Source organism: Alicycliphilus sp. T452, from assembly GCF_054512775.1.
The window spans coordinates 1-56,515 of the sequence record NZ_JBTNEH010000023.1; the positions used below are offsets into that span (position 1 = coordinate 1).

The following is a 56,515-nucleotide window of genomic DNA, read 5'->3' on the forward strand; positions in this document are numbered from 1 at the left end:
TTTTTTTTTTTTTTTTTTTTTTTTTTTTTTTTTTTTTTTTTTTTTTTTTTTTTTTTTTTTTTTTTTTTTTTTTTTTTTTTTTTTTTTTTTTTTTTTTTTGTTTTTTTTTTTTTTTTTTTTTTTTGCCCCCCCCCCCCCCCCCCCCCCGAAGCGTAGGCGGTCCCCAGCCACTGCATGGCCTCGGCATTGCCCTGCGCGGCGGCCTCGTTCAGCCAATACAGCGCCGCCTTGTGTGCGCCCGCCACATAGAACAGCGCGCCCATGTCGGCTTGGGCATCGGCATCGCCCGCATCGGCGCGCAGCAGCACGGCAATGTCATCGGCATCCAGGGGCACGCTCACCAGGCCCAGCACGTCGCCCAGCGCCAGCATGGCGCGGCTGCGCCCGTCCTTGCCGCCCCGGCCGATCGTGCCGTCCGTCACGCGGCGCCATAGCGTGCTGCGGCTGATGCCGGTAATCGCGACCGATGCATCCAGGCTGATGGTGTCCATGTTTTTTCTCTCCTATGGCCGGTCATTCTATTTCGCGCCGGCAAACCTGATTTGGCATGCGTGGCGGCATGCCATGACACGGCAAAAGCCGTGTCAAAAACCATTGGGATGATGGTTCGGGTATCAAACCGGCCTGAAACACGTGGAAACCAATAGAAACCAGTTGGCATGACTGTTGCTAAGTGTAATGCGACCGGTAATTGCCGGCCCATTACCCAACTGGAGGAATTTCATGAAATCCACTGCCATGCGCCGCGCCCAGGCCGGTTTTACCTTGATCGAACTGATGATCGTTGTGGCGATCATTGGTATTTTGGCGGCTGTGGCGCTGCCGGCTTACCAAGATTACACAGTGCGAGCCAAAGTGACTGAAGGCTTGTCTTTGGCTGGAAGTGCCAAGGCCGCAGTCTCGGAAAATGCTGCTAATGGCGCGCCATTTGCATCTGGGTGGATTGCGCCGGCCGCCACAAAGAATGTTGCAAAGGTTGAGATTGCAACAGCAACGGGTGCAATTACCATTACGTACGATAACGCGATTGACGGTGGCAAAACTCTGGTGCTGACTCCCCTGGATGGTAGCCGAGCAGCTGGTACGGCGCTGGCTGGCACTGCAACTGGCTCGACCATTCCTACGGCAGGTTCCATTACTTGGGTTTGCGCTTCTAAAAATAGCACTGCTGCTAACGCCGCTGTAGTAAAGGGCACAATCAATGATAAGTATGTACCGGCTGAATGTCGCACCTAATTTCTGCACGGCGTAAATAGAGAAGGGGGAGACATCCCCCCCTTTCTATTGTTTGTATAACTGGGGTCGGATTCCAATTGTGGCGTCGGCTTTGCGGCGTTTTCGAGGCGCTTGACTATCAACTGATAAAATATCCATGACAGAAGAAGAGAGCTCGTTTTTTGAGCGCGTCCCACAAGATGGGAGCACTATCACGAACCCTGAGTTGCAGCGTCAGTTGGGCTGGGAGAGAGACAAATACTGGAGTGTCCGCAATGCACTGATAGATCAAGGCGTGCTATCGGTGGGGCGTGGCCGTGGAGGCTTGATTTTCCGGGTCATTCAGACTGAACCGGCTGACGCTGAAGTGATCGACCAGTGCGCGGAAGTTCCTCCACAAATACGAGAGCAAGATCTTTATCCGCCCATCGCCACCGTCCTCAGTCAAGAATGGGCACGTGAAAAACGGTTGGATCATCAGATCGTGCACACGACAGCGAACCAAGGGCGGCGCGATACCGGCGGGCGGTGGTCGCGGCCTGATCTGGTGCTGGTCACGCAATCCACATACCCTTATGTTCCAGGGCGACATTTCGATGTCGTTACATTCGAGGTCAAACCATCGGATTCCATTGACGTCACGGCTGTTTACGAGGCTTTGGCGCATCGCAGGGCCGCGACGAAATCCTATGTCCTCCTCCATGTCCCGGATGCACAGGCGGATCAGTTGAAGGATACATTGACCGAGGTGTATTCAGAAGGCAAGAAGCACGGGGTCGGTGTCATAATTTTCAACCAGCCGGATGATTTTGCAGGGTGGGAGGAAATGGTGGAGCCAGTTCGCCAAGACCCGGACCCTCAACGTTTGAACGATTTCTTGGCAAATCAACTGGAGAAATATCAGCTTGAAACCATACTTCGCTGGTTTCGGTGAGCCATAGGCCTGATCGATAAGAAGGTCCAGGCCATATTGCAATTAATATAAAAAGCAGGTCGGATGGCCGCCTATGCGGCAGGTACAAGAAATCTTCGCCGACTGTCTTCGGTTTCGATTCGCCTGGCCATTCTTTCAAACGCTTGCAGGCGATAAAGTGGCGGTGGCTTTTTCGTTGCACCGGAGCATGAATGCCCCCGGTGCTGTTTGAAGGGGCTATAGCTGCCCCTCCAACTGCCGCAGCCGCTGGCGCAGCGCCGTCACCTCTTCGATCAGGTCGGCCGTGAGCGCGGCCAGCTCGGGGTCGGCGTCGAAGGTCGATTCCAGCCGCGCCAGGCGGCGCGCGCGTACCACGGTGGCGCTGGTGAATTGCCAGTGGCCGCCCGCCTGTTCGCCGTGCAGCAGGCCGGCCTCCAGCCGTTCGATCACCCAGCCGGGCGCCATGCAGCACGAGCGCGCCAGGTCGTCCAGCGTGAGGCGGGCCTGTTCGTCGAGCAGTTCGGCCAGGGCGTTGTCGAGGAAGTTGGGCGTGGCCATGTTCAAGCTCCTTGCGTGCCGGATGTGCTGCGGGGCTGGAATTGCGGGAAGGCCTGGGCAAATGCGCGGTAGGCCTGCTGCTGCGCTGGCGTGGCGGCGGCGGGCAGGGCCACGTGCAGTTCCAGGTACAGGTCGCCGGGGGTGGCGGCGGGTATGCCGCGCCCTTTCAGGCGCAGCTTGCGGCCGCTTTTCCAGCGCGGGGGCACGGTCACTTCCACAGTGGTGCCGCCGGGCGTCTGCACCTCGATGGCGCCGCCCAGCTCCGCCTCCCACGGGGCCACGGAAACGGACTGGTACACGTCGCGGTCTTCGGCGCGCCAGCGCGCATCGGGCTTGAAGCGCACTTCCAGGAACAGGTCGCCCGCAGGCGCGCCGCCCAGGCCCGGGCCGCCCTGGCCGGTCAGGCGGATCAACTGGCCCTCGCGCACGCCCTTGGGGATGGTCACCTGCAGCTGGCGCTCTTCGTTGACGAGGTGGCCGCCTTCGTCCAGCCGTGCGCCGTGCAGCGTCAGCGTGCGCTGGGCGCCGTGGTAGGCGTCGTGCAGGTCCAGCTCGATGCTGGCGTGGTGGTCGCGTCCGCGCTGGCGGGGCTGTTCCGCGCCGCGGGCCTGGGCGCCGCCTCCGCGCTGGGAACGCTGGGCCCGGGCCGCGTGGCCGAAGAGCTGCTCGAAGAAGTCGCTGAATTCGGCGCTGTCCATGCCATCGGCGCCGGGGGCGCCGGTGAACTCGAAGCCGGCGTCCCAGTTGGGCGGCGGGCGGAAGTCCTGGCCGGGGCGGTGCGGCGCCTCGCGGCCCAGGGAGTCGTAGGCCGCGCGCTTTTCGGGGTCCGACAGCACGGTGTTGGCCTCGTTCACCTCGGCCATGCGCGCGGCGGCGTCGGCCTCCTTGCTCACGTCCGGGTGGTACTTGCGCGCCAGCTTGCGGTAGGCCTTCTTGATGTCGGCCGCGCTGGCGTCGCGCTCCACGCCGAGGATTTTGTAGTAGTCCTTGAACTCCATGCGTCCTCCATGCTTGGCATCACCGTGCGAGAGTGGGGGCGATGGAGCGCAAGGTCAAGTACCGCACGATGCGGTGCTTTTATTTTCGTAGCTGCAGGCGCTTGTCAGGAAAGCGCCACAGGCAGTTTTGTCTCGAATTTTGCACGGTGCGTGGCGAAGAAGGCCTTGACGTTGCGCACGTTCGCATCCTGGGTGAACAGGCGCTGCGACAGCGCCAGGTAGCCGGGCATGTCGCGCGCATGGACGACGAGCACGAAGTCCGGCCCCGGCGATACGCGCCAGCATTGCTGCACCGCTGGGTCGGCCACGGCGCGGGCCTCGAACGCGGCCAGGTGCTCGGCGCCCTGGCGGTCCAGCGAGACCTCGACGATGGCCGTGAGCCCGTGGCCCTGCAGCGCGGCCAGCCTGTCGGGCTGCAGCAAGGCCACCTGGCGCTCGATCAGGCCCGATGCCTGCAGCCTGCGCACGCGACGCAGGCAGGTGGGGGGCGAGACGTGTACGCGCTCGGCCAGGGCCTGGTTGCTCAGCGATGCATCGCTTTGCAGCAGGTCCAGCAATTGCAGATCGATGGTATCCGGTGTGAAATCGTATTCCATTTGAATACTTTATTCGAATGAATATTGCATTCATTATCTTTTATGAAAGCTTTCTACAAAATTCATGGAAATTAGATAGAAAATTTCTTTCGACGTTCCCTAGCATCACGCCCATTCATCGGCAGGAGTCTTTTCATGTGCGGCATCGTCGGCGCGGTATCCACGCGCAACATCGTTCCCATCCTGGTGCAGGGCCTGCAGCGGCTCGAATACCGCGGCTACGACTCCTGCGGCGTGGCCGTGCACGAAGCCAGCCTGGGCGGGCAGCCCACGGGCGGCCTGCGGCGCGCCCGCAGCACGGCGCGCGTGGCCGAGCTGCTGGAGCAGGTGGCCCACGACGGCCTGCAGGGCGCCACCGGCATCGCCCACACGCGCTGGGCCACGCACGGCGCGCCGGCCGTGCACAACGCCCACCCCCATTTCAGCCACGGCACCGGCGAGGCGCCGGCCGATGCCGCGCGCGCCGGCCGCGTGGCCCTGGTGCACAACGGCATCATCGAGAACCACGAGGAGCTGCGCGCGCAGCTGCAGGCGCGCGGCTATGTGTTCTCCAGCCAGACCGACACCGAGGTCATCGCCCACCTGGTGGACAGCCTGTACGACGGCGACCTGTTCCAGGCCGTGCGCAGCGCCGCCGGGAAGCTGCGCGGCGCATTCGCCATCGCCGTGATCCACAAGGACGAGCCGCACCGCGTGGTGGGCGCGCGCGCGGGCTCGCCGCTGGTGCTGGGCGTGGGCGACGGCGAGAACTTCCTGGCCAGCGACGCCATGGCGCTGGCCGGCGTCACCGACCAGATCGTGTACCTGGAGGAGGGCGACCTGGTGGACCTGCAGCTGGGCCGCTACTGGATCACCGGGCCCGACGGCCAGCCGTTGCCCGCGGACAGCCGCCCCGTGCGCACCGTGCATGCGCACAGCGGCGCGGCCGAGCTCGGGCCCTACCGCCACTACATGCAAAAGGAGATCTTCGAGCAGCCGCGCGCCATCGCCGACACCCTGGAGGGGCTGCAGGGCATCGCCCCCGAGCTGTTCGACGGCGCGACCCGGCACGGCCAGCCCGGCGCGGCGGCCTGGCGCGTGTTCAAGGAGATCGACTCCGTGCTCATCCTCGCCTGCGGCACCAGCTACTACAGCGGCTGCGCGGCCAAGTACTGGCTCGAATCCATCGCCGCCATCCCCACGCAGGTGGAGGTGGCCAGCGAATACCGCTACCGCACCAGCGTGCCCAACCCGCGTACGCTGGTGGTGACCATCAGCCAGTCGGGCGAGACGGCCGACACGCTGGCCGCGCTGCGCCACGCGCAGGGCCTGGGCATGCGGCACACGCTCACCGTCTGCAACGTGGCCACCAGCGCCATGGTGCGCGAGTGCCAGCTGGCCTACGTCACGCGTGCGGGCGTCGAGATCGGCGTGGCCTCCACCAAGGCCTTCACCACGCAGCTCGCGGGCCTGTTCCTGCTGACCCTGGCGCTGGCGCAGGCCAAGGGCCGCCTCTCCGAGGAAAGCGAGGAGCAATACCTCAAGGCCATGCGCCACCTGCCGGCGGCCCTGCAGGCCGTGCTGGCGCTGGAGCCGCAGGTCATCAGCTGGGCCGAGGACTTCGCGAGGATGGAGAACGCGCTGTTCCTGGGCCGCGGCATCCACTACCCGATCGCGCTCGAAGGCGCGCTCAAGCTCAAGGAAATCAGCTACATCCATGCCGAGGCCTACCCCGCGGGCGAGCTCAAGCACGGCCCGCTGGCGCTCGTCACCAGCAGCATGCCCGTGGTCACCGTGGCGCCCAACGACGAACTGCTGGAAAAGCTCAAGAGCAACATGCAGGAAGTGCGCGCGCGCGGCGGCGTGCTGTACGTGCTGGCCGACGCGCGCACCAACATCGAGAGCAGCGAAGGCGTGCACGTGATCCGCATGCCCGAGCACTACGGCCCGCTGTCGCCGATGCTGCACGTCGTGCCCCTGCAACTGCTGGCCTACCACACGGCCTGCGCGCGCGGCACCGACGTGGACAAGCCCAGAAACCTCGCCAAGAGTGTGACAGTCGAATAACCGTTGCACTCCTGGGGGCGCTATTCTGGGTAATTAAAGTCGTAAACACGCAAATAAAGTCGTAAACAAGCCTCATGCATTCATGCGGGTTTGCGGGGTGGTCATTTGTAACGGCAAAGTCGTAAACTCGAACTTGACGGGTAAAGACGACCTAGAAATACGAAGCAAACCGCAGCCCTGTTTGGGCTTGTTGCTATATAAAAAAGAGCGCTCAGTTTGAGCGCTCTTTTTCTTTGGTTTTTCTAGAAGTTCTTGCGGTCTAGCAGCCCCTAAACGCTCCCATGACCGCAAGAGGCTGATCCGAGTCATTCGCTGGCGGCGGTCCTACTGACCACTACCGCCGCAACCGGACATTCGATGGCGCGCGGCATTTGCGACCGAAGTGCCGCCCAGACCCGTCGCTCAGTCAGCAGCGACAGAAATCGAGGCGATTGCGACGGAAGATGCGTGAAGTGATCGTGCACACACCCGTTGATTGGTATCCTCTCCCCTCAAAATCTAGTTGAGGGGGCGTATGGCGTGGACCGAAGAGCGGCCTTTTCAGGCGTTGGCACTGACCGGAGGAGGCTACAGAGGCCTTTTCACGGCGCGGGCACTGCAGGAGATGGAAGATCACATCGGCGAACCCATCGGCCGTCGGTTTGACCTCTCGTACGGCACCTCGATCGGGGGCATCATCGCGCTGGCCGTGGCGTTCGAAGTCCCCATGCTAAAGGTCGTACAGGCCTTCGAACAGTCGGGGGAGAAGATCTTTCCTTCGCGCGAGAAACCTAAGGGCAAAGTCGCCAAGGCTCTAGACATCTATCAGCACTGGGATCGGCCACGATACAAGTCACAGGCGCTGCGCGAGGTGATCACGAGTCTCATTCCTGAGGACGCCACGCTCAACGACGCCATACACGCCGTCGGCATTCCCGCGGTCAATGTCACCAGCGGCAAACCACAGGTCTTCAAGACCCGGCACAAATCGGTATGGACGCGCGACTGGAAATACAAGGTGGTGGACGTGGCCCTGGCCACATCGGCCGCGCCGACGTTCTTCGAACTGGCGGAAGTCGATGGCCAGCTCTACGCCGACGGCGGCCTGTACGCCAATGCGCCGGATCTTCTGGCCCTTCACGAGGCTGAGCACTTCTTTGACGTGCCTAGCACCGCCGTCCGCATCCTCAGCATCGGCACGACGACCAACATGTATTCGCTGTCCTTCGAGACCGGCCGGGAATTGGGCATACAGGGCTGGATGGACGATAACCGTCTGTTCTCCGTCACGATCTCGTCGCAGCAGCAGCTTGTGGATCAGCTGATGCAGCACAAACTAAAGGATCGTTATTTCCGCCTGGACGCGCTCCCGTCGAATGAGCAGGCCAAGGATCTTGGCCTAGACGTCGCCACCGAAGCCGCACGGCGCACGCTGATGGCCCTGGGCAAGAAGGCCGCAAGCGACATCCTCAACACGAATCTGGCGCCGTTCCTAGCGCACGAACCCCAGATGACTCTGGTGCGGGGCGGCTGAGATGGGCCGCGCCAGCTCGCTGTTCAATGGCGCCGGCGAACAGACCCTGATCAGCCGCGTCAGCCCCACGAACCAGCAGCGCGAGTTCCTGCAGACCAGATGGAACGAGCTGGCCGAGCACCTGAAGGTGCCGCTCAAGGCCAAGCACGGCCATCCGATCTCCACGTGGCTGCAGGGCTCCTACAAGTACGGTACGCTGATCAAGCCCGTCCACCCGGATGAGGAGTACGACGTCGACCTGGGTGTCTACTTCGAGTGGGGCAAGAGGGTCGAGATCGAGCCAACGGCCGACCAGCTGCGTCGCTGGGTCCAGCAGGTACTTGTCGACTACCAGCCCAATTGCCCGACCATGCGGTCGGTGGGGGAGCCGCCCAAAGAGCGGTGCTCGCGGGCGTCGTACGAGCTTCAGTTCCACATTGACACCCCTGTTTACCACCTCAACACCGACACCGACGAGCGGCGCCTGGCGTGTCTGACCAAGGGGTGGGAGGACAGCGACCCCAAAGCTTTCTATAAGTGGTTCCGGGATGCGCGAACCGGCGGTCAACGGGACCAGCTGCGGCGCTTGATCCGCTACTTGAAGGCCTGGGCTGCGTTGTCGTTCGATGACATCCCGGATTCGCGCCCGACCTCGATACTGCTCACAGTACTGGCCACCGAGGCGTACGGCGACATCGGTCTCGCCCTCCTCTTCGGCGTCGATGATGACGACGCCCTGATCTGCATCATTAAGACGATCCATGACCGGCTGCACAAGGATCGCCGCGTCCAGAACCCGGCCACCAATGCCGACGAGGACTTGAATAGGATGAGTGTAGAGGCCTGGGCGGCCCTCCTGCCACGGCTCGATGCGCTGCTGGACATCGCCCAGCGCGCTGACGAGGCCGAGGGAGAACCAGCGGCGGCCCTGATCTGGACCGAGGCGTTTTCGTTCCTGATGCCGCTGCCGGAGGTGGACGAGGTCGACCTGGTGGACGAGCAGACGTCGCGTGCACTCATGCAGCTGCCCGACATCGACATTGCGGTCTACACGGGGAGTGGAGATAAGCGCCGCTTCGTGGCCAATCACCGCAACCAGGTGGCCGGGGTCGCCAAAGGCTGTACGTTGGTGTTCTCGATCGCCAACCCTCACATCCTCCCGCCCTTCGCCACCATCGAATGGACGGTGCGCAACAAGGGGCTAGAGGCCGAAGCTATCAGCGACCTCGGGCATCGCAAGATCGGGATGGGTCTGCTGTAGGCCGAAGAGCGCACGCGCTACCAAGGCACTCATCACATGGACTGCATCATCCGCGTCAACGGTCAGGTCTGCGCCGTGCGCCGGGTGCCTGTCACCATCCGCGACGTTCACCACGTTCACATGGCGCTACAGCCTTCGTACAGGCGACTGAGCATGAGGCGCCGGCGCTGATTCGCATCGCGCGCACACGGTGGCTGAACTGGGGCCACGAGGACTAGATCACGTGCGTCATTGAGCTTATGTACTCATCCGACATGGGGCCTGAGCAGCTGTCGTTTGCCATCGCCGTGGGTCATTTCCACGTGCAGGCCATGCCGGCCTACGATGACCGCCAGCAGGGGCCGCTTGTCGGCCCGCTTCTTGGCCAGCTTCTTCCACTCGTTCAGATCGATGTCTGAAGGGACGGGGATGTCCTGTGGGTGGGTGTGCCACTCGCCGATGTAGCGGGTGGTGCCACCGGTGGAACGCCAGAGGCGCTTGGCCACCGCGCGGTGACCGAACGGCAACCGTTCGAATAGGGAACGGAGCTGACGGTCCAGGCGCGACGGTGTGGTGGCCAGGGTGACCAGCAGCCCATTCTCATGAACGGTGCCCAGCAGCACGCCGCCGCTCTCCGGCAGGTCACCGACCTGGACGTGCCTCTCGAACACGCCACGGACCTCGTCGGAGAAGTTCAGCAGCAGGCTGCCGTCATCCAGCGTCCAGTCACTCACGTGGCGCATGCGGGGCATCCTTTGTACCGTTGGGGTGAGCAGTCCTTGAAATGGACCTCGCGTTTCAGATCGAGCACCCGCGTCCTGAAGCTGGGCGACTCGGCGCCGTCCAGCCAGGCCTGCACCATCTCCATGGCCAGGGCGGCCGCCTGGACGGATGCGGTGGCAGGGAAGGGGACGTACAGGCCTTCGCAGCCGTTCCCCTTCATGATGACCTCCGGCGGCACGTCGAACACGCGGTACTGGTCCTTCAGCGGCGGCTGCGAGACGCATCGCGCGCAGGCGTGTTCGGGCTTTGCCTTCAGCAGGGCGCGGACGGCTGCGCCGGCTCCCTCGACCCAGGCTGCCAGGAACGGCACCTTGTCGGCGTACTGCCAGGTGAGCCAGTCGGTCAGGCCCTGTTCGCCGGTGGCATCGATCAGCAGGTCCAGGGGCCCCAGGTTCGCATCCTTGACGTTCCCCACCACAGCCGCCGCGTCGATGCCGGGCGCGACGCGCCGGAGCTCCTCGCACATCGCCTCGGCCTTCTTCTTGATCAGGGCGTTGAAACCGAGCCGATGGCGGCCGAGGTTTCCGGGCTCCATCGCCCCCAGGTCGACCAGTGTCAGCTTCCCGCCCACCGTGCCCGCGCCGGCCTTGGCCAGCATCTCGGCGAGGTAGCCCCCAATGGTCCCGCAGCCGACCAGCCCGATCTTGAGCCCAGCCAGGGTCTTCGAGCCCGGCAGGTTGCGCTCGGCGAGGTAGGGGTCGTCGATGCGGTACGCGGAAATCGGGTGGATCGGCAGCCGGTAGAGGGTTTCGCGCAGCGACGGCTTGTTGCCGATGCCGGCGGGATCGCGCTGCAGGTCCACCTCGACGCCGTACTTGACCTGGGGCGAGTCGATCAGGACCATTGCGCTCGTTGCCTTCGCCCGGAACAGTTCCAGGAGGCGCTGCTCGATCTTCTTGCTGCACTTCGGGTCCAGCGTGTTCTGCCACTTCAGGAACTCCTGAACCGTCTTGGGAGGCCAGCTTTCCTGCAGCGGCATTGGCCGTGCCTTGGTGTGCACGCGGAACGCCTTCAACTCGGTCTTGGGCAGCCCCAGCCCGATGGCCTCCAGTTTGGCGTGGGTGCGCTGCTTGTCGTCCGTTGCGACGCTGATCTTCCCGCCGTAGGTGTAGGCATCAAGCCCGCCGGGTCGGCGTTCGTCGACGTCCAGCATGCACCAGCGGTGGCCCCAGGTGATGTGGAACTCCTCCGCCAGGTCTTCGACCATCTTGCCGGCCAGGATGTCTTCCAGCACCTGCTCGGCACGGTCGAGGCAGGCCATCGTCTGCTGGATCGGGTTGAAGGAGTCGAAGATGACCGAGCCCACCGCGAGGTAGCACAGGTACCCGCCCGCGCTGAGGTGGGGTTGCAGCTCAGGGCGCCCCGGCGGGACCGGCCTCAGCCAGATGCGGGGGAAGTCATCGAGCGCGGGCGGGATCGCCAGCTCGCAGGGGTAGTTCTTCGCCTTCAGCCGCAGCTCGCCGGCGTACCTCAGCCAGCCGCCCCCGTCGCGCCTCAAGTACGAGAAGCCGCGTTTTTGCAGCGCGGCGGTCAGGTCCGGGATCGCGACCTTCTGAAATTTCATCCAGCGCGCGTCCGCCCGACCAATTCGTTCGGACCGGCGATCGCCGGAGAGGCGGCGATGGCGGCCGCCACGGCCGAAGCTGCGGCGCCCACCTTGACGCGGTCAGGGCGGTCCGGGAAACGCGGGCCGAACAGCCCTTGCATCCAGGTGCAGGCCTGCGCGGCGCTGCCGGCGTCCAGCGCCGCCTGCAGCCGGCGACCCAGATCCTCAAACTGCAGGGCCGCCTCCTCAACCATGTCCACCTCATCGTCGGAGGCGCGCAGGCGGTCGGTCAGCGACTCTTGCAGGTTGATCGGGTTGCTGACACCCCTGCGCAGGGCCGCAGGCAGCTGCTTGACGACGTCAAGCAGCGCCTGGTCGTCGCGACGGTCCTGCTTCACGAACAGCGGCGCCGCCGCGGCCATCAGCAGGATTGAGCTGGGGCCGCCGGACTTCCAGGTCCAGTCGCGGTACGCCTTGAGGTAGCGCACGACGCGGCGCAGCTGCTCGCCCCGGGTCTCGACCTGGTCGACGAACCATTCCTTCACCGGGCGGGGGTCAGAGTGCATCCAGCCTTCCACGCGGTGGGCCAGCAGCACCTTGGTGGAAGGCAGCTCGTCCCAGCTCTCGATCGCGGCCTCGGATAAGACGTGGATGCCATCCATCGCAGCGCGCCGGATGGTCTCGGCCTTGACTAGGGTCTCGAACTCCTTGTCCGGGATCGCGTACAGGGGGATGTCGATGTGCGCAAGGTCGCTGATCTCCACGCGGATGCAGGTGGGCTTGCCGGAGAGCTTCCAGCCTTTTTTCTTCACGAGGTCGGCCAGGGCCTTCTCCGCTACGCCGAAGAAGACGTTCGCTGCCACGCTGGGGCTGTCGGTCAGGGTCAGGAAGCCAAGCGGCAGGTAACAGCCATCATCGACGTCCGCTTGCTGGGGCTCCTGCGCCGGCGCGTTCAGCGTCTTGTAGGCCCAGGAGCCCTGGGTGAAAAAGCGCGGCTGCGGAACCTTGCCAGGGTGGCCTTCCGCCGCGTAGACGCGGGGGATTCCGTCGCGCAGCACGATCCGGACCTCGTTCTTGGCCGCGGCGATGTCCTGGCGGTCGTCGTCGCGCAGGTTCAGGTTGCCGAAGAGGCAGGGTTCAAGTTCGACTTCTGTGTAAAAAAGGGCGCTCAGGTTCAGCATGGATGGTCGGGCGTGAGGTGGACGGCGCAACGCGCGTCCAGTCGCGTCGCTTGCAGGCGTCGAGCTACCCGTTCCACCCTTCAACCGGCAAGCCGGCTACTGCTCCAAAGCGTGCTAAGGATGTCGACGCCACATACATACGGATGACGTCAGGATCTTCAATAGTCGCGCACGTCGATATAGGGTTTGTGCCTACAGGGTGCGACGAGTACCCAGAGACTGACCCGCTCCCAGGCTAATATAGCCCACACCTATGATCGGTAGACAGTTGGTTGAGCACCATGGAGACCTTGCCGTTGACTTCCCCTCAAGCCTTCAGCGCAGAGCAACTGGTGCGGCACGCGGCCCCCAAGCTGGCCGGCGATTTCGCCGGGCTGGGTGTGGTTTTCTACGACTCGCTGGCGGCGCTGCCGCACCTGCAGCTCAATGTCGTCGGCGACGAGCGTTTTGACCTGCCGGTTGTGGGGATCGAGGCCATCGGCGAGGTGCTCGCCCGGACGTCGCGACGGTCATCGCCGTGGCATGACGGCTTCCATTTCGTGCATGCGGGCTCCGGGGCGCTGACCCACCTGTGCCAGTTCATCGCGCCGCCGCTGCCTGGAGCGGCCGATGCCGCGCCGCGAGCCGGTGGTGCCCGGCACATGACGGCACTGCTGGCCTCGAAGGTGGCCGGCGTCGTTGCCATCGGGCTGCTGACCCACGAACGCGCGGCTTCCATCTATGAGGCCGGCCGGCTGACCTTGAGCGAGACCTTCTGATGCTGCCCTTGAGCCTGATCTATGACGACCTCCTGCGGCTGCTCAAGTACTGCGGCGGCGTCGTGCTGCTGGTGTGCGGCGCCATCCTCTTGTTCCGCCTGCCAGAACTGCACGCGCACCCGTTGAAAGTCATCTGGCAGAGTGCTTCCACCGCTCTGACCGTGCCGCCGTTGCTGCTCTGGGCACTGTCAAAGGTGGAGTGGAAGCACCCTCGCATCGCCAAGCTCATGGGCAAGCGCATGGTCCATGGGCTGTGGTGGGGTGAGCTGAAGTCCGAGTTCAAGGCGTCGGAGAACGCTGATCCGCTGCCGCCCATCCCTATCGCGTTCGTGATCAAGCAGAGCTACTTTTTCCTGACGATCCAGTCGTACACGCCCAGCGTGCCAGCCGAGTCCACGATGGAGAGGATGGTGGTTCAACCGCGGAACTCGGTGGGGCAGCTGCAGTACGTATTCGAAATGCGGCGCCTGCAGGATGCCGAAGACAAGATCACCGTCGGCTATGGGGACCTCCGGCTCACGTCGAGCGACACACGGCTGGAGGGCTACTACTGGACCAACTCGCCCACTAGGGGCCACATTTCGCTGGACCTCCTGACGCGGGATTTCAGCGGCATCGACTCGTTCGCCGATGCCGTGAAGGCCCGCGCGGAGTCGCTGAAGATCAAGGGTTAGGCTGCTGTCTAGCCCAATCCGACGGCTTTCGCCATCGACAGTATTTTGATGGGGCGGGTAGCGTCGGTTTACCAACGGGGACAGTAGTCGTTTGACCGATTTGGCCTGACGTCGACTGCTCGACCAAAAGCGGTCAACGAGCAAGAGCAGCCGGTGCCGTACGGATGACTGCAACGCTACAGAGAGACTCCGTTGAGGTCGGCACGGCGGCGGACTGCAACCGACCGATCCCGTCGGATCTACACGGACTAGAGCCGAACACCTGTCATGTTCGCCGCCTCGTCGTCAACCATCTGCTGGATGATCTTTGTATCGACCTGATGCCCATCGTTCATCATGCGATGGTGGACTGTTCCTACCAGCTGGCTGCGGATACGCTGATCGTAGGTCAGGGCCATGGCCGCAAGTTGACGCCTCATGTCTTGGGGCCAGACCTGGTCTTGCCGCAAGCGCTCAACGCAGAAAGTGAATTCCGGAGTGTCCGCACTGGTTCTCTCCCGTCGCCTGGCGGCAGTCGCCACCTCGTCGATCTGGCCATGCTCATCAAAAACAACCGCGTAGACCTGACTGGCCCGTTCGGTTGACAGCATCCCGTTGCGGATTTCGCTGGCAATCGCAGCAAGGTCTCGTTCCATCGGGTCACCGAATCCACCGCCCGTCGGGCTTGTGATCTGGATCACATCACCTCGATTGAGTTCGAGCACGGAGATCTTGCCGATGGAACGTTCATCAGGACGGCCTGGGTTCAGGACCGCAGTGCCTTTGACGCCGTGTTCTCCGCCCCTGAAGCCCCAGGCCGAAAAGACAAAGCGATTCATGTTGCGCACAGTCATGACTGCGCGGTGGGCGGTATTTTCAATCTCCATCTGGAGGGCGGCGCCGCTGACATAGCGACCCGCACGCCGACTGTCGGGAACGATCCGAATGGCCCGCATGATCATCGCGGTCTCAACCTCAATGATTTCCACAGGAACGCTGCGCTGCGAGTACCGAACTGCCGTTCCATCGACGCCGTCGCGACTGCGACGCGCTCCGCCACCGCCATGAATCGTGTTGATGACGTTCACGCGATCACGGCCGGTGCGCGGATCTGGGGCTGCGACGACAATCACGCCCGCATTGCCCGAGTCGGCGGCAGCGAGTCCCTCCGGCAGAGCCTGGTTGATGCAACCCAGGAGAACGTCGTAGGCACGCGTTGCAGATGCCGCGCGGGATCCGCCGGATGCAGGGAATACGGCATTCAACACTGTACCGCGCGGCGTGTACGAATGGATGGCACGCAGGATTCCGGCGTTGCGTGGCGTTAACGGATCCATCGTCAGGATGAACGCGTAGAGGCATTGAACAACATAGGGGTGCGTTGATGCGCCGCTCACCAGGTTGTACGCAGCCGGAAGTTGCGGGTCCGTCCCGGAGAAATCGAGGTGGATCTCTCCCTTGCTTACGGTCATCCGCGCCGAGAAGAAAGCAATCTGGCGGTCATTGATTCCCTCCAGGTAGTCGGAGAAGTCGTAGACGCCGTCCGGGATGGATGCAATGGCGGTGCGAGCCTTGGATTCCGCGTAGGTAATGACATCCTGCATCGCCTGCTCAACGGCTTGACCGCCATATCGGCCACACAACTCATTGACTCGACGGTCAATGCTCTTGAGGCCGGAGATCATGGCCTGGATGTCTCCCCACACTTCGCCGGGGATGCGACTGTTGTCGGCAAGAATCGCCTTGACCGTGGTGTTGAGCACGCCGCCCTCATAGAGCTTGACGGGCCTGAGTCTGAGCCCCTCCTGGAATACTTCAGTGAAGGCGGGAGAAATGCTGCCCGGTACGGCTCCACCGATATCCGACGCGTGCACGAAGGCCCAGCCAATGGCAATCAACCGATCATCCCGAAAGATCGGATAAAGCAGCGTGATGTCCATGAGGTGCGTAACCAGGCCGTCCGTCGTGAACGGGTCATTGGTGATCACGATGTCACCCGGCTTCAGGTTTTCTCGCCCAATGGCGTCAAGGGTCGGCTTCAGAGGTGAGCCGACAAAGACATTCACGCCCGAGAGCATGGGATAGGCAAACATGTCGCCATCGACTGTCGCGACTGCGCACTGGTAGTCCTGGACAAGCTTGACGAACGTTGTATGAGCGGTGCGGTACACCGCTGCAGACGCTTCTTCAACAATCGCGTTGAAGCGATTGCTCATAATGGCGGTACGAACTGCGTCCATGGGTCAACTCCGGGTCATGAGAATGGTGCCGTAGGCGCCCACGCGGGCCACAAAGCCGGGTGGCACTACGAGGGTGGCGTCAGATTGCTCGATCACGGCGGGACCGGGCACTTCGTCGGAATGGGTGAGGCGAGATCTCTCAAAGACACGCGCCTCAGGAAAAATCTCTCCCTGGAAACGCATCGACCGCGAGCCCTTGAATGCGTCCCCGACCGTCGATGAAGATGGTGCAGCGGGCTCTGGTATCGACATGGCACCCCGGATCCGGACGCGCAGGTCGACAAATTCAACTGGCGCTTCGGGATCGCAGTGGTTGTAAATGCGCTCGTGCTCCTTATGGAAGATCGCATGCATTGCGCTGAGGTCTGCAGACTCGACCGCAGAATCCGGCAAGCGCACATCGACCTGGAAGGACTGGCCGGTGTAGCGCATCTCGGCCCAGCACTCGAAGCCGGTCGATACCAAGCGCTCAGACGGTGCCTGCCGGGACAGCCATTCACCTGCCTCCTGGCGAAGTGCTTTGTACTTTTCGGCGAGTGCGGTCCCATCCACACGTTGCCCATGCACCGTTTCCATCACGTCGTGACTGAGTTCAGAGACAAGCCCGCCGAATGCACAGAATGTTGAAGGGCTTGTGGGCACAAGCACGCGATTGATGCCAAGTTCAGCGGCAAGGAGGGGGCCGTGAATGCCGCCACCACCACCGTACACGAGCAGTGTCAGGTCTTCGGGGTCGACCCCCTGGCGCGCCAGGTAGGGAAGCACGCCAGCCACCATGTTTGAACTCGCTACCGCCACGCACATATCGGCCGCGCCGAATACATCAGACTTCAGCCCGCTGGCGATGGGAGCCATCGCACGCTCAGAGGCAGTTCGATCAAGCTTCATCTTCCCGCCCAGGAGAGCTTCAGGAAGATATCCGGCCAGCAGGTAGGCGTCGGTCAGCGTGGGAGCCGTTCCGCCGCGAGAAAAGCAGGCTGGCCCCGGATACGAACCCGCGCTTTGCGGCCCAATCCGCAGCACACCATCATCGATCATGGCGATGGATCCTCCGCCCGCACCGATGGCCTCGATGCCTGTGACCGGCATCACGACAGGGAAGTCGCCGACCTCGGCGGCATTCGATGTCATGGCCTGGCCATCTCGCAGCAGCGAGATATCGGTACTCGTACCGCCCATGTCCATCGTGAGGATGTTGCGCTCACCAGCCGCTCGAGCTAGATATTGGACGGCGGTGACGCCAGAGGCCGGACCGGAAAGCAGCGTGTGCACCGGGAAGCGCCGCGCTTCAGCGGCCGCCATGGCGCCGCCGTTGGAGCGCGTGACAAACAACTGTGAACCCGGCAGCCGGCTCTTAACATACCGCTCAACGGCGCCGATGTATTCGTTCATGCGCTTTCGCACAAACGCGTTGAGCACGCTCACGATCGCCCGCTCATACTCACCGACACGCGGCCAGATTTCGCTGGAAAGACTGACTTCCGCATCGGCACCCACCACGGTGCGAATGGCTTCTTCGACAGCCCGTTCGTGCGCTGGATTGGCGTAGCTGTGAAGCAGTGCAACCGCGTAACCGTTCGCGCCTGCATCCTTGGCCTGCTTGACCAGTTCCTGAATCGCCTCTTGACGAATTGGGGTTCGAACCGTCCCCCCGTGCAAAAGCCGCTCGTTTACCTCAAAGACCATCGCGCGTTCCACCAGTGGCTTGGTCCGCGTCTCAAAGATGTTCAGGGGATTGCGAACCCCCATTCGCTGGAGCTCCAGCAGGTCGCGGTAGCCGTTGGTCACGAAGAAAGCGACTTTCGGCCCCTTGCGCTCGATCACGGCATTCGTGCTCACGGTCGTGCCGTGCATGACGACCGCTGGCTCGCCGTCCTGAGGTCCCAATCGCTCCAGCAACAACTCGAAGCCCTGGCGAAAGCCCTCCTCGAAAGCCGGAGGCGTAGAGGGAACCTTCAAGCTGATGACTTCAGTGCCACTGCCTTCTCGCCACCCACAGAAGTCTGTGAAGGTGCCGCCTATGTCAACGCCGATGCGAATCATTGTAAAAATCCTTTAGTCGTTTCTCAGTGCAGAAGCTCTAACGCCAGGCTACGCAAGGGATCCTTGCCGGGCCGTTGATATACCGGCACCTGAAGATCTATTGCTGCCACAGCGCATGCTCATGAATCGGTCGTGTTGATGTAGTTCTCCCAGTAAGGAGCGCGATTCACGCCGATCAATCAAGCGGGTCCGATTTTTCCTGTGACAACCCCATCAAGCAAATCAATCTTCAATGCCAGCCAATAAGTCACATTTATTTGCATGACGACCTCTCACTGCGGGATAGATGCGTAAGCAGACAACCTGCTTGCATTGGCTGCGCAAAGGAGATGAGGTTGCGGCACCTACGCCCAACGCGGATCAGCGTAGGAGATTGGCACGCGCATGTGACTGGGCATCTGCGTGCAGTTTGACGCTGCAAGGTGGGCCGGAGGTATTCGCTTGGCCGTCTGGAGCCATCGGCGGCATTTGCCCCGACGTCTCCAGGAACCTGCAAGTAGACTCAGGCTGCGTGATCAGCCGTGAATGCCATGAGCACTTCCGGCTTCACTGCACAAACAATCACTCCATGGTCTTTGCCGCACCTGCGGCATCAACTGCAGCCTTCCAACGGACCGACTCGTTCTGGAGGAAAGTGGCAAAGCGCTCCCGAGGCAACTCCATCGGGGTCAGCCCCAACTCAAGCAGACGCTTGCGCACATCTGACTCTTTGACGATAGAGTCCATCGCATTCCTCAGGCGGAAGACGATCTGGTCCGGTGTCTTGGCAGGCACCACCAACAAGATGTAGCCCTGCAGGTTGAAGTCTTTGACGCCTTGCTCCTGGAGAGTCGGAACGTCCGGAAGCGATGGAATCCGTTCCGCTGTACTCACACCCAACGCCTTGATCGTGCCTTCGGCAATCATGCCTCTCACCACGGGCACGGTGTCCGACATGAAGTCGATGACGCCGCCTCGCAGATCAGTGATTGCCGGCGCACCGCCTCGGTAGGGCACATGTTCGGCCTTGATACCCGTCTGCTTCAGCATTTGGGCCACGATGAGTTGCGGCACTGTTCCCACGCCGGATGAGCCGTAACTCAGTGTGGCGCCGGGCTTCTTGGCGTAGGCCAGAAACTCCTGGAAGTTCTTGACAGGCAGGTCCTTTTTCGCGACGAGCACCTGCGGCGCCCACGCGATAGCGCCGACCACCACGAAATCGTTTATCGGGTCATACGGGAGGGGCCTCACGGTTGTCCAGGGACCAACACTGAGGGGGCCGGGCGCACCTATGGCCAGGTTGTAACCGTCTGCAGGCTGTTTGGCCGCATAGCCGGTGCCGAGTGTCCCGCTTGCACCCGCACGGTTTTCGACGATCACCGGTTGACCAAGCTGCGCTGCCAGTTTTTCACCGATCAGTCGAGCTGCAACGTCTGAGGAGTTTGCTGCTGGGTAAGGCACCACGATCTTGATGGCGCGATCCGGCCATTGCGCATGTGCGCTAAAGGCGGCGCCAACAGCTATACAAATTCCCAGAAGATTTTTGAGATACCGATTCATTCATTTCTCCGATTCATTTTGGACACCCCGCTGATGCCACCCTTCATGCCGCAATTGACTGCTGTTATGGGGTAATTTCAGTGGACTTGGAAGTCGAATCGATTGTCTTTCGAAGCAGTGAAATAAGCCCATCAAATGATCAGATCGGTCTATAAGTCCCTTTGATAGGGCGGCCCTATCTGCCGGCACTGGCTAGTTTTTTAGGCTGACCCGAAGGGATTCGACAAGGGCTTGCGCCGCTCGATTCGGGTGCTGCATCAACGGAACAATGACTCCGATTTCAAATTTTTGTATGGGATCAAGAGGTAGTGAAATCAGACCTTCTCGCTGATGTTCAGGTAAGCTGATGCTGGTGACGATCGTTACACCCAGGCCAGCACGCACCAGCTCGATGGCTGCCCCCGCATCACCGACCTCAATCACGAACTTTGGACTGACGCCCGCCGCCGCAAACCAGTTTGCGACCATCGGCCGGATCACACCACCAGGCTTGATCCCGACGACAGGTATGCCATCAATGTCAGCGGGCGAGACATTCACTCCACCATGAAGGAAGCCAGGCGCGGACGCGACACACAGGAGCTCGCTGTCAAATAGCTTCGTCGCAATAGCCCCGTCCATTTCCGGTGGCAACGAAAGAATGCCCAGATCCGCTTGGGCAGAGCTGATCCGATGCATGATGGTCAGCCGATGGTCCACATCGACATCCAGTTTCAGTCCCGGATGCGCGACTGCAAATTGCCCGATCGCATTCATGATGCGGCCGCTCGCAAGGGCCTGTGTGAGGAGCACGCGGACAGTAGCCCGCTCATGGTTGGCGATCTGTTGCGCGGCGGCCTTGATACCGTCCAGACCGTCGTAGAGCCTGTTGACCTCTGCCATGAGTTGCAGAGCCTCCGGCGTAGGGGTCAGCTTGCCACCGCGTCGACTGAAAAGCTCGAACCCCACCTCTTTTTCGAGACCACTGATCAGGTAGCTTATAGCGGGTTGCGTGATCGCCATCGCCGAACTGGCGCGCACCATGCTGCCCTCGCGCATGACGGAGCGGAACGCCTCGATTTGTCTCAACTTGAGTGCCACGGCATTGCCCCGACAATGAGTTCAAATTACGACGCCAGAGACTCTCACACGAGACAGGAGTCTTTCGACGGACGAGGATGCGAGTCCCAGATGATCGATCAAATCATTACCCGCAAGAAAATCCTCTCCAACGATCAGTTCTGCCATGCTGATCATGGCCTGTGTGTAAGGCATCTCGACGTTGGCCACACGGCCAAGTGCCATGAGGAATACGAGCCCATATGGCACATCTTCCGACAGGTATCGGGTATCGATCTGGGTGGGCCCGGGCGGTCCGCCACGCTTCTTGTGCAGTTCGGCGGCGATGTCCTCTAGGCGATCCCCTTCGGTCTTGAACGATTGCGAGAAGTGTTGCTTGACGCTGCGCACCTCGATACCGAATGCACCGGCAACGGCCAGGCGTTCAGCGTCGATGGCCTCAATGGCGCAGGACACGCGAGGCGTCATGTAGTGATACTGGGGCCAGTTTTCTGCTCGCTCAATCCTCGTCCAATTGAACAATGCGAGCGGCACGTGTGTGATAGCGCTGGTATTCGCAAGGCTGGAGACAAGCGGGTCTTCTTCCACGTTGAACCCGTCGCCAAACAGCGCTTCACAAGCAGCGAGCGCCTGAGGGGCGGCCGTCTGTGGCAGACAGGAGATCGCAACCTGGCTGCGCCGAGTCATGATGTTCACCTGAGCCGGCCCCTTGCGCCGCGCCGTGAGGGCGGTCGTGCCGAAGCTCGCAACACAAAGGGCAATTCCACGCGCGACCGCGCGCTCATACAGGTACAGCGATGACAACGATCCCATGGAACTGACAATCACCAGCTGCCCGGACCGTAGATTCGGCAAAAGTGCGTCCATCACTGCCTTATGGGCATTGAGTGGGACAGCAATCAGGATAACGTCGGACTGTGCCGCCAGCGTCTGCGCGCTATCGGTGGCCCCCACGGCAAGCGTCGCTTCCAATGCACCCATTGCGCTCAACGGCTCGTCTCGCAGCGCATTTGCGCTGCCGCTAGGTGCCCACACCGAAACCCCATGACCGCGCTGGGCGGCCCAGGCCGCGCTCGCCAAGCCGATGCTCCCGGCACCCACAATTCCGACTTTGATCCGGTTCACTTTTCTTCCATCTTCGTTTCGCATACGCTCAGCCCTTTCGGCTTATAGGGATTCACCCACCGAGCGCCACAAGAAAATCCCGAGCCAGCGCCGTGTGCCGTGTCCCGGATGAAAACAACGGCAGCGGGAGACCATGGGTCCCCCGACTTGCCTGTATCAGTCTGCGGTGATGTTGTTTTGACGGACAACGGCGCCCCAGCGCGCGTTTTCCGACTGGACCAGACGGTCGAAGTTTTCCATAGTCGTCGGGTCGACATCGCACCCGATATCGGCAAGCTGCTTGATGACCTTCGGGTCCTTCACCGCAGCGGTGAACTCCTCATGGATCTTCTTGGCAATGGCAGGCGGCAGCTTCGCGGGTGCCATCACGCCAATCCAGGTCGTGAGCTCGGCGGCAGGGATTCCGGCTTCGGCCATCGTCGGCACATTGGGCAACAGGGGCGAGCGCTTGGGGCCGGTGATGGCGAGCGCACGGACCTTGCCGGACTGCACATGGGTGGCCATCGTGGCGAAGTTGCCGATCATCATCTGGATCTGGCCGCCAATCAGGTCCATCTCTGAAGCCGGAACGCTTTTGTAGGGCACATGGGTGATCTTGATGCCTGCGCTCGAGCGGAAAAGCTCCGTCGCCACATGCAGTGCAGATCCGTTACCAGAGGAGCCATAGTTCAACTCGGTGGGCCGGGCCTTGGCGTGGGCGACCAACTCGGACACCGAGTTCACCGGCAGGCTCTGCGTCACGCCCAGGAGGTAGGGGCTGGTGCACAACTTGGCGATGTTGGTGAAATCTTCTGCGGGTTTGTAGGGAAGGCGGGGAAGCACATGGTTGGACATCACGTAGGTCGACATGGTCGCTTGACCCAAGGTGTACCCGTCCGGTTTGGCTTTCGCCGTTGCGTCATTGGCGATCGTGCCGGTGGCCCCCGGACGGTTATCGATGACGATCGGCTGTCCCCAGCGCGCGCTCACCGCATTGGCAATGATGCGGGCGGTGGCATCGGCCGCGCCGCCCGCGGCCCCCGGGATGATCCAGCGGACGGGCTTTTCAGGGTACTCCGCGTGTGCCGCCTGGAGCGCCCCAGCAAAGCACAGTGCCAGCAAGATGTTCTTACGTCCAATGGTCGAGATATTCAGTCGCATAAATTTTTCCTTTACGAATGGTGAGGGACAAGCCCCTCTTGTCTTGTTACAGCCCTGGCGCCTTGGGCCTGTGCAGCAGGCCCTCACTGAGATGACTACATGGTTTGCCGTGTTCATGCTTCCTGCTCGTCGATGTTCAACGTTGCCAGTTCCGCAAGCGTCACCGGCTTGAGCGGCGGCCGGATGCGATAAAAACCCACATCGGCGACCGTTCGGCCTTGCTCCTGGGCAAGGATGTGCGCGATGGTGTAGCCGCATTGACGGCCTTGGCAGGGCCCCATGCCCGCACGTGTATATGCCTTAAGCTGGTTCGGACCGGGCTGACCGATGGCAGCGGCTTTGCGAATGTCGCCGGCAGTCAGCTCCTCGCACCGGCAGACGACGGTGTCGTCGGTTGGCGTCGCGATGTTTGCGCGCGGCGGGTACAGGGCGTCCAGCATGGGGCGCAGCCGCAACAACTTCTTCAGTTTTTCGCGAAGGGGCGCCGCTTGCACCGACGCTGCCTCGCTCGACAGGCGGCCAGCTCGCTTAGCCACTCCAAGTGCCACTAGCTCCCCGCGTACACAGGCGGCATAGGCGCCGCCAATCCCAGCGCCGTCGCCTGCCACGTAAATGCCTGGCTTGTCGGTTTGCCCCCATTCGTCGAGAACCGGCGCCAGACACGCCTGCTGCGAGCTCCATTCGTGGTCACACCCGAGCGCCTGCGTCATGTGAATCGAAGGCACGACGCCTTCATGGGACAGAAGCAAGCTGGCCGGCACGCGCATGGTCTTGCCATTGGCCTGGATGTATTCAATCTCCTGCAAACGATCCTGGCCCAGGGCGCGAACAGCCGTGACACCGCGCACGCGTTTGACTCCGGCGGCTTGAAGTTCCCTCATCCAGGCCAACCCCTTGAGGAGGTCCTTGGAGCTGGCCATGGCCGCACCGATCCAAGGCAACGCACGGCGCCAGCCGCCAGCGGGCGACGTATCCAACCACCCGGCGATCTTGCCTCCAGCTCGGATCAATTGAGCCATGTAAAGCAGGGGTAGCGGCCCGCTGCCAACGACCCATACGGGCTCCGAGGGGATTTGTCGCGATGTCTTGAGCAGAATCTGGGCCGATCCGACGGTCATGACACCAGGCAAAGTCCAGCCCGGGAATGGCGCGGGTCGCTCCTGCGCGCCCATGGCCAAGATCACATGGCCAGTTTCCACCAATTCCGCCTGACCCCTGCGGGTCATGTAGACCTTCCATTCGGACTCGACCTGCCAAACCCTGGTCTCAGGCTCATAGCTCGCACCACAGGATCGAAAACGCGAGGCGAGCTCGGCTCCGGCAAGGTACTCCTCGCCCAACAGGGCGCCAGTAGTCGTTGGTCCCACCGCCTCTACAGCACGCCAGATCTGTCCGCCAGGCGCTGGCTGCTCGTCGACGACCAGAACGGAAAGGCCATGAGCCCGCAGCCCAATCGCTGCGCTCATTCCGGCCGGGCCCGCGCCCACCACCACCGCATCAAAGGATCTCATGACGCCACCTTCGGCCGGCCGAGTTGACGCTCAACGCACATGCCTTCGGCGACCGGGACCAGGCAGGTCTGAGTTGACGACGCACCGTCGACGATTGCCAGGCAGTCGAAGCACACGCCCATCATGCAAAACGGTGCACGCGAACTGCCGTGAACGGGCGTGTGGCGGCAGCTGGGGTTCGCCTGACGCATCATCACGGATGCCACCGTTTCACCGCGCTCGGCAGTGACTGACTTCCCATCAATGGTGAGCGTCAGCGGTGGTGTGCTGGGGGGACTGATTTTTCGAAACATTGAATCGCTCGAGAGGAAAGGCATTGAGAGTCTGGAGATGACGGCCGCTGGCCAATGCCTGCGCGTAGGGGCCAGCGTGGAATGAAGCGAGCGTCACCCCAGAGTGGCAAGTTGCGATCTCCGCGCCTGGGTACATCGGGGAGCTGGCATAGACGGGGTACCCATCCGGCGTCATCACTCGCAGGCACGACCATTGACGCACCAGGCGCGCTTTGCCCAATTCAGGGAGGATGCGAAGTGCTTTTCGGGTCATCCTCACAGCTGCGGCGGAAGTGGTACTCAGGTCATACCCCACGTCCTCCTGAGTCACGCCGATCATCACTGTGCCCTCGCCGGTTTGACGCAGCCCGCTTGCGGGTACAGGCAGGACAGGCGCCAGGCGCTCGGTCACGAGGATCTGTCCTCGCTCGGGATGCAAGGGGACGTCCAGTCCGATCATTCTCCCGAGCGCCACCGACCCAAGGCCGGCAGCGATCACTACACGTTCGGCTCGGGCCGTTTGCTCACTGGTCTTAACCTCAAAGCCGCCGCCTGCCAAGGGCTTGATCGAGGTCACAGGGTGCCCGTTGCGCACCATGCCGCCCCGGCGCTGGAAGGCGGCTTGGAGTGCAGCCAGGAGTCGAAGCGGGTTCGCCTGACCGTCCTGCTCCCCCAGGCTCGCGCCCACGACGTCAGGGCCGAGTCGTATGGTGGGGTAACGACGCGCCAGTTCGCTGCGATCAAGAATCCGCACGGAGGGGGCCAGTTCTGGCGTCTCAGCTTCCCAAGCATCCAGCATCTTGGCGCGAGCAGACAACTCGTCGTCGCTCAGGCAGAACTTCAGACCGGCGCCGGTTTGGTAGTCCAGTGAAATTCCCGTCTCTGCCTCCAGTCCCGCAGCAAACTCCGGCCATGCATCAGCCGCCGCCGCCGACAGCCGGTGGTACTCGGGGTAGCGGTAACCCTTTCCTTGGACCCATACCAAGCCGAAGTTGGCCTTTGCCGCCCGGTAGTCCGTGTCGGCACCATCGAGCATCAAGACCCGCTTGTCGTACCCGGCCAGGCCGTATGCAATGGCGGCGCCCACGATTCCGGCGCCCGCAACGATCACGTCGTATTCACGCTGCATGTTCAAAGACCTTTCTTCTTCGGGTCGATGCGCAGGCTGCGCGCGGTCCCCGCATTGCCAGAACCACCAGGGTTCAGCAGCGCCGTCAAGTGGATCGCCTGGGGTGAATGGAAATGAGGGTTCATTGACCGAGAGGTGAGTTGCGATGGCTGCGAACCGTCTGTTGTTTGCTTCAAGACAGCCTTCATCGTAAGCAAGATCACCTCAGGTCGCCAGGGTAAAAACCATAGTCAATGTTTTTATGCAATACCTCTTTTTTTCGATGATAAATCATTGTTTTTATTGAACTTTTTTTCTTTAAAATGTCATTAAAATAGCATCTTGCAATAAAACCATGTCTAAATACTATGAGCATGAAAATCACGCTGCGCCACTTGGAGGCTTTTCGGGCGGTCATGGTGCGCAGGACCGTCACCGGTGCCGCCGAGATGCTTGGGGTGACTCAACCCGTCGTCACCCGCCTGATTGCCGACCTGGAGCAGCGCATCGCGATTGCGCTGTTTACCCGAGACAAGGGACGCCTCGCTCCAACGCCAGAGGCCACACTGCTTTTTGCCGACGTCAATCAGTCGTTGATGGGGATCGAGCGGATCGCGAATGCGGCAAGCGGCATCAAGGCACTGAAGCTGGGCCACCTGGAGATCGCCGCGGCCCCCAACATGGCCTTGTCCTTCCTGCCACGCGCCATCGCCAGCTTCAGCCTGGAGCGTCCAGAGACCTTGATCACAATGCACATGCATAGCTCTTCAACCGTTCTGGATATGGTCCAGAGCGGACGCTGCAATCTGGGATTCGCCATGGTGCCCGTTCATGCGACGAGGCATGGCAATAGTGAGACCCTTGTTTCGGCCAAGATGGTTGGAGTGATTCCTGTCGGGCATCGACTGGCGACCCGCAAGGTCCTGAACCCGGAAGATTTCGAGGGAGAAAGCTTCATCTCCATGGCGCCGCTGATGGAGACACGCATGAAGATCGACTCCTTGATGCTTTCCTACGGCGTGAACAGAAGGATCAATGTCGAAACGCAAATCTCGTCAGTCGTGATCCGATTAGTCGAAGCGGGCGCAGGAATTTCCATCATCGATCCGCTGACGGCCACTGGCTACACCGGTGACCAGGTCAGGTTCATCCCCTTCAAGCCAGACATCTTGACCGATTACTCGATGGTCATCTCACCGAGAAACTCCTCGACCCTGGTTCTCAAGCCTTTCATCGACCACGCGCGGCGTGAGATCCGCAAGATGGTGCCCACGCATCTGATCGTCCGAGGTTGACGAGCCGCACTTCGTGCAATTGCGTGATTTCCAGCTTGCTGAGAGCGGCTTGGCCGTCCGGTCTTCAGGTGCTTTCTCTGGTTGACTACAGCGCGTACCGCTGCACAACGTTCATTGCGAAGACATACCGATTTACAGGCGGGAGGGGCCGTTTCCAATCAGGAAGCTCAAGTGCGTTGTCGCAAGGGTAATCTGCGATCACGTTTGAAGTCAGGTACTCAGATCCAGAAGCTGTCGTAGCGCTGTTGATCGGCGCTCTACCTTGTTTTTCATCTTCTGTTGCGCATGGTTCGTGCTGACTGAGGTCTTCAAGGCGTGGCTTGACGATTTAAGGCTACGCTGAACAAGCCGTCGTGATTTGCCGCGCGGCACTGGATGGTGCAGTTTTTCGGACGTTGTGGCTTCTTGTGCCGCCCATTTGGGCTGTTCGCGGGGCCTTGAGGCCTGATTCCCGCCCTTACGGACGCACCTGTCCCAGCAAGCGCCCTCGGGCAAGGTAGATGTTGGCCAGCGCCAAGGCCGTGAACGCACGCGTGGCGTTCTTTTGCAGCCCGCGATAGCGCACCTTGCCAAAGCCCCACAGCCGTTTGACCACCCCGAATACATGCTCTACGCGAGCGCGGATGCGGGACTTGTTGCGGTTCTTGGACCGCTGCGTTTCATCGACCACCCCGCACCTGCGTGTGCGCTGGTTGGTGAAGTCTTTGGCTTGGGGCGCTTTGCCCCAGATCAGAGCCTTCTGGCCGGCGTAGGCCGAGTCGCCGTACACGCGCTGTTCGTTGCCATGCAGCAGATCGGGCAGCGGGTGTTTGTCGTGCACGTTGGCCGCCGTCACCACAGCGCTGTGCGCCAGCCCGCTTTGACTGTCCACGCCAATGTGCAGCTTCATGCCGAAATACCACTGCTGGCCTTTGCGAGTCTGATGCATGTGGGGGTCACGCGCCTTGTCGGCGTTCTTGGTAGAACTGGGCGCTGCGATGATGGTGGCATCCACGATGGTTCCGGTATTGACCTTGAAGCCGCGCTCCTGCAATTGCTGGCCTACCTTGGCGAACAGGGCTTCGCCCAGTTTGTGCTCATGGAGCAGTTTGCGGAACTCCAGCAGCGTGGTGGCGTCGGGCACGCGTTCGCGACCCAGGTCAATGCCCACAAAGCGGCGCAGACCGGCGCTGTCATACAGGGCCTCCTCGCACGCCAGATCAGCCAGGTTGAACCAGTGTTGCAGGAAATGGATGCGCAGCATCCGCTCCAGGCCAATGGGCGGGCGGCCATTGCCTGCCTTGGGGTAGTGCGGCTCTATCACCTGGCAGAGCGCGGCCCACGGCACGATGGCATCCATGGCTTGCAAAAACTCTTCGCGTCGGGTGGGCTTGCGCGGTTGCTCGAATCCGCTGTCTTGATCTGCGGCCATTGCCAAGGTCTGCTGCTTCATGTGCAGATAACGGTTTAAACCCCACAACGGTGGACCTTAATCAGCATTGCCCTAGCGCTGGTGGCTGCAGGCATCGTGGGCCTCAAGCTGAGCTCCAGCGCCTAGGCTTCTTCCTGATGGGGCAGGGCAACTGTGCAATCCGTTTAATACAGTTGCTCAGCAGCAGGCGATTGCTGTGGCCCGACGAGGCGTGTGTCAGCCCGGCGAAGTGGACGTCCACTTGTCCGCCGGCAGCGGTCATTGATGACCGCTCGGCGCATGGCGAGTGGATGTCGGCTTTGTGTCCGAAACTAGGAAGCCAGCCAGCTTCTACGGATGACCGCACCCGCTGCATTGCGGTCACCGGCGTCAATCGATAGCGACGACCGCTAGCAGTGTCTGCTCGGGAGGGAAGCACCTTGCGTTGCCGCCTGGTTCGGCATAGCCTCCCACGATGCCAGAACCGGACAGGCTTTTCCCGGAGTACCAGCTGCTGTCCTGGCTGCCTGATGAGACGTTTTTCAGTCTCGTTAGCCGTCTTCACCAGCTTTGGGGGCGCGTCACATCTGCCCAAACGTGCCAACTAATCTTCGGCAGCGCACGTGCCGGGACCCACCATGATTTACCCAACAGTCTTGGTGCCTTCGCTCGGCGCACGAACGCGTTGGTTGGCGAAGTCGACTACATAGCGAGAGAGCGGACGCTGCTCAAGTTCTACGCAGCCTTTGCTCCACCGAGCGAGGCAGAAAACGCAGTCGCATGTATGTCTGGTGCCAGTGTGGCCCATCTGAAGCTGCGCCTGGGTATCCTCACAAGCCGGTTTCGCGCCAACCAAGGCCTCCTACGGTTGATTGGGCGGCCAGAGACGAGCAACTAGGCGGCTTGGTGCGTGAAGCAGCGTTGCGTCTCATGGAGGACCGGGGCGTGCGGCGCATCCACTTCTGGCAGTTGTGCCAGCGAATACCAGAGCTCCGGGCAAAGCAGGCATCTCTGCACCGTCTGCCCCGCACCCTTGAGGCCATTCAGTCCGCTCTGACTGCACATCTGCCGTCACGGGACCTTTTTAGCTGACGCCTGTCGAGGTCGATCGCATTTCGATGTTGATATGCATATATGCAATAGGTTATGCTTAATGCATGATTGAATCGGAAGTGAGGGCGCGCGCAGCCAACGCGCGCCGCATCTGCACGGCGCATGGGATCGCCCAGGCCGATATCGCTGCCTATGTGGGGGCCAGCCAATCGCAGGTCAGCCGCATCCTCAAAGGGGAGGGCATCAGGGCCTCCCGTTTGTTTGAAGAGGTATGCCTTTTTGTTGAGCGCTTCGAGGGTGGCATCAGTGCTGATGCCGTGCGCAGCAATAGCGAGTTGATCGAGGCACTTCAGGCCACGTGGGATGGATCTGCTTCTCATGCCAAGGCTTTGGCTGCAGTGATTCGGTCGTTGGCGATTCTCAAACCTTCATGACCAGAGACGGAGACAGCCGATGAACATGCTTGTGCAGCCAGCACCCATGCCAGAAGAGATGGATCGTGGCTAGCCAGAGTGGCATACCCGGGAATTGCCGGTGGGTGACAGGCAGGAATATACTGTATTTAAAAACAGTGTTTGTGTTTATCCGCCGTTTCCGGCACGCCACCCCATGCTTCCGGTTCTCGATTCTCCCTGCCCAGCCCCTGAGCCCTATGCCCCCGGTCTCTCCGCGCTGGAGATCGACACCAGCGTGCATGCCGGGTTTCCGTCTCCGGCCGAGGATTTTCAGGGGGAGCGCATCGACGTGCTCAAGCACATCGTGCGCCATCCCCAGGCGACCTACACACTGCGGGTGCGGGGCGACTCGATGCGCGACGAGGGGATTTTTCATGGCGACGTGATCTTGGTGGACCGGGCCATCAAGCCGCGCCATGGACTGATCGTCGTGGCCGTGGTCGATGGGGCCTATACCTGCAAGAAGCTGTGGCTGCGCGGCGGCAGGCTCAAGCTGCAGGCGGCCAATCCGGCCTTCGAGGACATCATTCCCCAGGAAGGCCAGATCATCGAGGTCTGGGGTGTGGTGCTGGCCAGCGTCAAGCAGTTCAAGACCTGAAGCCAAGCTTTGCCATGCACATTCCCGCACGCCGCCGCCCTGAGTTCGACGAAGCCCGGTATTACGAATACCCCGAGCACCTGCGCGCCGCCCTTGCCGACATGCCTGCAGCGCCTGGGGTGTACACCTTCCATGGCGAGGTAGGCGATCTGCCGCTGTACATCGGCAAGAGCATCAACCTGCGCAGCCGTTTGCTGGCCCATCTGCGCACACCCGACGAAGCGCGCATGCTGCGCCAGACCCGGCGCATCAGCCATATCCGCACGGCGGGAGAGATTGGGGCCCTGCTGCTGGAAGCGAAACTGATCAAGGAACTGCACCCGCTGTTCAACCAGAAGCTGCGCCGCAGCCGCCAGCTGTGTGCGCTGCGCATGAACGGCGACCGACCCGAGGTGGTGTATGCCAAGGACATCCAGTTCGCCACCGAATCCGGCCTGTACGGCCTGTTCAACAGCCACCGGGCGGCCCAGGAAGGACTGCGCAAGCTCGCGGACCAGCACAAGCTCTGCTATGGCGCACTCGGCCTGGAAAAGCTCCCGCCCGGCAAGGCGTGCTTCAGGGCCATGCTGCACCAGTGCGCCGGGGTCTGCCGGGGTGATGAATCGCCGAACGCACACCGCCAGCGCCTCTTCACCGCGCTGCTGGACCTGCAGATCGCCACCTGGCCGTATCCGGGCACGGTCGGTCTGGTCGAACGCTTCACGCCGGAGCGGAGCGAATCGGCACTGCAGCCGCATCCCAACGACGTCCAGATCCATGTGCTGCGCCACTGGTGCTACCTGGGCAGCATCAGCCAGCCCGAGCAGGCATCGGCACTGGACCGTGCCGAAGTGGGATTCGACGCCGACGGCTACAAGATCCTGTGCAAGCCGTTGCTCAGCGGACGCTCCGAGATCATTCTGCTTTGACCACAGGGCAGGAGGCCGCCATGTACGCGCTGGTCGATGGCAACACCTTCTACGTCAGCTGCGAGCGGGTGTTCCGGCCCGATCTGCAGTATCGGCCCGTCATCGTTCTGAGCAACAACGATGGCTGCGCCATTGCGCGCTCCAACGAAGCCAAGGCCCTGGGGGTGCGCATGGGACACCCCTGGCATGAGATCCGGCACCTGGAGCATGAGGCGGGCCTGGTGGCCCTATCGGCTAACTTTGCCCTGTACGGGGACATGAGCGACCGCATGGCCAGCCTGGTGGCAGGGATGGGCCACCGGCAAGAGGTGTACTCCATCGATGAGAGCTTTGTGGATCTCAGTGGTATTCGGGGCGACCTGACAGAGCGGGCCCATGCCATCCGTGCCCGGGTACTGCAGTGGGTGGGCATACCCTGCGGGATCGGCATTGCACCGACCAAGACCCTGGCCAAGTTGGCCAACCACGTGGCCAAGACGGCTGAACGCAAACCAGGCTCCTACCCTGCAGAACTGGCCCAGGTCTGCAACCTCGCCCAACTGCACCCCGCAGAGCGCGATGCGGTATTGCAAGCCACGGACGTGGCTGAAGTCTGGGGCGTGGGGCGCAAAATTGCAGCCCAGCTCAAGGAGGCTGGCATCGAGACCGTGCTGGACCTGGCACGCCTTGATCTTGCCACTGTGCGCAGGCGCTGGTCCGTGGTGCTGGAGCGCACGGTGCGAGAGCTGCAAGGAATGCCCTGCATTGACTTGGATGATCAACCGCCACCCAAGAAGGAGATCGCCTGCACCCGGTCGTTTGGACAACCCGTCAGTTCGCTCCCGGACCTGGAGCAGGCCGTCAGCACGTTTGCCAGCATGGCAGCGCAGAAGCTGCGCAGGCAGGCAAGCCACACGGCCCATGTATTGGTGTTCATTCATACCAGTCCGTTCCGCAAAGGGCCGCAGTACGCGAGATCCATCACCGTGCCGCTGCTGAGGGCCACCAGTGACACGGTTCCCATCGTCCATGCGACATTGACCGGGCTGCGCCAGATCTACCGGCCAGGCTATGCCTTCATCAAGGCCGGCGTCATGCTGCTGGATTTGCACAGCGCACGCTTGCGGCAAGGGGAACTTGAGTTGGAACCCCTGGATCAGCAGGAAGCGTCCCGTGAGCGGCTGATGGGGGTGGTCGATGAACTCAACCAGCGCTATGGACGCGGGACGGTGAAACTCGCCAGCGCCGGAGTGCAGGTGCCGGGAGAGCGTGCTAGTTGGGCGATGCGGCAGGAGCGCAGGTCACCGGCCTACACGACACGTTGGGACGACATGCTGGAGGTGGGGGATGTGTCTGTCACTTCGCCTCCGATGCCTTCTACTGCTGAACGGGGGCAGACAGGGTGATTGCGTGAGGGTGGAGTTTTGGTTGCGAGAGACGCTTTTGCAGCGGTTGCTGCCACTCGCGCCCGCAATGTGGAAGCCAGCTGTAAGCCAGTCACCGGGCACTCGCGGGTTGTTCTGAGACAGTGGCCACAGAAACTGATTAGGCTGTCTGATCGGTTGATCCCGAATCGATCTCCCGGATACGATTGATCAGTAGGCCACGGATGCCCCTTCTGAGCTGCCTCTTGTGCGGCAAGGTGCTGCGCTTCTGGGTTGAGCTAATTTGCTACGTCGACACGCTGGGGAAGCCAGGAATGTTGTCATTGCTCTTCCCATGAGCTCAGCTTGGGCTTTGAGGTTTCGCTATTTGCGTTAACCCAAATAACTATTTAAGGTCAACCTCATGAAGAATCGAAATGTCACCCACCGAATGGTTGAGGCCTTCCAGGCTGCGATGCAGCATAACGGAATCAGCGCCGGAGCCGATGCGCTGGGAATCACCCAGCCGGCCATGAGTCGGCTGATAGCCGATCTCCAAAGATCCATGGGTATTTTGCTGTTCGCCAAAAACGGACGCAGCATCAAGCCCACGCAAGAGGCCCATGCTTTGATGGCAAAGGTTCAGCAGTCTTTTCTGGGGCTGGAGCAAATCGTCGATTTTTCCGATCAACTGCGAAAGCAGAAGCTTGGCCAGCTCTCGATCAGCGCAATCCCTTCCATCGGGCATTCCATCCTGCCAGCCGTCATCCGCCAATTGAGAGAAAAATTTCCCGACGTCTTCATCAGCCTTCGAGTTGCTTCGTACATTGAAGTGGCTAGGCACGTCAAAACCCGGCAGGCCGATATCGGGCTCACGGCAGATACGCTCTCGCTGGGAGACCTGGAGACGGTGGCCGAGTTTCCCTCGGAATGTGTATGCATCGGCACCGAGAAGTGGCTCGATCCGAGGTCCGACCACATTCACGTCGGCGAATTCGTCAACAAACCGTTCATCGCTTCATCCGGAACGTTCCAGACGCGCCTGAATGCCTGGCTCGGTGCCAACGGGGTACAAGCCGATGCCATGATCGAAGCGTCGCTGTTCCAGTCCATCAGCGATCTCTGCCTGGAGGGGCTGGGCATTGCCGTGGTCGATCCCATGACGGCGGCAAAACACCAGAAGAGGGGCGGCGTGGCCTTGCCCCTGCGCCCTTCGATCGGCTACACGGTCTATGCCACGGCCATGAGCGACGCGAAGCTTTCAGTCCCGGCCAAGGAATTAATTCGTTTGGTCGCGGCGGCTTCATGCGCAGAAACATAACATCCATGTATGTATTGATGATCCAGCATCCATAGATATCGGCGGGATCCCTCCCTACCATGAGAACTCGTTCGTTCATCATGTCCAACGGAGAGTGTCCATGTCGTATCACAACCAGCGCCGGTCCCTTATGGCCGCGGCTGCTTTCACCACCCTGATTTCGCTCGGGTCTGCTGCACAGGCAGAGTGGCCGGAAAAACCGATCCGCTTCATCGTGAACGCCGCGGCAGGCGGCGCTGCGGACGGCACGGCGCGGGTTCTGGCGGACGGCCTCAGCAAGCGCCTGGGGCAGCCCATCGTGATCGACAACAAGCCGGGGGCATCGGGGGCCATCGGGCTGGATGCGGTGGCCAAGGCCGCGCCGGATGGGTACACGATCGGCAACTCCAATCTCGCGACCTACACCGTTACCGCGCTGACCGCGAAATCGCTGCCCTACGATCCTGCCAAGAGCTTCACGCCCATCGCGAAGCAGTGGACGCAGCCCAACCTGCTGGGCGTGAGCCCGGCCCTTCCCGTCAAGAGCGTCGCGGACTTGGTGAATTACGCCAAGGCCCATCCTGGCGAGATTTTCTACGGCTCCACTGGCAACGGCACCGCGCTGCATGTGCTCGGCGCATTGTTCGCCAACCTCTCCGGGGCTCAGATCACCCACGTCCCGTACAAGAGCGCCCCGGCGGCGGAGCTGGATCTGGCGGCGGGCCAGATCCAGATGATGTTCAGCAACTTCACGTCGATGGAGCCCCAGGTGAAGGCGGGCCGTATCAACGCGCTGGCCATTACAGGGCCTAACCGCTCCCCCCTGCTGCCGAACGTCCCCACCATCCGGGAAGCCGGTTACCCGGACCTGGAAATGGAAACCTGGGGCGGCGTCGTGGGGCCGGCCAACATGCCGCAGGCCATCGTTGAAAAGCTGCATCGGGAGATCAACGCCGTGCTCGCGGACCCCGAGGTCATCAAGAAGCACGAGCGGCTCGGCGCAAAGGTGGCCCCGGCTTCCATCGCCGAATACAGGCAAATGCTCAATGCCGACAGCGTGCGCTGGGGCGAGGTCGTGAAGCGCAACAACATCACGCTCAATTGAGAAAAGCTCTCCAGAGAGTTCTTCCCGGTAAACATCTATGTCTTCAAATGAAACAATCGTCGTCGGCGGGGGACTGGTGGGGGCCGCCATCGCGTATGGCGTGCTCAAGTCCGGCGGCCCGGTGACCCTGCTCGACCAGGGCGACGTGGCGCACCGCGCCTCGCGCGGCAACTTCGGCCTCGTCTGGCTGCAGAGCAAGGGCGCGGGGTTTCCCCGCTACGCCCGATGGAGCCGGGATGCCGTTGACCATTGGGGGCCGCTTGCCAGCGAACTCCGCGAGCTCACCGGGGTCGATGTGGATCTGCAGCAAAACGGCGGATTCTGGATTGGCTTCAGCGAAAAAGAAGTCGTCGAGCGGGAGGCAATGCTGGCAAAAATCAATGCCGACGGCCGCACGCCCTTCGAGATGCTCGACCACCAGGCGCTCAAGGCCCGGCTGCCCGCGATCGGCCCGAAGGTGGCCGGGGGCAGTTGGTGCCCTCTGGACGGCCACGCCAACCCGCTCAAGCTGCTGCATGCGCTGCATGCGGGCATCAAGGCGCTCGGCGGCCGCATCTGCAGCGCAGTTGACGTGGGCGAGGTGCGCTCGCTCGGCGAAGGACGGGGCTTTCAGGCCAAGAGCAGCGATGGCCGCCAGTGGAGCGGCGCAAAAATCGTGCTGGCCGCAGGCCTGAGCAACAGCGCCCTCGCCCCCCAACTGGGCCTTCACGCGCCCGTGCTGCCCAAGCGGGGCCAGGTGCTCATCACCGAGCGGCTGAAGAAATTCCTGCCGTACCCCACCAACAAGGCGCGCCAGACCACCGAGGGCACGGTTCAGCTCGGGTTCTCGGCGGAGGACGTGGGACTGGACGACGGGACGACGGTGGAGGCCATCGAGTCGATCGCCAAACGCTCGGTCGCCACCTTTCCCATCCTGTCGTCGGTCAAGCTCGTGCGGGCATGGGGATCGCTTCGCGTGCTCACCCCCGATGGCTCGCCGGTCTACCAGGAGTCGGCCCGATACCCCGGCGCATTCACCGCCACCAGCCACAGCGGGGTCTCCCTGGCAGGCTCCCATGCCTATGAAATCGCACCCTGGATCGCGGGGGTGAAACCAGCGCCGGATGGCATCGGGGAATTCGCTGGCGAGCGATTCCTGGACCCCAATAGGAAATTCAGCAGTGCATACTGAAACTCAAGCAACAAATGTTTCCCTGTTCATGCCCGAAGCCGGCTCGCAGGGAAAGAAAGTCCGCATTTACTTTGACGGCCAGCCGCTGGACGTTCCGCACGATGTGAGCGTGGCGTCGGCGCTGCTCATGTCGGGCGTGCGGACATTCCGCTCGACCCCGGTTTCCGGCTCTGCGCGCGCACCCTATTGCATGATGGGCGTCTGCTTTGAGTGCCTCGTGGAAATCGACGGCCGCCCCAGCCGCCAGTCATGCCTCACGCAGGTGAGGGACGGCATGGTCATCCAGCGCCAGGAGGGCGCATCCGGGCTGAACATGCAAAGTGCGGAGAACTGATATGGCAACCGGTGTTGAATTGTTTGACCTGGTGGTCATTGGTGCGGGCCCCGCAGGGCTTTCGGCGGCCATCGAGGCACGGTGCTTCGGGCTTTCAGTGGCCGTGCTCGATGAGCAGCGGCGGGTTGGCGGCCAGATCTACCGGGCCATCGAGGAGTCCAGCCCCCGCCGCCGCGAAGTGCTTGGCCCGGACTACGCCGCTGGCGCAAAACTGGCGCAGGATTTTGCAGCCTGCGGCGCCGTGCACGTGGGCGGCGCCGCCGTCTGGAACGTCGCCAAGGACAAGACGGTGTCCTACCTCCTCGACGGCGGCAGCAGGAAGATCCAGGGGCGCAGCCTGGTGCTTGCCAGCGGTGCGATGGAGCGGCCCTTTCCCGTGCCCGGCTGGACGCTGCCAGGCGTCATGGGCGCGGGCGCGGCCCAGATTCTGTACAAATCCTCGGGCGCCGTTCCTACTGAGCCCGTGGTGCTGGCAGGCTGCGGCCCCTTGCTGTTCCTGCTGGCGCAGCAGTATCTGGATGCGGGCGTCAAGATCAAGGCGCTGATCCACACCACAGGGACGGGCGACTATCTGCGCGCGGCCTCCCATGTCCTGGGCGCGCTGTGCGGCTGGAAAGACCTCTCCAAGGGCAGCCAGATGCTGAAGAAAATCCGCAGCCATGGCGTTCAGACGTTCGCGGGAGCCAGCGCGTTCGCCATCGAAGGTGCAGAGAAGGCCGAATCCATTACGTTCACCCACAACGGCCAGAGAAAGCGCGTCCAAGCCTCCCTGGTGCTGCTCCACCAGGGCGTGGTGCCGAATACCCAGCTCAGTTGGTCGCTGCGCGCCGAGCACCGCTGGGATGAACAGCAGCTGTGCTGGATTCCGGTGACCGATGCCTGCGGGCAAATCGAGGAAACCGGCATCTACATCGCGGGCGACAGCCGGGGCATCGTCGGTGCGAAAGCATCCGCGAGCCAGGGCCGGCTGGCTGGGCTGGCGATTGCCCGCCAGCTCCAAGCCATTTCGCCCGAGAAATTCAAGGCGCTTGAGCCAGCGATCCTGGAAGAGATCAGGACCCATACGCAGATCCGCCCCTTCCTCGATACCTTGTATCGCCCGCAGGACGCACACCGCATCCCCACCGATGACGAGGTCACGGTATGCCGCTGCGAGGAAGTGAAAGCCGGGCAAATCAAAAAATACGTGGAGGTGGGCTGCCTCGGCCCCAACCAGACGAAGGCGTTCGGCCGCTGCGGCATGGGGCCATGCCAGGGGCGGCTGTGCGGACTGACGGTGACCGAAATCATCGCCAGCGAGAGAAAGGTCAGCCCGCAGGAGGTGGGCTATTACCGCATCCGTCCGCCCATCAAACCCATCACTCTGGGCGAACTCGCCTCATTTGAATAACGTATTTCCCATCAGCCAAGGAGTTTTTTCATGGAAATCAAGCGCATCGCCACAGACACCCGCCGCTCCCGTGCAGTCGTCTACAACCACATGGTCTTCGTCGGCGGCCAGACCGCCGACGACAGAAGCCAGGATATTCGCGGCCAAACCGCCCAAACCCTCGAGAAAATCGAGAAGTTCCTAGCGGAAGCAGGAACCGACAAGAGCCGCCTGCTCACTGCCCAGATCTGGATCAAGGACCTCGAACGCGACTTCGCGGGGATGAATGAAGTCTGGAATGCGTGGACTGCGCCCAACGCCGCGCCCACGCGCGCGACCGCGCAGTGCGAGATGGGGGCGAAGGACATTCTGGTAGAAATCATCGTCACGGCCGCGACCAAGTAGCCGTCCTGCTAGCCGCTGTCAGCACGCGAAGACGCCGGATCGGGGCTGACTCCACTTGATTTTGTCTTCGCTGAAAACAACCAAGCGGCACCTTTAGGCAAGGCAAAGCTGAGGTGCATTCATAGTTACTTCAATGGCTGATCGGCTGTCTCAGACCCACCTGTCTGTAGTGCTTCGGGAAATAGCGTGGAGACGTTGCTATTTTCAATTTTGAAAATAGCATCTGAAACCTTAGGCCTTGCCCCTTGGTGCTCAATGGCTGTAGCCTTGCCCGATTTGAAGGGAATTTGCAGCGCCCAGATGTCTTTGGGCTTGAAGGGTGCTTTCTGACCAACGATCTATCCCTTGTTGCAGGGCTCGCGATGAACGGCGGCTTTATTGGATTCCATGATGGTCTCCCATCGAGTGGGGGGACGAAGACCATGCGCCTTCTAGATGCCGTTGTCCACGAGTGACCACGGTAGCTATGTCAGTTTTTCGGTTCAGAAAACCGCCCGGTAATGTTGTTCAATGTCTGCTCTCGATCGCAGCAGTCGTTCGACGACTCTGGGCCGAACGCCAGCAATCAGCCTAAACCGACGTCAACATTGCACCACGATTGCACGCCCAGGCAAACATTTCTAGAATTCGCTGCCCACAACCATCCACCGGAGGATCGAGTCCCATGCGCCACTGATGCGGCCGTCAACGCGACGGCGAATCTCTACTGCCCCCACGACGCGGGGGAGCTCTTTGCATCTTTGGACCATGTATGGCGATTTCTCATCTCTCCCTGGAGGGCGTGTCCTACGTCCTGCCGAACGGCGAAACGCTTTTTTCCGATCTCAACGAAAACTTTGACCAGCGGCACACCGGCCTGGTCGGACGCAATGGCAGCGGCAAGACCGTTCTGGCGCGCATTCTTTCGGGCCAACTGCAGCCCACCCGTGGGCGCTGTGTGCGAACAGGTGCAGTGCATTGCCTCGCCCAACAGGTCAGCCCACGCGCGGACACCACCGTTGCCGATCTGGCAGGCGTGCAAGGCGTGCTGGATGCGCTCAAGCGCATCGAGGCCGGCAGTTCCGCGCAGGCGGATTTCGAAGCGGTCGCCGACCGATGGGACATCGAACAGCAGCTTGGACAGGCACTGGCACAGCAAGGTCTCAAGCACCTGGATGCCAGCACACCGGCCGGCGTGCTCAGCGGCGGTGAGGCAATGCGGGTGGCCTTGATTGGCGCCCAACTGTCTAACGCGGATTTCCTCATCCTGGACGAACCCAGCAACCACCTTGACCAGCACAGCCGTCGGGCCTTGATCGAATGGCTGCATCACTGGGAGCGCGGACTGCTGGTGATCAGCCATGACCGTCTGTTATTGGCGCGCATGGATCGCATCGTCGAGTTGTCCTCCCTGGGCTTGCGAAGCTACGGGGGCAACTATGCTTTCTATGCGCAGGCCAAAGCACAGGAAAAGCAAAACGCACTCGTCGAACTCGACCGCGCCAAGCTCGATCGACGGCGCGAAGAGCAGTCCATGCGGCAACAGCGCGAACGTCAGGAGAAGCGCCAGGCGCGAGGCACACGCAGTGGCAAGCAGGCTAACCAGGCCAAGATCCTGCTCGATCGCCAAAAGGAGCGCAGCGAACAATCCATGGGGAAACTGCGCCGACTGCAAGCGGATGCGCGGCTCCAACTGTCACAGCGCGTGCGCGAAGCAGCCGCACAGGCTGCAGACGACCTGCACATCCACTTGCACGAGTCCCCCAATCCTGGAGTTGCCCCACGCAATGTGGCAGAGCTGGAAAACGTGGAACTGCCGTTTGTGCCCCAGGCGACTCGTACCATCAGCCTGCTGGTGGGAGGGCAGCAGCGCATCGGATTGCTGGGCCCCAACGGTTGCGGAAAATCCACCCTACTGAAGGTGCTTGCCGGCCGAATCGATCCCATGGCAGGTGTTTGCAGGGTTACCGACCGCGTAGCGCATCTCGACCAAGGGCTGGACATCCTGGATGCGCAGCGCCCAGTACTCGACCAACTGCAAGCAGTGAATCACACCCTGAGTGAGGGCGAACTGCGGACGCGATTGGCGCAAATGGGACTGGACCCGCCAAGGATCGCCATGCCCAGCGGATTGCTCAGCGGCGGGGAGCGCCTCAAGGCTGCCCTGGCCAGTGTCCTCTATGCAGACACGCCGCCGCACTTGCTGTTGCTGGACGAGCCCAGCAATCACCTGGATTTGCCCTCCGTGCAGGCGTTGGAGAGGCTGCTGGCAAGCTACCAGGGAGCGCTGGTCGTTGCATCGCATGAACATGCCTTTTTGGAGCAACTGCGGCTGACGAATCTGTTGGTGCCTGGCGCCGAAGGTTGGGCACTCATGCCTGTTGACCACCTGGCTGCATGACTGCTCTTTGTGATGGCGGAAAAATCAGGAAAGTAATCCGTTGGACGGGGCATTCACCGATTGCCGCAACCGGCAGCCCCATAGCGCCAGTCCGACTGATCACAGCCCAAAGGACTGAGCCTATCGACGGTCCTTGCCCGGTGAGTGGAACTGCAGGAGCTTCTGGTGCAATGCTTCTCTTACAAGGGGGCAAGACAGCCCCATGGATCCATCACAGGCAATCAGATGTGCCTGCGCCGATTCGGGCCAGTCCTCAATATCGTCATCCAGGGCCACCCAATGCCTTGGCTTTCTTCTCTGGGCATCAGCCAAGACCTGCACGCCTCGGGGACTGCTGCGAAAGGACGAAAGGGTCCAAGGATCCGCGCCATGCACACGTTTGTGAAAGGTGCCCCCTATGAACCTCATTCGCAACGAATCGGGAAACAATTTAAGGGTCTTGCTGTAGCCCGGCCGAATGCACCAGGTGCTGCTGAGCACCAGAGAAACAGCAGGAAATGGCGACAGCACCTCTTCCAAGTGGGGAAGCCACTCGAAAAGCGCATGGTCCGCCGCCTGGTAGGGGCTCATGTAAATGCCCTTGCGGGGATGCCAGAGCACCGCCTCGTGGTGGACGACGCCATCCAGATCAAGGTAGAGCACGACGTCAGCACTGCGCGGCGCTGATGCCGGGATGTAGGGAGTAGCGCTATTGAGCGTCTGGCGGACCATGCAGCGATTTTGAAGCGGCCTGGCCGACCTTGCCAGTCGTTCTGGCGCCGATGCCAAGAAATTCCAACGAAGTGCATCCCCAATACTTGGAAAGAGGCTGGCTCGGAGCCGTACTTGCACCATGCCAGTGACCGCTGGTGTTCTTTTTTTTGCGATGTTCACGGAACGTGAACAAGACAAAAAAATGAACAAGCTGAGCGCTCCCGGTATCAGACCCAATCGCCAGCCAATGGGTAGCGCATGACAAGTAGCAACGCGGCTTCCGTTAGTGCACCTGAAGACATTGGCCTTGCCCCCGGTCCTCAATGGCTGTAGCCTTCCCCGCATGGAACACGCGAAGCCTACTTTTTGCGGATTGGACGCTGATCAGATAACTCAGCTCGCCAGGGAAGCTGTGGCCAACGCGGTCGTATCGACTGCACGCGCCGGTATCCCCCTCACCGGGATGGTCGATGGTTGCGTGCAAACGATCCAAGCCTCGGACCCATGCATTACAAAGTTCCTGCAGGAGCAAAGCGCTGGCCTTGGTGTACCGTCCATTGAGATTGAACGCGATCCGGGCACGGGATTGCTGGTGGGCCATGTGCCAGGAATCCCAGGTGCGCACACCCAAGGTGAAACCGTCGAAGAACTCAGCGCACACCTGACCGAGGTATTGGAGATGCTGCAGGAACACACCGCAGTCGCCCTCAAAAGACCACTTCCTAAACATGCGCTGGATTCAGGCGCATTGGGTGTGGTGGTTCACGTCCATGGGCAAGGTGCTGCTTATGAGGTGGAGTTCTTGACACAGGATGGGCATACCGTCTGCGTCGAGACGCTCCAACCAGCGGATCTGGCTTCGGCGCAGATTTCCGCCGGGCGTGAAGAGGCTCAACAAGACTTGCTTCAGAGTGAAGAACACCGCCAGAAGCCCCTGTCACCTTGATCAACGTCTTTCCGTTTGGCGTGTCATCGTGCCTTTGTTGACGAGGTCAGCAACTGACGCACCCGCGCAAAACCCTCTGGAGTTCTGGCCACCTCTTCAGGCGTCATGCCCTCCAGTGCCTGGTTGGGGGCATCCAGCCAGCGGCGGGCCGCAAGCAGGCTTCCTTTGGCCAGGATGGCAAGGTGGTCGAGTTCTTCGAGGCGCTCATAGTCTGGACTGCCGAATTCAGCACCCACGGGAGCCATGCGATCCCAGTCCTGCAGCAGATCCTGCTGCGCCTTCTCGCCCATATCATTCGTGGTGGCAGCCCGGGCTTTTGTCATCGCCATTCATCCTTCACAGGTTGTGCCCTGAACAATTGCGCTGAGTGTTCACACCGCTCCTTTGGGTAAGGATCCGCATGAAGAATCCACATTATGAGTCTCTGGGCAGGCGCATGCGGGAGTACCACCGCACGCACCAGTGGCGCCTGTCAGAGGGTGGCCTGTACATCCCTCATGCGTACTGGAACATGGGGCCCGACAGCCTTTCGTACTGGGATGACGTGGGCTTCATCCTCAATGGACGGCGCGTCATGGTGTGGTGGCGGCATCCTCGGGACATCTTCAAAGAAGCCGTCTGCTCTATGGCTTGGGAAGAGGCTGGTGACGGCCCCCAGGATTGCTGGTTGTTCGAAGGGGGAACCCAGAACTACAAGATGGTTGGCAAATCGGGCCGGCGAAAAAAGCGGAGCAGTTACACCAGTCGCGAGCCTTCGGAGTCGCAGAGACAACACTACGCCACGCTATTCCAGATTGAGGAACGACTGATGCGGGATGGGATCGACCTGGAGGTTCGCCCGTCATGGAAATGGGAGCGTCTCAGTTGGGCCATGGGCGTGACCCTGGTGGCGCCGCTTGAAGTGCGCAATGAGAAAGAGGTCGCAGAAGTGGCCCACCTGACCCGCAACCTCATCTTGCGCAAAACCACGTTGTCACAGCAATTCCCGGGCTTTGTGTATGACAGAGCGAGCTGGCTGCGCGATCAAAGTCGAGAGCCAACGACCGTGTCTTCCTCCTTGGCAATGATGGCTTGCGAAGGAAGCCAGTCTCCATCTGTATCGGAGTGAGCAACCATAGTGCTGCCAGCTTCAAACTGCTCCATGGAACACATTCGAGTTGACCAGAATGCTGCGTAGGGCTACAAGGACACATCATGAAAGCACTTTCGGACCCCATCTTCATTGGCACCATGGTTTTCAGTGGCGTCATGATCCTTGGCTACTTCTCCTCAAAGTGGAAGAGGACTCACATGCAGGATCGTGCGAAGGACGAGAGGTAGCTCCTGGGGACGGTTACCGAGCAAGCCAAGCCGACATCACGACTTGGGATCAAGCGCGGCGGCCCAAGCGCTGCAAGCTGAGAGACAACGGTGCGTTGGCTCGCAACGTCGCTGCCAAACTGCGCATGTTCTGGTCGTCGGAGCAAATCGCTGGCTGGCTTAAACATATTTATTCACGCGCCGAGAGCCTGCAATTGGGTGATTACGCTGGTGTTGCGCAGAAGTGGTCGAAAGCCATTTGCGCAGGCTGACCTACTGGTGGCTGATGCAGGAGGGAGTGCTCCCATGCCTGTTGAGATTGTGTTGCGTATCGACGCAGGCAAAGGTACGCTGGCAACATGAACATTTGTAATGTTGCCAGACAGTCAGTTCGGAACTACTTTGCTCCCTTGGTATGGATATGGCGTGCGATCCATCGTCCTCGAAGCAAATCTTAGGGCAACGCTGAACAAGCTGTCGAAATTTGCCATGGGGCACTGAACGACTCAGTTGTTTGGATGTTTTGGTCTCTCGCGCCGCCCATTTGGGCAGTTCGCGGGGCCTTCAGGCCCGATTCCCGCCCTTACCTACGCGCTGGATCTGCTGGTGGACATTCCCACGCGCAAGAACGCTCAGGCGTGGAAGTAACTCTGGGTGTTTACGACTTTAGTCGGCACCCCGCAAGAATCGATCGCCTGGAAACCCGCATGGATGCTGGGCCTGTGTTTACGACTTTAATTACCCAGAATAGGCGCAAAGCGCCCTGCCGCAAGTGCAAGGTTTACTGGGCTTGTCCACGTCGGTACCGATAGCGCAAAAAGGCGTCCCGCAACGAAAAACTGCCTGGGGTGGGCCAGGCAGTCGTGACGCGCACATTGCGGTGTATCAGCGTACCTTTTTCAGCTTTATCAGGCTGGCCGTGTCGTTGGTCCATACTGCCACGGCCGCGCCGGTCGCGCTTTTGGGCAGCTCGATGTCGGTCTTGGGTGCCGCCAAGGGCATCTTGCCGAGATCCTCCCAGATCCACACGTTGCAGGCCTTGCCAGGCTCACAGGCCGCCTTGGCGGCCGCCACCCACACCGTTTCTGCGAGGTTTTCCTTGCAGTGCATCAGCACCACCGCGTCGCTGCGGGATTTCACCGTGCAGCCATTTTGCTCCGCGTGCGTCACCGCGGGAGTCGCCATCGCAAGTGTCGAGGTCGCCAGGGCCAATGATTTCAGGGTGGGATGCATGGCTTGCTTTCTGAAGGAATGGGTGGAACTGCGATCACATTGCGCGTGCGACTGACCGGCCGCTTTCATTGTCCACGGCCTGGCGCCAAAGGCAAAAGAAGAAGCGAGGAGTGCCACGCTGTGCGGCACTCCTCGCCTGGGCAGCCCATGGGCTGTGGCTGGCCTTGCCGGGCGTCAGGCAGACCGGCTGCGACGCGTGATGCCCAGGCCAACCAGGCCCACGGCAAGCAGCATCAGCATGCCAGGCTCAGGGACTTGGCCCGTCGCTACCTGAACTTTGGTTTTGATGGCGGTAGGGAAGTCATCAAAACTGTTCACTGGCAGCACCCAGGGATTTGTGGTCATAGGGTCTGTTGGTGTCGAGTTGACGGCCAACAGCGTGCCGCAGCCGCTGCAGGGTCCATTGATAGGCGAGAACACCAGGCTCCTCAGCGCGGACGTATTAAAGCTGCCAATGGCTTCGGCGGTGAGCGCGTCGATACCTGCGGCCCTTGCGGCAATCGCGGCATTGATCGCCGCCTGATCGGGATTAGGGCTGCCGATGTTGGGCTCACCATCGGTGGCGATGTTGATCATCGAATTGAGTCCGGTGCTGAAGTTGCCGGACCCTGTCATTGCGTTGGAGATGGCGGTGATGCCGGCGGCAGTGGCCGTACTGCCACCCGAATACGCCATGCTGCTGACTGCCGCAATGATGCCCGGCAGTGTGGCGGCGGTCACGATGGTGGGGGACACCACGGTGTTGGTGCCGCTCGAGAAGGTGACCACCGTCACCTCGATCGAGCCATCCGTAGGCAGGGCGGCCAATGCAGCGGCATAGCCATTTCTCATCGTTTGGAAGTTGGACGACCCGATGCTCCCCGAAGCGTCGATCAGAAAGCCGAGCTGGGTCGTGACGGGCGCTGCGTGGGTCGCCAGTGAAGCGGCAGCTAGCGCCAAGGCGCTGCCGATGTGCCGCAGGAATTTCGAGAGAGTGAGCATTTGGGGACTCCTTGAGGGCGGGTGGATCAGTGGCTTGAACCGCCGGAGCGGTCGGAGTCCTGGGAAGCAATGTACGTGCCTGGCTATTTTTCCTTTTTAAAACATGGTGTTATGAATAGTTCACTTTTCCTTGGTGACGTTGTGTAAAACTTTTCGACAGGCAGGGGCTGTGCTCATCGTCGTTCGGCGCTTGATGGCAGGGCCTGTGCCTTTCTACCGGGCTGGCGTGCCGGGCGCGGCCCCGCTAGGATTCATCAGGGCGCCCCGGATGGCGGGGTCTGCAGCCCCTGAGGTCCTATGCTGATCGGGTGGCGTCGGATAGGGATTTTTATGTTTGCTTAAACGGAGTGCGTGCCGACCATGTTGATTCAGCCGGTGGTTTTGTCGGGCGGCTCGGGCACACGCCTGTGGCCGTTGTCGCGTGAGAAATATCCCAAGCAGCTGCTGGCGCTGATGGGTGAGGATTCCCTTCTGCAGGCGACACTGCGGCGGTTCAATGGGGTGAGCGGCGCGGACAGCGTGCCGCCGCTGGTGGTGTGCAACGATGAATACCGCTTTGTGGTTGCAGAGCAGCTGCGCCTGATCGGCCAGCAAGGGCGCATCGTCCTGGAGCCTGCGGGGCGCAATACCGCACCGGCATTGACGCTTGCCGCGCTGGCCGCGCAGTCCGGCGGGGAAGACCCGGTGCTGCTGGTCATGCCGGCCGATCATGTCGTCACCCAGCTCGCGGTATTCCAGGAGGGCGTGCGCCATGCCGCGCGACTGGCCCAGGACGGAGCGATCGTCACCTTCGGCATCACCCCGGACCGGCCCGAAACCGGTTACGGATACATCCAGGCCGGTGCCGCGGTCGATGAGGATGGCGCACGCGCCATTGCGCGCTTCGTTGAAAAGCCCGACCGAGCCACGGCGCAGGGCTACTTGCAGGCGGGCGACTATCTTTGGAACAGTGGCTTGTTCGTGCTGCGAGCCTCTGTCTGGCTCAAGGCATTGGAGCTGTGCCGGCCCGATATCCTGGAAGCATGCGAAGCCGCGTGGAAAGGCGGCGCGTCCGACCTGTCGTTTTGGCGTGTGAATGCGGAGGCTTTTGCCGCCTGCCCGAGCGACTCCATCGATTACGCCGTGATGGAGCGCCTGGCAGGTGCGCAATCGGTGGCGGGGTTGCCGCGCGGCGTGATGCTGCCGTTGTCTGCCGGATGGTCCGATGTGGGGGCGTGGGATGCGCTCTGGCAAATATTGCCCAAGGACGCCGATGGCAACGTGGCGCAGGGCAGAACCCTCATGCAGGACAGCAGCAATACCCTGGCGCTGTCCTCGGGGCGCCTGCTGGCTTGCGTGGGCGTCCAAGGACTGGTCGTCGTGGAAACCCCCGACGCGGTGCTGGTTGCGGATCAACGGCATACCCAGGATGTCAAAAGGATCGTTGATCGCCTGAAACGCGATGGCGGCACGGAGGGAATATTGCACCGCAAGGTTTACCGCCCCTGGGGCTGGTACGACGGTGTCGATGGCGGAGAGCGCTTCCAGGTCAAGCGCATCATGGTCAAGCCCGGTGGCAAGTTGTCGCTGCAGATGCACCATCACCGCGCAGAGCACTGGGTCGTGGTGCGCGGCACCGCCCGCGTGACCAAGGGCGAGGAGGTCTTTTTGCTGACGGAGAACCAGTCGACCTACATCCCCTTGGGCGTGACGCATCGCCTGGAGAACCCTGGCCATGTAGACCTGGAGATGATCGAGGTGCAGTCCGGCTCGTATCTGGGCGAGGACGACATCGTGCGGTTCGAAGACTACTACGGGAGGTGACTACATGCTTTCCGTCTATCATGTGGGAAAGCTGATAGCTATTGCATTGTGTTGCGGCCTGGATGTGATTCATTGGCGTACTCGGTGCCAGGCGTTTGCAGCGCCGGGTCAGAGTCCGCGTGCCGCGTAAAAACGGCATGAAATGCCGCGGAATGCATGAGCCAAATATGTGTTTACGTGTGACAGTCGTTCACAGTATGCTGTGGTAACACTTGGTTAAATCGGCTCTGTAAAACCTTGTATTGGAGTTGCGCCATGCACAAAAACGTTTCGAGGCTCCTGGGTTCAATGGTTCGTGCCTTGGCAGTGGCCGGTGTCGCCGCGGCAATGGTGGGCTGTGGGTCCATGAGGGGTGGCGACTACCCCGCTGCGCCGGCCCAGGCGGCTACTCCGGACTACAACTACATCGTGGGGCCCGGTGATACGCTCAACATCATCGTCTGGCGTAATCCCGATCTGTCACAGGTCGTGCCCGTACGCCCGGATGGTCAGGTGTCCACCCCCTTGATCGATGGACTTGTTGCGCAAGGTAAAACCTCCGCCCAGATCGCTCGGGATGTGGAGAAAGAACTGGGCAAGTACGTTCGGGACCCTGTCGTTACCGTGATCGTGACCAACTTCGTTGGACCGTACAGCGAGCAGATCCGCGTGGTGGGTGAGGCGACCAAACCGCAGTTTCTGCCCTACAAGCAAAAAATGACGGTACTGGATGTCATGATCGCAGCTGGCGGTTTGACCGACTTTGCCGATGGAAACGGCGCCACGCTGGTGCGCTCGGCCGAGGGCAATAAGCGCTACAAGGTGCGGCTTGACGATCTGATCAAGCGTGGAGATATCGGCGCCAACGTGGAAGTGCTTCCCGGAGACATTCTCATCATTCCCCAAGGATGGTTTTGACCCGGCTTGTCGGCTGGGCGCGGTGTGCGTTTGTTAGGGGGATGGAATGGATGAGCTTCTAGGTCAGATCACTACCGCTGTACGTGGGATGTGGATCTATCGCCGGGTGGCGATGCTGACCACTTGGCTGGTGGGGGCCGTGGGCGTCGGTGTGGTGCTCTTGATGCCGGACTACTACCAGGCGTCGGCGCGCGTGTTCGTGGATACACAGTCCATCCTGAGGCCGCTCATGACCGGCATTGCCGTGCAGCCGAATATCGAGCAACAGGTATCCATGCTCAGTCGCACGCTGATCAATCGTCCCACGGTGGAGCGGCTGGTCCGTATTGCGGATCTGGATTTGGGTGCGCAATCCAAGGCATCGACAGATGCGGTGGTCGATGCCGTAACAAAATCCATCAGCATCCAGTCCACCGGGCGCGACAACCTCTACACGCTGTCCTATCGCAACCCAAGTCCCGAAAAGGCGCAGCGGGTTGTACAGGCCCTGCTGACCATCTTTGTCGAGTCCAGCCTGGGCGCTGCGCGCCAGGATTCGGATAGCGCGCGTCGCTTTCTGGACGAGCAGATCAAGAGTTACGAGGCCAAGTTGACCGAGGCGGAGGGGCGGCTCAAGGCGTTCAAACTGCGGAACATCGAGATGCAATCCCAGAGCGGCCTGGATTCTGCCGGGCGGGCTGCCGAAATTGACAATCAGCTGAGTCAGGCCAGGCTTGATTTGCGTGAGGCTGAAAGCGCGCGGGCGGCGGCAGGTCGCCAACTGGAAGTGCTGCGCTCGCAAGCGGCAAGGCCCCTGGCCAGTTCTGCGCCCGACGTGCAGACGCCCGAGCTTGACGCTCGCATCTATGCGCAAAAGCGCAATCTGGATACGTTGCTGCAGCGTTACACCGACGAGCATCCCGATGTCGTCAGGACGCGGTTCTTGATTGCGGACCTCGAAGCGCAGAAGCGCCGTGAAGTCGAAGAGTTGCGCCGCAAGGTGCAGATGGGACACGCTGCGCCTGCTGTTGAAACCAATCCGGCTATTTTGGAGCTCAGCCGCATCTATTCTGCGGCCGAGGTGCAGGTGGCGTCGCTGAGGGCGCGTGTGGTCGAGTACGAATCGCGCTCTCACCGTATCCATGAGCAACTCAAAGTCGCTCCCCAGTTGGAGGCGGAGTTGGCGCAGCTCAACCGTGATTACCAAGTCAACCAGAAGAATTACGCCGATTTGGTTGCCCGCCGTGAATCGGCTCTGATGTCGGGTAAGTTGGAAAACACGTCCAATGTGGCCGAATTCCGAGTCATCGACCCTCCTCGTGTCGCCCCCAAGCCCGTCGCTCCGAATCGGCTGCTGTTGATGCCAGTTTCGCTCTTGGTCGCCATTGGTGCAGGGCTGGGCATGGCATTTGTGATGAGCCAGGTCAGGCCGGTATTCTTCGATGGCGTCACCCTGCGCCAGGTGACGCAGTTGCCATTACTGGGCGTGGTCGGGTTGATTGCCAGCGACGAATCGCGGCGACGCGAATCGCGTAGCTTGATGCGCTTCATCATGGCATGCGTTGCATTCCTGTTGCTTTATGCAGGCGGCATGGCGGTGCTGTCCATTCACTCTGGCGTCCTGGGATAACGGCGATCATGACCAGCTCTATTGAAAAGGCGGCCCAACGGCTGGAACAATTGCGCAAGGCGGGAGTGATTCTGGCTGGCGACAAGGTGCAGCCAGCCGAAACCACCGCGCAGGAATCGGTGCCTGGACATGCGGCGCATTTTGTGGAAGGGGACTCGATCGAAGCTCAGGCTGCAACACGCCTGAAGTCGGGCGTGAAAGCGGTGCAAATCGACCTGACGGCACTGGGGGCCAGTGGTTTTGTGACGCCCAATACGCCGCGCTCGGCCACGACGGAACAGTATCGCGTCATCAAACGGCCGCTCCTTGAGAATGCGACAGGTAAAGGTGCCTCCCTGGTGGCTCATGGCAATTTGATCATGGTCACCAGCGCCCTGCCAGGCGAAGGCAAGAGTTTCACGGCCATCAACTTGGCCATGAGTCTGGCAATGGAGCTGGATCACACGGTCATGCTCGTAGATGCCGATGTGACGTGTCCCTCGGTCATGACAAAGCTGGGCCTGCCACCTGCCGCGGGCTTGCTGGACGTGTTGCAGGACGAGAAGATCAAGCTGTCCGATGTGCTTTTGCGCACCAATGTGGACAAGCTCACGCTGCTGCCCGCGGGATTGCCTCATCCACGTGCAACGGAGTTGCTGGCCAGCGATGCCATGACTTCTTTGCTGGATGAGATGGGCAAGCGTTACAGCGACCGAATCATCATCTTTGACTCTCCGCCGTTGCTGTTGACCACGGAGGCTCGGGTGCTGGCCGGCCACATGGGGCAGGTCGTGATTGTGGTTCAGGCAGAAAAAACGCTTCAATCGCAAGTCGAACATGCGTTGTCTACCATTGAGTCTTGCCCCATCAAGCTCATGGTACTCAACCAGGTGCGCAGCAGTGGCCTGGGCGCTTATGGCTACGGCTACGGCTATGGCTACGGACGGATGGTGGGAGAGCGCGGGCCAGTCACTGCTGCGGTATGAGATGAAAGAGAGGGCATCCGTATGCACCTGCAGCACCGTCGCATAGCAAGTATTCACGTTGTTGGCTGGGCTGTATGGGCGCTGGCGGCAGCACCGGCACTTTCGCCTGGCATTGCCTTGGCGCAGATGCCCGACGTTTCCGTAGGGCAACCTTCTGAGTCTAACCCCATGCAGTTGCCCATTGTTGGCACTGAACCGGCCGGTGCCACCGAAGGGCAACAAGAAAACAACCCGAATGTCCCGCGTCAATCGGGCGTATGGCTGGAGCCGCGCATCACGGTGCAGCACACGGTTACCAATAATGCACGGCTTGATGCGACGCATATCAGTGACCAAGTGACTGAGGTGAATCCAGGTTTTCGCTTGGTGAGTGACACGGCCCGTATCAACGGCTTTGTCGATTATTCCCTGCGAACTGCACATTACGCGCGTGGAACGGCTTCTGATCAAGTCTGGCATAACCTTAATGCCAGAGGAACCGTCGAAGCGATCGAGAAGCGGGCTTATGTCGATGTGGCGGGTGTCGTTGCGCTACAGCCAATATCGGCATTCGGTGCGCCTGGTGCGGATTCGCCCGCCAATCCGAATATGGCCCAGACGTCGAGCTTTCGTGTCTCTCCATATCTCAAGGGCAGCTTTGGCAGTGCTGTTGATTACGAGGCGCGCTATAGTTTGCAAGATACGCGGTCTGATGCCGGAAATCGTGCTAATGTCACGGTGCAGGGTTTGCTATTGCATCTTGGAAGCAAATCAGATGGCCACACTACTCTTGGGTGGTCATTGGATGCAATGCAGGAGAATGCTGATTTCTCCTTCGGTAGGAATATAGATACTACTACGCTGCGCGGGCGTGTGAGTTATTTGGCCTCCCCTCAGCTGCTTCTTGTCGGCATTGGTGGGGTTGAATCCACCAATCAAATTTCGCCAACACGCAGCTCCCATAGTATCGTAGGGTTTGGCGCCGATTGGCGGCCATCCGAGCGAACCCGATTGTTTCTGGAACGCGAGAGCCGATACTTTGGCGAGGCTCATAACGTTAATTTTGAATATCGTACTGCGCGTACCGTCTGGAGCTATACAGACCGCAAGGGTATATTTACCGGGCTGGGAGCCCAATCTTCGGCATCAATGGGATCATTGTTTGATCTGCTTGATAGTTTCTATGCGCGCACTGAGCCGAACGCGATTCGACGCACACAACTCGTCTTGGCCGAGATTGAACGCAGGGGGCTTCCTGCAGATATGCAGGTGTTTCAGGATTTCCTGACATCATCAAGCACACTGCAGCGGTTACAACAGCTATCTGTGGCGCTATTGGGTCAGCGGACTACATTCACACTGGAAATTCTGCGCTCTGATACTCGCTTGCTAGATGGAACGCTTCAACTTGGAGATGATTTTGATACCAATACACGGATTCGTCAGCGCGGCTGGCGCCTGATGGTCGGCCACCGCCTCACGCCGAATGCGTCTATCAATGCAAGCGTCGGCGAGATGCGTAGCGTGGGATCTGTCCCCGGATTGGAGACCCGAGTGCGTCCACTCATATTGGGATGGGATAACCGCGTGGCACGGCGTACAAATGTCGGAATTCAGTTGCGTCGCGTATTGTCCGATGGGAGCATAACTCGATATGATGAATCGGCCATCATGGGATTTCTCACACATCGGTTTTGATCCATGTATGAAGCTTTTTACGGGTTAAGCAGCAAACCCTTCCAACTCAATCCCGATCCAGGCTTCTATTTCAGCAGCAAGCAGCACCAGCGCGCACGGGCCTATCTGGAATACGGTGTCATGTGCTGCGAAGGTTTCATTGTTATCACGGGCGAGGTGGGCGCAGGAAAAACCACGATTGTGCGTGGCCTGCTGGACAGCCTGGATCCCGACACTGTCGTGGCAGCACATCTGGTGAGTACGCAACTAGGTGCGGACGATACGCTGCGTCTGGTGGGGGCTGCGTTCGGTGTCCGTGTACATGGGGTACCCAAGGGAGATCTGTTACTGGCGCTCGAAGCGTTCTTTGTCACTCAAACGTTGAAGGGGAAGCGCTGCCTGTTGATCGTCGATGAAGCGCAGAACCTGCAACCGCAAGCAGTGGAAGAACTGCGCATGCTGTCCAATTTTCAAAACGGGCAAGATGCCTTGCTGCAAACATTTCTTGTGGGGCAACCCGAGTTTCGTGAGATTCTGCAGAGCCCCGACATGCTGCAGTTGCGGCAGCGTGTCATTGCCACCTGCCACCTCGGACCTCTGGACTCTGAAGAGACGCGAGAGTACATCCTGCATCGCTTGAAGTGTGCTGGGGCTGACGATAAGCCAACGTTCGATACCGAAATTTTTGATGGAATTTATCGTTTCACTGCGGGTATCCCTCGGCGTATAAATACCTTGATGGACCGCGTGTTGTTGCAGGGTTTTCTTTCCGATAAAACTCATATCGATCTTGAGTTGGTCAACGAGATCATTGATGAGGTTCAATCCGAGATGAATGCGCCACCGAAGATGGCGCATCCCTGGGAGTCTCCGCTGCGATCGGCGATACGTGGGGCGCTTCCATATGATGATTCGGATTTGGCGGATTTGAATATCGATGATGAACTGGCCAGTGGAATATCGAATAATCTTGCGAACATAACTTCGGAGCAGTTGAGTGCACATCTTCTACGCATTGAGCGCAGTGTGCTGCGCCAGGAGCGGGTGAACTTGGAGATTTTGATGAATTTGCAAAAACTGGTGGCTGCCGCACGGCGGTCCCATCCGGATAGCGCCGCTGGTTAAAGTGTGGAGCCGGTCGCCATGCACGATATCACTAATGCGCTGACTATTGACGTCGAGGATTATTTTCAGGTCTCGGCTTTTGCGCCATATATTGAGCGTAGTGAGTGGGATTCGCGCGAATGCCGTGTAGAGCGCAACGTGGATCGTATACTGGCCTTGTTAAGCGATGGAGGGGTCCAGGCGACTTTTTTCACCCTGGGGTGGGTCGCAGAACGGTACCCTTCCATGGTTCGCCGCATTGTGGATGGTGGACATGAGCTTGCTAGTCACGGGTATGGGCATGAGCGCGTAAGTGACTTGTCGGAAGATGCTTTTTTTAAGGATATTCACCGTTCCAAAGCATTGCTCGAAGATATTGGGGGCATGCCGGTTCTAGGTTACCGTGCTCCTAGCTTTTCCATCGGTTCTGCCAATTTGTGGGCGCTCGATACGTTGCTGCGCGCTGGTTACCGCTATAGCTCCAGTATCTATCCGATACGACATGATCATTATGGAATGCCGGATGCGCCGCGTTTCAGTCACCAGATCCGTGAGGGTCTGATTGAAGTCCCGCCAACCACATTGCGTATGTTCAATCGTAATTTGCCATCAAGTGGTGGTGGCTACTTTCGTCTGCTTCCGTACTCATTGTCACGCTGGATGTTGCGCCAGGTTAATGTCGAAGATAAATCGCCTGCAGTGTTTTATTTTCATCCGTGGGAGATTGATGCCCGGCAGCCGAGGGTGGGGGGGATCGATCTCAGGACCCGTTTCAGGCACTACGTGAACATAGGTTGTATGGAGAAAAGGCTGGGGTGGCTGCTGCAGGATTTCCGTTGGGGTCGAATGGATCATATTTTTCTGCCACGGCATGTCCCAGAGGTTTCCCTTGTCTGATATGGCTATGGAATTGATGGTTCATCGACTGGATCCGAGCAATGCTTCCGATAATGTTCGCTGGGATGATTTTGTGCTGGGTTGTGCCCAAGCTACATTTTTCCACCGCTCCGGGTGGCAAGCGCTCATTCGCGAGGTGTTCCGTCATGACACTTATTTTCTCTTTGCAGAGTCAGGGGCCGGTGGAGATATCCGAGGTGTCTTGCCGCTTGGACATGTGAAAAGCCGTCTGTTTGGAAATGCGCTGATCAGCCTGCCATTCTCCGTGTACGGAGGTGCTGCCGCACTCGACGAGCAAGCAGCATCGGTGCTGGAGCGAGAGGCCGAGCGCTTGGCTGAGCGCTTGGGAGTGGATCACCTAGAGTTGCGCAACGTGCAACGCCGTCATGCGGATTGGCCATTGCAAGATCTCTATGTGACGTTTCGCAAGCCCATTGAACCTAAGGAAGAGGACAATCTTCTGGCCATCCCGCGCAAACAGCGCGCAATGGTGCGCAAGGGCATCAAGAATGGGTTGACCTCCCACATTGACACCACGGTGGATCGCTTCTTTGCGCTTTATGCCGACAATGTGCGTCGCCATGGGACGCCTGCCCTTCCAAAGTCTTATTTCAAAGCGTTGCTCCGCGTTTTCGGGCCTGATTGTGAGGTGCTTACGGTTTGCTCGCCCGAGGGGCGGCCCATCAGCAGCGTGCTGAGCTTCTATTTTCGTGATGAGGTACTGCCCTATTACGCTGGGGATGCTGAAGCAGCGCGAGAACTTGCCGCCAATGATTTCAAGTACTGGGAACTAATGCGTCGCGCCTGCGCGCGTGGCCTGAAAGTCTTTGACTATGGGCGCAGCAAGCAGAACACGGGTTCATACGCATTCAAGAAAAACTGGGGATTCGAGCCCACTCCGTTGCACTACGAATACCGGCTGTACAAAAGCGACAGCGTGCCGCAGAACAATCCCTCGAACGCCAAGTATCGCCTGCTGATCGCCGCCTGGCGGCGCATGCCCATTCAGTTGACCAATTGGCTCGGGCCGAAGATTGTGCGCAACCTTGGATAAGACCATCTGACGCATGGCTGCTGCAAGCAACATTCTCTATCTGGTGCATAGGTTGCCGTACCCGCCCAACAAGGGCGACAAGGTACGCTCGTACCATTTGCTGCGACACCTGCAGAAGAGCCACCGTGTGTTCCTGGGGACGTTTGTAGACGATCCGGACGATTTGCAGCACCTGCCGACACTCCGGGCCATGTGCAGCGACCTGCATGTGGAGCGCATTCATGCCCGCAGCGCCAAAATCAAAAGCCTCAGTGGG

51 protein-coding genes and 3 pseudogenes (1 of these 54 cut by a window edge) are annotated in these 56,515 nt (G+C 60.6%); 32 read left to right on the forward strand and 22 right to left on the reverse strand.

The genetic code is table 11. From position 1 onward, the window contains the following. A pseudogene (locus tag ACX12L_RS17970) lies at positions 1-491 on the reverse strand (hypothetical protein); the annotation flags it as partial. A gap of 232 nt (positions 492-723) precedes the next feature. Between ACX12L_RS17970 and ACX12L_RS17975 the strand changes: the two are divergent. Both ACX12L_RS17975 and ACX12L_RS17980 read left to right on the forward strand, forming a co-directional pair. Beyond that, the gene (locus ACX12L_RS17975; RefSeq protein WP_459263821.1) at positions 724-1,236 is read left to right on the forward strand and encodes a pilin; all 513 of its coding nucleotides are present in this window, start codon (positions 724-726) and stop codon (positions 1,234-1,236) included. 136 nt (positions 1,237-1,372) lie between these two features. After that, positions 1,373-2,149: a hypothetical protein gene (locus ACX12L_RS17980; RefSeq protein ID WP_459263822.1), complete on the forward strand. Its 777-nt coding sequence runs from the start codon at positions 1,373-1,375 to the stop codon at positions 2,147-2,149. Between the two features lie 216 nt (positions 2,150-2,365). On the opposite strand, the gene ACX12L_RS17985 is transcribed toward ACX12L_RS17980, so the two are convergent. The 3 genes from ACX12L_RS17985 to ACX12L_RS17995 form a co-directional block, all read right to left on the reverse strand. Next, positions 2,366-2,686 (reverse strand): chaperone modulator CbpM, encoded by a 321-nt coding sequence (locus ACX12L_RS17985; RefSeq protein WP_459263823.1) that lies wholly within the window; start codon positions 2,684-2,686, stop codon positions 2,366-2,368. 2 nt (positions 2,687-2,688) lie between these two features. Continuing rightward, positions 2,689-3,684 carry a DnaJ C-terminal domain-containing protein gene (locus ACX12L_RS17990; protein WP_459263824.1) on the reverse strand — a complete coding sequence of 332 codons (996 nt, stop codon included), beginning with the start codon at positions 3,682-3,684 and terminating at the stop codon, positions 2,689-2,691. 104 nt (positions 3,685-3,788) lie between these two features. After that, positions 3,789-4,280, reverse strand: a complete 492-nt coding sequence (locus ACX12L_RS17995) for an Lrp/AsnC family transcriptional regulator (protein ID WP_459263825.1) — start codon at positions 4,278-4,280, stop codon at positions 3,789-3,791. Between the two features lie 135 nt (positions 4,281-4,415). On the opposite strand from ACX12L_RS17995, the gene glmS reads away from it, so the two are divergent. The 3 genes and pseudogenes from glmS (at position 4,416) to ACX12L_RS18010 (ending at position 9,250) form a co-directional block, all read left to right on the forward strand. Next, the gene (gene glmS, locus ACX12L_RS18000; protein WP_459263826.1) at positions 4,416-6,326 is read left to right on the forward strand and encodes a glutamine--fructose-6-phosphate transaminase (isomerizing); all 1,911 of its coding nucleotides are present in this window, start codon (positions 4,416-4,418) and stop codon (positions 6,324-6,326) included. A gap of 514 nt (positions 6,327-6,840) precedes the next feature. Beyond that, positions 6,841-7,839 (forward strand): CBASS cGAMP-activated phospholipase, encoded by a 999-nt coding sequence (locus tag ACX12L_RS18005; protein ID WP_459263827.1) that lies wholly within the window; start codon positions 6,841-6,843, stop codon positions 7,837-7,839. Position 7,840: 1 nt separating this feature from the next. Further along, positions 7,841-9,250 (forward strand): annotated as a pseudogene (locus ACX12L_RS18010) (cyclic GMP-AMP synthase DncV-like nucleotidyltransferase). Positions 9,251-9,324: 74 nt separating this feature from the next. On the opposite strand, the gene ACX12L_RS18015 reads toward ACX12L_RS18010, so the two are convergent. From ACX12L_RS18015 to ACX12L_RS18025, 3 genes are read right to left on the reverse strand one after another with little or no spacing between them, the layout of a single operon-like run. Then, entirely contained in the window at positions 9,325-9,801 is a 477-nt protein-coding gene (locus ACX12L_RS18015) for a Mov34/MPN/PAD-1 family protein (RefSeq protein WP_459263828.1), read from the reverse strand. Continuing rightward, on the reverse strand, positions 9,789-11,405 hold the full coding sequence (locus tag ACX12L_RS18020) for a ThiF family adenylyltransferase (RefSeq protein WP_459263829.1): 1,617 nt from the start codon (positions 11,403-11,405) through the stop codon (positions 9,789-9,791). Before ACX12L_RS18020 ends, ACX12L_RS18015 begins: the two co-directional genes overlap by 13 nt. After that, complete coding sequence (locus ACX12L_RS18025; RefSeq protein WP_459263830.1) at positions 11,402-12,568, reverse strand: CBASS cGAMP synthase; 1,167 nt, start codon at positions 12,566-12,568, stop codon at positions 11,402-11,404. The genes ACX12L_RS18020 and ACX12L_RS18025 overlap by 4 nt, the downstream gene beginning before the upstream one ends. A 281-nt stretch (positions 12,569-12,849) precedes the next feature. On the opposite strand from ACX12L_RS18025, the gene ACX12L_RS18030 reads away from it, so the two are divergent. Beyond that, positions 12,850-13,326 carry a hypothetical protein gene (locus tag ACX12L_RS18030; protein ID WP_459263831.1) on the forward strand — a complete coding sequence of 159 codons (477 nt, stop codon included), beginning with the start codon at positions 12,850-12,852 and terminating at the stop codon, positions 13,324-13,326. Further along, positions 13,326-14,000: a hypothetical protein gene (locus tag ACX12L_RS18035; RefSeq protein ID WP_459263832.1), complete on the forward strand. Its 675-nt coding sequence runs from the start codon at positions 13,326-13,328 to the stop codon at positions 13,998-14,000. Before ACX12L_RS18030 ends, ACX12L_RS18035 begins: the two co-directional genes overlap by 1 nt. 248 nt (positions 14,001-14,248) lie before the next feature. On the opposite strand, the gene ACX12L_RS18040 is transcribed toward ACX12L_RS18035, so the two are convergent. From ACX12L_RS18040 to ACX12L_RS18085, 10 genes are all read right to left on the reverse strand, one after another. After that, positions 14,249-16,219: a hydantoinase B/oxoprolinase family protein gene (locus tag ACX12L_RS18040; RefSeq protein ID WP_226463382.1), complete on the reverse strand. Its 1,971-nt coding sequence runs from the start codon at positions 16,217-16,219 to the stop codon at positions 14,249-14,251. Positions 16,220-16,222: 3 nt separating this feature from the next. Next, a complete protein-coding gene (locus tag ACX12L_RS18045; protein WP_459263833.1) occupies positions 16,223-18,262 on the reverse strand; it encodes a hydantoinase/oxoprolinase family protein in 2,040 nt (679 codons plus the stop codon). 561 nt (positions 18,263-18,823) lie between these two features. Continuing rightward, positions 18,824-19,801, reverse strand: a complete 978-nt coding sequence (locus ACX12L_RS18050; RefSeq protein WP_348682702.1) for a Bug family tripartite tricarboxylate transporter substrate binding protein — start codon at positions 19,799-19,801, stop codon at positions 18,824-18,826. Positions 19,802-19,993: 192 nt separating this feature from the next. Next, entirely contained in the window at positions 19,994-20,881 is an 888-nt protein-coding gene (locus ACX12L_RS18055; RefSeq protein WP_066690539.1) for a LysR family transcriptional regulator, read from the reverse strand. Between the two features lie 21 nt (positions 20,882-20,902). Further along, the gene (locus tag ACX12L_RS18060) at positions 20,903-22,009 is read right to left on the reverse strand and encodes an NAD/NADP octopine/nopaline dehydrogenase family protein (protein WP_066690537.1); all 1,107 of its coding nucleotides are present in this window, start codon (positions 22,007-22,009) and stop codon (positions 20,903-20,905) included. Positions 22,010-22,141: 132 nt separating this feature from the next. Next, a complete protein-coding gene (locus tag ACX12L_RS18065) occupies positions 22,142-23,125 on the reverse strand; it encodes a Bug family tripartite tricarboxylate transporter substrate binding protein (protein ID WP_142083228.1) in 984 nt (327 codons plus the stop codon). A 113-nt stretch (positions 23,126-23,238) separates the two neighbouring features. After that, positions 23,239-24,636, reverse strand: coding sequence for an FAD-dependent oxidoreductase (locus ACX12L_RS18070; RefSeq protein ID WP_459263834.1), 1,398 nt, complete (start codon positions 24,634-24,636; stop codon positions 23,239-23,241). Next, entirely contained in the window at positions 24,633-24,953 is a 321-nt protein-coding gene (locus ACX12L_RS18075; protein WP_338071810.1) for a (2Fe-2S)-binding protein, read from the reverse strand. The genes ACX12L_RS18070 and ACX12L_RS18075 overlap by 4 nt, the downstream gene beginning before the upstream one ends. Then, positions 24,877-26,037: an NAD(P)/FAD-dependent oxidoreductase gene (locus ACX12L_RS18080; RefSeq protein WP_459263874.1), complete on the reverse strand. Its 1,161-nt coding sequence runs from the start codon at positions 26,035-26,037 to the stop codon at positions 24,877-24,879. The genes ACX12L_RS18075 and ACX12L_RS18080 overlap by 77 nt, the downstream gene beginning before the upstream one ends. Positions 26,038-26,039: 2 nt before the next feature. Then, a complete protein-coding gene (locus ACX12L_RS18085; RefSeq protein WP_156451328.1) occupies positions 26,040-26,213 on the reverse strand; it encodes a hypothetical protein in 174 nt (57 codons plus the stop codon). 177 nt (positions 26,214-26,390) lie between these two features. Here ACX12L_RS18085 and ACX12L_RS18090 point away from each other — a divergent pair, with 177 nt between their 5' ends. After that, the gene (locus tag ACX12L_RS18090; protein WP_244939066.1) at positions 26,391-27,311 is read left to right on the forward strand and encodes a LysR substrate-binding domain-containing protein; all 921 of its coding nucleotides are present in this window, start codon (positions 26,391-26,393) and stop codon (positions 27,309-27,311) included. Between the two features lie 457 nt (positions 27,312-27,768). Here the strand turns inward: ACX12L_RS18090 and ACX12L_RS18095 are convergent, their stop codons facing one another. Next, positions 27,769-28,743, reverse strand: coding sequence for an IS5 family transposase (locus ACX12L_RS18095; RefSeq protein ID WP_459263835.1), 975 nt, complete (start codon positions 28,741-28,743; stop codon positions 27,769-27,771). 738 nt (positions 28,744-29,481) lie between these two features. Between ACX12L_RS18095 and ACX12L_RS18100 the strand changes: the two genes are divergently transcribed. From ACX12L_RS18100 to ACX12L_RS18155, 12 genes are all read left to right on the forward strand, one after another. Beyond that, the gene (locus tag ACX12L_RS18100; RefSeq protein ID WP_459263836.1) at positions 29,482-29,793 is read left to right on the forward strand and encodes a TnsD family Tn7-like transposition protein; all 312 of its coding nucleotides are present in this window, start codon (positions 29,482-29,484) and stop codon (positions 29,791-29,793) included. A gap of 65 nt (positions 29,794-29,858) precedes the next feature. Then, positions 29,859-30,188 carry a hypothetical protein gene (locus ACX12L_RS18105; protein ID WP_459263837.1) on the forward strand — a complete coding sequence of 110 codons (330 nt, stop codon included), beginning with the start codon at positions 29,859-29,861 and terminating at the stop codon, positions 30,186-30,188. Between the two features lie 175 nt (positions 30,189-30,363). Next, a complete protein-coding gene (locus ACX12L_RS18110) occupies positions 30,364-30,807 on the forward strand; it encodes a LexA family protein (RefSeq protein WP_459263838.1) in 444 nt (147 codons plus the stop codon). Positions 30,808-30,821: 14 nt separating this feature from the next. After that, entirely contained in the window at positions 30,822-31,715 is an 894-nt protein-coding gene (gene cho / locus ACX12L_RS18115; RefSeq protein WP_459263839.1) for an excinuclease Cho, read from the forward strand. A gap of 20 nt (positions 31,716-31,735) precedes the next feature. Continuing rightward, positions 31,736-33,100: a Y-family DNA polymerase gene (locus ACX12L_RS18120; protein ID WP_459263840.1), complete on the forward strand. Its 1,365-nt coding sequence runs from the start codon at positions 31,736-31,738 to the stop codon at positions 33,098-33,100. A gap of 382 nt (positions 33,101-33,482) precedes the next feature. Further along, positions 33,483-34,379: a LysR family transcriptional regulator gene (locus ACX12L_RS18125; RefSeq protein WP_459263841.1), complete on the forward strand. Its 897-nt coding sequence runs from the start codon at positions 33,483-33,485 to the stop codon at positions 34,377-34,379. Between the two features lie 100 nt (positions 34,380-34,479). Then, positions 34,480-35,463, forward strand: coding sequence for a Bug family tripartite tricarboxylate transporter substrate binding protein (locus ACX12L_RS18130; protein ID WP_005797418.1), 984 nt, complete (start codon positions 34,480-34,482; stop codon positions 35,461-35,463). A 37-nt stretch (positions 35,464-35,500) separates the two neighbouring features. Next, on the forward strand, positions 35,501-36,634 hold the full coding sequence (locus ACX12L_RS18135) for an NAD(P)/FAD-dependent oxidoreductase (RefSeq protein ID WP_005797419.1): 1,134 nt from the start codon (positions 35,501-35,503) through the stop codon (positions 36,632-36,634). A gap of 28 nt (positions 36,635-36,662) precedes the next feature. Further along, positions 36,663-36,968: a (2Fe-2S)-binding protein gene (locus ACX12L_RS18140; RefSeq protein WP_295939184.1), complete on the forward strand. Its 306-nt coding sequence runs from the start codon at positions 36,663-36,665 to the stop codon at positions 36,966-36,968. A gap of 1 nt (position 36,969) precedes the next feature. Further along, positions 36,970-38,358, forward strand: a complete 1,389-nt coding sequence (locus ACX12L_RS18145) for an FAD-dependent oxidoreductase (RefSeq protein ID WP_459263842.1) — start codon at positions 36,970-36,972, stop codon at positions 38,356-38,358. A 30-nt stretch (positions 38,359-38,388) separates the two neighbouring features. Continuing rightward, positions 38,389-38,742, forward strand: a complete 354-nt coding sequence (locus tag ACX12L_RS18150; RefSeq protein WP_182327424.1) for a RidA family protein — start codon at positions 38,389-38,391, stop codon at positions 38,740-38,742. A gap of 751 nt (positions 38,743-39,493) precedes the next feature. Next, positions 39,494-41,122, forward strand: coding sequence for an ABC-F family ATP-binding cassette domain-containing protein (locus ACX12L_RS18155; RefSeq protein WP_459263843.1), 1,629 nt, complete (start codon positions 39,494-39,496; stop codon positions 41,120-41,122). Between the two features lie 120 nt (positions 41,123-41,242). On the opposite strand, the gene ACX12L_RS18160 is transcribed toward ACX12L_RS18155, so the two are convergent. Next, positions 41,243-41,833: an HAD domain-containing protein gene (locus ACX12L_RS18160; protein ID WP_459263844.1), complete on the reverse strand. Its 591-nt coding sequence runs from the start codon at positions 41,831-41,833 to the stop codon at positions 41,243-41,245. Between the two features lie 325 nt (positions 41,834-42,158). Here ACX12L_RS18160 and ACX12L_RS18165 point away from each other — a divergent pair, with 325 nt between their 5' ends. Beyond that, complete coding sequence (locus ACX12L_RS18165) at positions 42,159-42,761, forward strand: DUF4926 domain-containing protein (protein WP_459263845.1); 603 nt, start codon at positions 42,159-42,161, stop codon at positions 42,759-42,761. 23 nt (positions 42,762-42,784) lie between these two features. On the opposite strand, the gene ACX12L_RS18170 is transcribed toward ACX12L_RS18165, so the two are convergent. Further along, the gene (locus ACX12L_RS18170; protein WP_459263846.1) at positions 42,785-43,090 is read right to left on the reverse strand and encodes an antitoxin Xre/MbcA/ParS toxin-binding domain-containing protein; all 306 of its coding nucleotides are present in this window, start codon (positions 43,088-43,090) and stop codon (positions 42,785-42,787) included. Positions 43,091-43,161: 71 nt separating this feature from the next. On the opposite strand from ACX12L_RS18170, the gene ACX12L_RS18175 reads away from it, so the two are divergent. After that, on the forward strand, positions 43,162-43,869 hold the full coding sequence (locus ACX12L_RS18175; protein ID WP_459263847.1) for a hypothetical protein: 708 nt from the start codon (positions 43,162-43,164) through the stop codon (positions 43,867-43,869). 217 nt (positions 43,870-44,086) lie between these two features. After that, a pseudogene (locus ACX12L_RS18180) lies at positions 44,087-44,269 on the forward strand (IS30 family transposase); the annotation flags it as partial. Between the two features lie 676 nt (positions 44,270-44,945). Here ACX12L_RS18180 and ACX12L_RS18185 read toward each other — a convergent pair. Continuing rightward, on the reverse strand, positions 44,946-45,293 hold the full coding sequence (locus ACX12L_RS18185) for a hypothetical protein (protein ID WP_459263848.1): 348 nt from the start codon (positions 45,291-45,293) through the stop codon (positions 44,946-44,948). Between the two features lie 174 nt (positions 45,294-45,467). After that, entirely contained in the window at positions 45,468-46,274 is an 807-nt protein-coding gene (locus tag ACX12L_RS18190; protein WP_459263849.1) for a VWA domain-containing protein, read from the reverse strand. 360 nt (positions 46,275-46,634) lie between these two features. Here ACX12L_RS18190 and ACX12L_RS18195 point away from each other — a divergent pair, with 360 nt between their 5' ends. The 9 genes from ACX12L_RS18195 to ACX12L_RS18235 all read left to right on the forward strand — a co-directional run. After that, positions 46,635-48,077, forward strand: coding sequence for a mannose-1-phosphate guanylyltransferase/mannose-6-phosphate isomerase (locus ACX12L_RS18195; RefSeq protein ID WP_459263850.1), 1,443 nt, complete (start codon positions 46,635-46,637; stop codon positions 48,075-48,077). A 255-nt stretch (positions 48,078-48,332) separates the two neighbouring features. Next, positions 48,333-48,974, forward strand: a complete 642-nt coding sequence (locus tag ACX12L_RS18200; RefSeq protein ID WP_459263851.1) for an XrtA/PEP-CTERM system exopolysaccharide export protein — start codon at positions 48,333-48,335, stop codon at positions 48,972-48,974. 46 nt (positions 48,975-49,020) lie between these two features. Then, the gene (locus tag ACX12L_RS18205) at positions 49,021-50,583 is read left to right on the forward strand and encodes an XrtA system polysaccharide chain length determinant (RefSeq protein WP_459263852.1); all 1,563 of its coding nucleotides are present in this window, start codon (positions 49,021-49,023) and stop codon (positions 50,581-50,583) included. An 8-nt stretch (positions 50,584-50,591) separates the two neighbouring features. Continuing rightward, positions 50,592-51,548 carry an XrtA-associated tyrosine autokinase gene (locus ACX12L_RS18210; protein WP_459263853.1) on the forward strand — a complete coding sequence of 319 codons (957 nt, stop codon included), beginning with the start codon at positions 50,592-50,594 and terminating at the stop codon, positions 51,546-51,548. Between the two features lie 21 nt (positions 51,549-51,569). After that, positions 51,570-53,225, forward strand: a complete 1,656-nt coding sequence (locus tag ACX12L_RS18215) for a TIGR03016 family PEP-CTERM system-associated outer membrane protein (protein WP_459263854.1) — start codon at positions 51,570-51,572, stop codon at positions 53,223-53,225. A gap of 3 nt (positions 53,226-53,228) precedes the next feature. Then, on the forward strand, positions 53,229-54,329 hold the full coding sequence (locus tag ACX12L_RS18220; RefSeq protein WP_459263855.1) for an XrtA/PEP-CTERM system-associated ATPase: 1,101 nt from the start codon (positions 53,229-53,231) through the stop codon (positions 54,327-54,329). An 18-nt stretch (positions 54,330-54,347) separates the two neighbouring features. Then, positions 54,348-55,205: an XrtA system polysaccharide deacetylase gene (locus ACX12L_RS18225; RefSeq protein WP_459263856.1), complete on the forward strand. Its 858-nt coding sequence runs from the start codon at positions 54,348-54,350 to the stop codon at positions 55,203-55,205. Between the two features lie 7 nt (positions 55,206-55,212). Further along, the gene (locus ACX12L_RS18230; protein WP_459263857.1) at positions 55,213-56,259 is read left to right on the forward strand and encodes a FemAB family XrtA/PEP-CTERM system-associated protein; all 1,047 of its coding nucleotides are present in this window, start codon (positions 55,213-55,215) and stop codon (positions 56,257-56,259) included. Between the two features lie 13 nt (positions 56,260-56,272). Further along, positions 56,273-56,515 carry the 5' portion of a TIGR03087 family PEP-CTERM/XrtA system glycosyltransferase gene (locus tag ACX12L_RS18235; protein WP_459263858.1) on the forward strand. Its footprint extends 999 nt past the window's final position, so only the first 243 of its 1,242 coding nucleotides appear in the window; it begins with the start codon at positions 56,273-56,275; its stop codon lies beyond the right edge, outside the window.

Excerpts from the sequence above, each read along its gene's own strand:
- ACX12L_RS17975 (WP_459263821.1), top strand. The coding sequence starts at position 724 with ATGAAATCCACTGCCATGCGCCGCGCCCAGGCCGGTTTTACCTTGATC.
- ACX12L_RS17980 (WP_459263822.1), top strand. The coding sequence starts at position 1,373 with ATGACAGAAGAAGAGAGCTCGTTTTTTGAGCGCGTCCCACAAGATGGG.
- ACX12L_RS17985 (WP_459263823.1), bottom strand. The coding sequence starts at position 2,686 with ATGGCCACGCCCAACTTCCTCGACAACGCCCTGGCCGAACTGCTCGAC.
- ACX12L_RS17990 (WP_459263824.1), bottom strand. The coding sequence starts at position 3,684 with ATGGAGTTCAAGGACTACTACAAAATCCTCGGCGTGGAGCGCGACGCC.
- ACX12L_RS17995 (WP_459263825.1), bottom strand. The coding sequence starts at position 4,280 with ATGGAATACGATTTCACACCGGATACCATCGATCTGCAATTGCTGGAC.
- glmS (WP_459263826.1), top strand. The coding sequence starts at position 4,416 with ATGTGCGGCATCGTCGGCGCGGTATCCACGCGCAACATCGTTCCCATC.
- ACX12L_RS18005 (WP_459263827.1), top strand. The coding sequence starts at position 6,841 with ATGGCGTGGACCGAAGAGCGGCCTTTTCAGGCGTTGGCACTGACCGGA.
- ACX12L_RS18015 (WP_459263828.1), bottom strand. The coding sequence starts at position 9,801 with ATGCGCCACGTGAGTGACTGGACGCTGGATGACGGCAGCCTGCTGCTG.
- ACX12L_RS18020 (WP_459263829.1), bottom strand. The coding sequence starts at position 11,405 with ATGAAATTTCAGAAGGTCGCGATCCCGGACCTGACCGCCGCGCTGCAA.
- ACX12L_RS18025 (WP_459263830.1), bottom strand. The coding sequence starts at position 12,568 with ATGCTGAACCTGAGCGCCCTTTTTTACACAGAAGTCGAACTTGAACCC.
- ACX12L_RS18030 (WP_459263831.1), top strand. The coding sequence starts at position 12,850 with ATGGAGACCTTGCCGTTGACTTCCCCTCAAGCCTTCAGCGCAGAGCAA.
- ACX12L_RS18035 (WP_459263832.1), top strand. The coding sequence starts at position 13,326 with ATGCTGCCCTTGAGCCTGATCTATGACGACCTCCTGCGGCTGCTCAAG.
- ACX12L_RS18040 (WP_226463382.1), bottom strand. The coding sequence starts at position 16,219 with ATGGACGCAGTTCGTACCGCCATTATGAGCAATCGCTTCAACGCGATT.
- ACX12L_RS18045 (WP_459263833.1), bottom strand. The coding sequence starts at position 18,262 with ATGATTCGCATCGGCGTTGACATAGGCGGCACCTTCACAGACTTCTGT.
- ACX12L_RS18050 (WP_348682702.1), bottom strand. The coding sequence starts at position 19,801 with ATGAATCGGTATCTCAAAAATCTTCTGGGAATTTGTATAGCTGTTGGC.
- ACX12L_RS18060 (WP_066690537.1), bottom strand. The coding sequence starts at position 22,009 with ATGCGAAACGAAGATGGAAGAAAAGTGAACCGGATCAAAGTCGGAATT.
- ACX12L_RS18065 (WP_142083228.1), bottom strand. The coding sequence starts at position 23,125 with ATGCGACTGAATATCTCGACCATTGGACGTAAGAACATCTTGCTGGCA.
- ACX12L_RS18070 (WP_459263834.1), bottom strand. The coding sequence starts at position 24,636 with ATGAGATCCTTTGATGCGGTGGTGGTGGGCGCGGGCCCGGCCGGAATG.
- ACX12L_RS18075 (WP_338071810.1), bottom strand. The coding sequence starts at position 24,953 with ATGCCTTTCCTCTCGAGCGATTCAATGTTTCGAAAAATCAGTCCCCCC.
- ACX12L_RS18080 (WP_459263874.1), bottom strand. The coding sequence starts at position 26,037 with ATGCAGCGTGAATACGACGTGATCGTTGCGGGCGCCGGAATCGTGGGC.
- ACX12L_RS18090 (WP_244939066.1), top strand. The coding sequence starts at position 26,391 with ATGAAAATCACGCTGCGCCACTTGGAGGCTTTTCGGGCGGTCATGGTG.
- ACX12L_RS18095 (WP_459263835.1), bottom strand. The coding sequence starts at position 28,743 with ATGAAGCAGCAGACCTTGGCAATGGCCGCAGATCAAGACAGCGGATTC.
- ACX12L_RS18100 (WP_459263836.1), top strand. The coding sequence starts at position 29,482 with ATGTATGTCTGGTGCCAGTGTGGCCCATCTGAAGCTGCGCCTGGGTAT.
- ACX12L_RS18105 (WP_459263837.1), top strand. The coding sequence starts at position 29,859 with ATGATTGAATCGGAAGTGAGGGCGCGCGCAGCCAACGCGCGCCGCATC.
- ACX12L_RS18110 (WP_459263838.1), top strand. The coding sequence starts at position 30,364 with ATGCTTCCGGTTCTCGATTCTCCCTGCCCAGCCCCTGAGCCCTATGCC.
- cho (WP_459263839.1), top strand. The coding sequence starts at position 30,822 with ATGCACATTCCCGCACGCCGCCGCCCTGAGTTCGACGAAGCCCGGTAT.
- ACX12L_RS18120 (WP_459263840.1), top strand. The coding sequence starts at position 31,736 with ATGTACGCGCTGGTCGATGGCAACACCTTCTACGTCAGCTGCGAGCGG.
- ACX12L_RS18125 (WP_459263841.1), top strand. The coding sequence starts at position 33,483 with ATGAAGAATCGAAATGTCACCCACCGAATGGTTGAGGCCTTCCAGGCT.
- ACX12L_RS18130 (WP_005797418.1), top strand. The coding sequence starts at position 34,480 with ATGTCGTATCACAACCAGCGCCGGTCCCTTATGGCCGCGGCTGCTTTC.
- ACX12L_RS18135 (WP_005797419.1), top strand. The coding sequence starts at position 35,501 with ATGTCTTCAAATGAAACAATCGTCGTCGGCGGGGGACTGGTGGGGGCC.
- ACX12L_RS18140 (WP_295939184.1), top strand. The coding sequence starts at position 36,663 with ATGCCCGAAGCCGGCTCGCAGGGAAAGAAAGTCCGCATTTACTTTGAC.
- ACX12L_RS18145 (WP_459263842.1), top strand. The coding sequence starts at position 36,970 with ATGGCAACCGGTGTTGAATTGTTTGACCTGGTGGTCATTGGTGCGGGC.
- ACX12L_RS18150 (WP_182327424.1), top strand. The coding sequence starts at position 38,389 with ATGGAAATCAAGCGCATCGCCACAGACACCCGCCGCTCCCGTGCAGTC.
- ACX12L_RS18155 (WP_459263843.1), top strand. The coding sequence starts at position 39,494 with ATGGCGATTTCTCATCTCTCCCTGGAGGGCGTGTCCTACGTCCTGCCG.
- ACX12L_RS18160 (WP_459263844.1), bottom strand. The coding sequence starts at position 41,833 with ATGGTCCGCCAGACGCTCAATAGCGCTACTCCCTACATCCCGGCATCA.
- ACX12L_RS18165 (WP_459263845.1), top strand. The coding sequence starts at position 42,159 with ATGGAACACGCGAAGCCTACTTTTTGCGGATTGGACGCTGATCAGATA.
- ACX12L_RS18170 (WP_459263846.1), bottom strand. The coding sequence starts at position 43,090 with ATGGCGATGACAAAAGCCCGGGCTGCCACCACGAATGATATGGGCGAG.
- ACX12L_RS18175 (WP_459263847.1), top strand. The coding sequence starts at position 43,162 with ATGAAGAATCCACATTATGAGTCTCTGGGCAGGCGCATGCGGGAGTAC.
- ACX12L_RS18185 (WP_459263848.1), bottom strand. The coding sequence starts at position 45,293 with ATGCATCCCACCCTGAAATCATTGGCCCTGGCGACCTCGACACTTGCG.
- ACX12L_RS18190 (WP_459263849.1), bottom strand. The coding sequence starts at position 46,274 with ATGCTCACTCTCTCGAAATTCCTGCGGCACATCGGCAGCGCCTTGGCG.
- ACX12L_RS18195 (WP_459263850.1), top strand. The coding sequence starts at position 46,635 with ATGTTGATTCAGCCGGTGGTTTTGTCGGGCGGCTCGGGCACACGCCTG.
- ACX12L_RS18200 (WP_459263851.1), top strand. The coding sequence starts at position 48,333 with ATGCACAAAAACGTTTCGAGGCTCCTGGGTTCAATGGTTCGTGCCTTG.
- ACX12L_RS18205 (WP_459263852.1), top strand. The coding sequence starts at position 49,021 with ATGGATGAGCTTCTAGGTCAGATCACTACCGCTGTACGTGGGATGTGG.
- ACX12L_RS18210 (WP_459263853.1), top strand. The coding sequence starts at position 50,592 with ATGACCAGCTCTATTGAAAAGGCGGCCCAACGGCTGGAACAATTGCGC.
- ACX12L_RS18215 (WP_459263854.1), top strand. The coding sequence starts at position 51,570 with ATGCACCTGCAGCACCGTCGCATAGCAAGTATTCACGTTGTTGGCTGG.
- ACX12L_RS18220 (WP_459263855.1), top strand. The coding sequence starts at position 53,229 with ATGTATGAAGCTTTTTACGGGTTAAGCAGCAAACCCTTCCAACTCAAT.
- ACX12L_RS18225 (WP_459263856.1), top strand. The coding sequence starts at position 54,348 with ATGCACGATATCACTAATGCGCTGACTATTGACGTCGAGGATTATTTT.
- ACX12L_RS18230 (WP_459263857.1), top strand. The coding sequence starts at position 55,213 with ATGGAATTGATGGTTCATCGACTGGATCCGAGCAATGCTTCCGATAAT.